Below are 57,671 nucleotides of genomic sequence, written 5' to 3'. Positions count from 1 at the left end.
TGGGAGTGACGATGGCGATCTCACTCGGTTACCTGCTCACAGTGCTTGCCGCGGTCGCCGTCGTGGCGGACATGCGGGCGAGGGCGGTGCGCGGACGCGGACGCGGACATGGAGCGGTGCATCCCGATCCACAGTCGGTCCCGATCGAGGACCTTGCGCTGGTCACCGCCGGCCCGAAGCGCGCCGCGCTGACGGCGCTCGTGGGCCTCTACGAGGCCGGCGCCGTCGACATCCCGCTGACCTGGCGACTCAGGGTGGCCGGACCACTCCCGCCGGGAAGCACACCGCTCGCCGCGAGCGCGCACCGGCTGATCGCGAGCGCCGGCCAGCCGCTCGTGCGCGGGATTCTCCGCCAGCTCGCCCGCGGCCCCGAGATCCGGACCGCGCAGGCACGCCTGGCCGCCGCCGGATACCTGCCGCCCGCTGGTCAGGCCCGCCTGCTGCGCATCCTGCGGCTGGTGCTGCCGCTGGCCATCGTCGCGGCGGCCGTCGCGTTGACCCCGCTGGCGGACGACGGAGACGGGGCTGGCCTGGTCCCGGTGGCGATGGTCGCCGCCGCGGTGGCCGTGATCACTCTGGCCCGACCCGTGCCGGTCACCCTGGACGGCCGCCGGCTCGTGCAGGCCGCCGGTACCCGCGCCGCGGGTTACGCGGACGGGGGTGTCCCCGGTCAGCGCGCCGTGGCGGTCGCGCTGTTCGGACCGGCGGCCCTGCGGCGCGCCGACGCCGTCCTCGCGCGGCGAATGGGCGTCGGCTCCCGGCCCCAGCACGCCCGGCTCGGCGGCCGCGGCGGATCCTCCCGCGGCCACACCGGCTCGACGGACTCGAGTGAGACCGCCTTCGGCGGATTCGCCGGCTGGTTCGCATTCGGTGGGGACGGCTCGCACCACGGGGGCTGGGGGGGCGGCCACAGCGACGGCGGATGCGGCGGCGGACACAGCGGCTGCGGGGGCGGCGGCTGCGGTGGCTGAGCGGCTCAGGGCCGCCGGGCCGGCCGGGCGCCTGGCAGGTCTCGGGGCCGGCTGGCGTCCCGAACTCGGCGCCGTCCTCGCCGAGCGGTCCGACCTGGGTTTCGTGGAGGTGATCGCGGAGTTCATGCGCCCCGGGACGCCGCTGCCGCCGACACTCACCGGACTCGGCGTGCCGGTCGTCCCGCACGGCACCAGGCTCTCCCTCGGCGGCACCGAGCCGCTCGACCCGTCCCGGGTGGCGTGGCTGGCCGCGGTCGCCGAACAGCTGGGCTCACCCCTGGTCAGCGAGCACGTCGCCTTCGTCCGGGCGGGGGGAGTCGAGGCCGGGCATCTGCTCGGCGTCCCGCGCACCCGGGAGGCGCTGGGCGTGCTGGCCCGCAACATCGCCGACCTGCGGGCCGAACTGCCCGTCCCACTGGCGCTGGAGAACGCGGCGAGCGTGCTCGCCTGGCCGGACGATGAGCTGGACCCGGCCACGTTCCTGACCGAGCTCGCCGACCGCACCGGCGCGCTGCTGCTCGTGGACGTCGCCAACCTGCACGGGGACGCGCTGAACCACGGCGTCGACCCGCTGCGGTTCCTCGACGCGCTGCCCTGGGAGCGGGTGGCGTACGCCCATGTCGCCGGGGGACGGGTGGCGAACGGGATCTACTTCGACACCCACCTGCATCCGGTGGCGCCGGAGGTCCTGGCCCTGGTGGGCGAGGCCGCGGCGCGCTGGTCGGGGGTCCCCGCCGTCCTGCTCGAGCGGGACGGGAACTACCCCCGCGCGCCCGAGATCCACGCGGAGCTCGATGCCGTCCACGCCGCCGCTCTCGGGCCGGGCCCGGGACGGCCGGCGGGACGGCCGCCGGCCGCGGAGTTCGGGCAAAGACCGGTGACGCTCAGACAAAGAGCGGTGACGCTCAGGGAGACACCGGTGACGCTCGAGGAGCGGCAGGTGACGATGGTCGCCGATCTGGTGAGCGGCCGCGGTCCCGGCGACGGGTTCGATCCGGAACGGTTCGAGGCGGTCCGCGGGACGCTGATCGACAAGCGGCGCGCGGCGGTCGCCCGGTGCTGGCCCGAGCTCGCCGCGACGAGCGACTTCGCGAGCCGGTTCGCGGAGTTCGCCCGGACCCGTCCACCGGCCGGAACCCGCGCTGACGCGCTGGGCTTCGCCGCCACCGTCCACGACCGCCTCGGGCCGGGGGCTCGCCGGGAGGTGCTCGCCGCCCGCCTGTCGTCACGGCGACTCGCCGTGATCGTCGACCGCGTGCCCGGCGGGCGGACCCTGATCGGCCTGCGACTCCCCCTGCTCGCCCCGTTCGTCCTGCCGACCGGAGCGGCGGCGGCCGGCGGCGGCTGAGCGGCGGCCGCCGCTCAGCCGTCGGTGACGGCCGGCGCGGCCGCCGGCCGTCAGTCAGCCGCGCAGGACGGCGCCCGTCCGGCTGGTGGCCTCGGCGACGGCCGCGTCACGGGCATCGTTGGCCTCGGCCGCCGTCAGTGTCCGGTCCGGGGCCCGCAGGCGCAGGCCGAAGGCCAGCGAGCGGCGGTCGGGGCCGACCTGGTCGCCCTCGTAGACGTCGAACAGCGACAGCGCCTCCAGCAGGTCCCCGGCCCCCGCCCGCAACGCCTCGGTCACCGCCGCCACGGAGACGTCCACCGCGGTGACCAGCGCGACGTCACGGTCGGCCGGCGGGAAGGTGGAGATCGCGGGAGCCGCGACCGGCGGCCGCTCGAGCGCGGCGCCGATCAGCGAGTCCAGGTCCAGCTCCATCGCGCAGGTGCGCGCCGGCAGCCCGGCGGACCCGAGGACCCGCGGGTGCAGCTCCCCGGCGTACCCGACGACCCGGCCGTCGACCGACAGCTCGGCGCAGCGGCCGGGGTGCCAGGGCATGGCGTCCCCGGCGGCGACGGCCAGCTCGACGCCGACCGCGGCGGCGGCGGCATGCGCGGCGGCCAGGGCGTCGCCCCAGTCGGCGGCCCGCCCCGGACCCCACCAGCCGGCGGGCTCACGCAGGCCGGTGAGCACCACCGCGACATGACGCGGCTGACGGGGCAGGGCCGCGTTCAGCGCGGTGACCTCGTCCTCGCTGGGACGGCGGTCGACCGGCGGCGTGACCACCGCGGCCGGCGCGCCCGCCGGCTCCCGGAAGACCAGCCCGCTCTCGAACAGCGCGAGATCGGTCTGGCCGCGGCCGAGGTTGCGCACGGCCGTGGCGATCAGCCCCGACAGCAGCGTGGTGCGCAGGTAGGAGGCGTCCTGGGCGATCGGGTTCGCCACCCGCACCGCCGCCCGGCGCTCGTCGCCGGCGGGCAGGCCGAGCGCGTCGGCGGCGTCCTCGGCGACGAACGGGAGGGTGAGCACCTCGACGAACCCGTCGGCGGCGAGCGCCCGCCCGACGGCCCGCCGCATCTGCTGGGCGGCGGTGAGACCGCGCCCGGCGGGCAGCAGCGGCAGCGTCACCGGGATGGTGTCGTACCCCTCGAGCCGCACGACCTCCTCGACCAGATCCGCGGGGCGGAGCAGGTCGGGCCGCCAGGACGGCGCCGTCACCAGGAGCTCGCCCGGCTCGCCCGGACTACCCGCCGCCTCGGCGGGCTCCGGGTCGCGCAGCAGGCAGCCGACGTCGGTGAGGCGGCGGCGGATCGCATCCACCGGGTAGGGACGGCCGGCCAGCCGCTCGGGCTCGCCGAGCGGGAACACGATCGGCTCCGGCGCCGCGCGGTGGTCGACGTCGGTGACACCGGGCTCGGCGGTGGCTCCGGCCAGCTCGCGCAGCAGGTCGACGGCCCGCTGGGCGGCGACCGGCGCGAGCGCCGGGTCGACCCCGCGCTCGAAGCGGCGCGACGCCTCGGAGCCGAGGCGGTGCCGGCGGGCCGTCCGGGCGACGGTCACCGCGTCGAAGTGCGCGGACTCCAGCACGATGTCGGTGGTCGCCGCGGAGATCTCCGTCGCGGCGCCGCCCATCACCCCGGCGAGCGCGATCGGCCCGGAGTCGTCGGCGATGACGAGGTCCTCGGGGTCGAGCTCGCGGTCGACGCCGTCCAGGGTGAGCAGCCGCTCCCCCGCCCGGGCGCGGCGGACGACGATCGGGCCGGTGAGCTTCGCCCGGTCGAACGCGTGCAGGGGCTGCCCCAGACCGAGCATGATGATGTTGGTGACGTCGACCGGCGCGGAGATCGGCCGCATGCCGGCCAGCGACAGCCGCCGCGACCAGTCCAGCGGGGTGCGCGCGGCGGGGTCGACACCGCTGACCGTCTGGGCGACGTAGCGATCGCAGGCGGCGGTGTCCTCGACCCGCACCGGGTATCCGGCCGCGGAGTCGGCGCCGGTCGCGGCAGGCTCGTCGGAGCCCCAGGCACCGGGGTCGTCGAACGGCAGGCCGAAAGCCGTCGCCGCTTCCCGGGCGATGCCGCGCACCGACAGGCCGTAGCCCCGGTCCGGGGTGACGGCGATGTCGAGCACCTCGTCGCCGAGGCCGAGCAGCTCGGCGACGTCCGTCCCGATCCGGGAACCCGCGGGCAGGACGAGGATCCCGCTGTGGTCCTCCCCGAGGCCCAGCTCCCGGGCCGAGCAGATCATCCCGTCGCTGACGTGTCCGTACGTCTTGCGGGAGCTGATCTCGAACCCGCCGGGCAGCACCGAGCCGGGCAGCGCGACCGGCACCCGGTCGCCGACCTCGAAGTTGAACGCGCCGCAGACGATCCCGCGCACACCGGGCTCCGCCTCCCCCGACCCGGACGCCACGGGCCCGCCCGGCTCACCGAGCTCGGCGACCCGCACCCGGCAGAAGCGGACGTCCTTCTTCTTCGCCGCGACGACCTCGATCGAGAGCACCTCGCCGACCACCACGCCGGCCAGGTCGCCACCGACGGTCTCCAGGCCCTCGACCTCGAAACCGGCGCGGATCAGCGCGTCGGCCACGGCCTTCGCCGGCGGCAGGCCGCCGACCTGCTCACGCAGCCACGACATCACGATTCTCACCGGGTCAGCCCTCGCTTCCGAACGGCAGGCCGAAGCGGACGTCCCCGTCGACGAAGTCGCGGATCTCGCGGACGTCGTGCCGGGTCATCGCGGCCCGTTCCAGGCCCATCCCGAAGGCGAAACCGCTGTAGCGCGCAGGGTCGACCCCGCAGGCCCGCAGCACGTTCGGGTCGACCATCCCGCAGCCGCCGGCCTCGATCCAGCCCTCGTCGGAGCAGACCCGGCACGGCTGGCGGGCGGCGTCGCCACGGCAGGCGAAGCACTGGACGTCCAGCTCGGCGGACGGCTCGGTGAACGGGAAGAACGACGGCCGCAGCCGGGTGGACAGTCCGGAACCGAACAGCGCCTGGGCGAACACCTCGAGGGTGCCGCGCAGGTCGGCCATGGTGATGCCCTCGTCGACGGCGAGGCACTCGAGCTGGCCGAACACCGGCGAGTGCGTCGCGTCGATCGTGTCGTTGCGGTAGGTGCGCCCGGGGCAGACCACGTAGACCGGCAGCGGGCGGGACAGCAGCGAGCGGATCTGCACCGGCGAGGTGTGCGTGCGCAGCAGCCGGCCGGACGCGGCCGGCTCGACGTAGAGCGTGTCGTGCTCGCTGCGCGCGGGGTGGTCGGGCGCCATGTTGAGCGCCTCGAAGTTGAACCAGTCGTGCTCCACCTCGGGGCCCTCGGCGACCTCGTAGCCCATGGCCACGAAGACGTCGGTGAGCCGGTCGGAGAGCAGGCTCAGCGGGTGGCGGGCGCCGCGGCGGCGGCGGTCGACCGGCAGGGTCACGTCGACCCGCTCGGCGACCAGGATCTCGGCGTCACGCCGGGCGGTGAGCTCGACCAGCCGGGCCTCGTAGGCGGCCCGGACCTTCGCGGTCGCGGCGTTGTGCGCGCGGCCGGCCTCCGCCCGGTGCTCGCGGGGCAGGGCGCCGAGCTCGCGACGGGCGAGCATCAGCGGCGCCTGCTGTCCGTCCACGTGGGCGGTGCGCACGGCGGACAGCGCGGCCAGGTCGTCGGCCCCGGCGATCGCGGCGAGTGCAGCGACCGCGGCACCGTCGAGCCGTCCGGGATCCAGGGCACCGAGATCCACGGGATCAGCGGTCTCGTTGGGGGCGGGCACGATGATCATCCTCATCGACGGTGGGCGGGCTGGCACAGCCCGCCCGAATGGATGGGTCGGTTCTCCGGGGCGCCCGCCGGTGGTTCGTCGTACGCGGCCTCAGCCGAACACGGGCCCACCGGCGGGCACGAAAAATCGGAACTCCGCCCCGCCGCCCGGCGCCTTGCCGACCGAGATCGTCCCACCGTGCGCGTCGATCAGCGCCTTGGCGATGTACAGCCCGAGACCGGTGCCGTTCCCGCGGCTCGCGCCGCGCCAGAACTTGGCGAACACCCGGGTGGCGTTGGCCTCCGGGACTCCGTCGCCCTCGTCGCCGACCGTCACCTCGGCGCCTGTCCCCGTACCGCTGAGCACGACGGTCACAGTACCCGCGCCGTGGCGCAACGCGTTGTCGACGAGGTTGTGGAGCACCTGCTCGATCTTGTCGGGGTCGACCCACATCTCGGGCAGGTCGCCCTCCATCCGGACGGCGAACCGCTCCGGTGGGGCGGAGCCGGCCGCGATCTTGCCCTCGACGACCCGGCGGACGGCGACGCGCATGTCCACGATCTGCTTGCGGATCTGCACCCGGCCGGCGTCGATGCGGGAGACGTCGAGCAGCTCGGTCAACAGCCTGGTGACCCGGTCGGCGTCGGTGTTGACGGTGTTGAGCATGAGCTTCTTCTGCTCGTCGGTGAATCTGTCCCACCGGGCGAGCAGGGTCGCCGTGAACCCCTTCACGCTGGTCAGCGGCGAGCGCAGCTCGTGCGCGACCGTGGCGATGAGATCGGCGCGGTTGCGCTCGATCCGCTCCCGGCTGACCGTGTCACGCAGGCAGACGGCGACCCGTACGAGGGCGCCTTCGACACGGGTGAACCGGGTGGTGACGTTGAAGTCATGGTCGGAGGCGGGACCGGCGTAGGTCAGCCGGCGCTCGGGCTGCCCGGTGACCCGGGGCAGCTCGCGGCTCGGCTGCGAGCACTCCCACCAGTCGTTGCCCCGCTCGTCGAGCAGCGGCAGGACGTCGGTGACGTGCCGACCGACCGCGTACCCGGCGGACAGCCCGGTCATCTTCGTCGCGGCGGCGTTGAAGAGCTCCACAGTGCCCGTCGCGTCGGTGACGACCACCGGGTCGGGCAGCAGGTCGAGGGCCGCCGGAGAAAGCACGTCCACCGACTCCTCCGCGGTCTCGGTCTCGGTCTCACCAGCCCCGTGCGCCGTGGCGCCGACGTCGGGGACACCGGCGGCTACGGCATCACCCTCCGTGACACCGACGTCCGGTACACCGACGATCTGGTCGTCGTCCGCGACGTAATGCCCGGAAGTGGACGCGACGATGCGCGTCAATGCGCCCCACCTCCCCCGGCGCCGGACGTAGCGGACCCGACCATTCTCTGCGCCCGCGCCGACGCATACAGACACAGCGCTGACGCAACCGCAAGATTCAGCGACTCGGCCTGACCGTACACCGGTACCCGCACCGCCGCGTCCGCGGACGCCGCCGTCGCCGGCGTGAGGCCTCTCGCCTCGTTGCCGAAGACCCAGGCCGTCGGCCCCGCCAGCGTGCCCACGCCGGCCAGGTCGTCAAGGTCGCGGGCCGCGTGGCCCGAGGCCGCCAGCACCAGGCACCCGGCCCGGCGCAGCGCCCCGACGACCGCGGGGCCGTCCTCGGCGACCACGACCGGCAGGTGGAACAGGCTCCCCGCGGACGCCCGGACGCACTTCCCCCCGAAGGGGTCGACGCTGTTCCCGGTGAACACGACCGCGTCGGCGCCGGCCGCGTCGGCCGAGCGAATCACGGTACCGGCGTTCCCCGGGTCGTTCGCGCCCTCGCAGACCGCGACCAGGCGCGGCCGGCCCAGATCCGCCAGCTCGTGGCGGGGCAGCTCGGCGACGCCGACCAGGCCCTGCGGGGTCACCGTCTCCGACAGCACCGCGGCGGCGGCGTCCGTCACGAGCCGGACCGGCAGGTCGGCCGCGGCCAGCAGGTCCGCGTGCCGCTCCGCCGCCGACTCGCCGACGAAGAGCTCCACCAGGGCACCCACGGCGAGCGCCGCGGTGACCGCCTGCGCGCCCTCGACGAGGAACAACCCCTCGCCGCGGCGATCCGCCGGCCGCCGCAGCCGGCGGGCGGCGGCGACCCGGGCCGAGCGCAGCCCGTCCACCCGCCCGGGCGACGGGCGGGCGGGCCGGCCGCCGGCGGCCGGCCCGGACCGGCCGCCGGCGAGGGCTGTCGGCCGGCCCGCGGAGCGGCCCTGCGGGTGGCGAGGCGACACCGGTGGAAGCCCGTGGTGCCTCAGGCGGCCGAGGTCTCGGCCGCCGCGGGCAGCGCCGCGCGGGCGACCTCGACGAGGGCGGCGAACGCGGCCGCGTCGTTGACGGCGAGATCGGCGAGGATCTTGCGGTCCACCTCGACACCGGCCAGCCGCAGGCCCTGGACGAAGCGGTTGTAGGTCAGACCGTTCGCCCGCGCCGCGGCGTTGATACGAGTGATCCACAGCTGCCGGAAGTCGCCCTTGCGCGCGCGACGGTCCCGGTAGGAGTAGGTCATCGAGTGGAGCATCTGCTCCTTGGCCTTGCGGTAGAGCCGCGAGCGCTGGCCCCGGTAACCGCTGGCGGCCTCGAGAACCTCGCGGCGCTTCTTCTGGGCGTTGACCGCCCGCTTCACGCGTGCCATGAGGGCACCTGTCTCCTTCGTTCGTTCACTTCCGGCCCCCGGACCCCGCCAGGGAGCGTCGGCGGAGGCGGAACTGTCAGCGAGCCAGCAGGCGCTTGATGCGCCGGTTGTCCGCGGAGCTCAGCGGGACCTCGTCGTACAGCCGGCGGGTGCGGCGGCTCGTCTTGTGCTCGAGCAGGTGGGCGCGGTTGGCGCGCCGACGCATGATCTTGCCGGTGCCGGTGACGCGGAACCGCTTCCCGGTACCGGTGTGGGTCTTCATCTTGGGCATGATCGTGTCCCTGTGGGTGGATTGCGGGCACGCGCCGCTGGCGCGCCTGTTCGAGGTATCCGTGCTGTGTGCACGTCGTTGCGACTTCGCCCGGCGTGACCTACACCTGGCTGGCGGACTCCGGGAGCCGCTGGGGCTTGGCGCCCTTGTGCGGGGCCATGACCATCGTCATGTTCCGGCCGTCCTGCTTGGGCTGGGCCTCGACGTAGCCAAGGTCGGCCACGTCGGTCGACAGCCGCTGCAGCAGCCGGATGCCGAGCTCGGGACGGGACTGCTCCCGACCTCGGAACATGATGGTGATCTTGACCTTGTCGCCGGCCTTGAGGAACCGCACTACGTGACCTTTCTTGGTCTCGTAGTCGTGCGGATCGATCTTCGGTCGGAGCTTCATCTCCTTGATGACCGTCTGGACCTGGTTCTTACGAGCCTCGCGACGCTTCTGGTCGGACTCGTACTTGAACTTTCCATAGTCCATCAGCTTGCAGACCGGCGGACGGGCAGTCGGTGCCACCTCGACGAGGTCGAGGTCGGACTCCTGCGCCAGGCGCATGGCTTCCCCGATGGAGACGATGCCGATCTGCTCGCCCTCCGCACCTACGAGGCGAACCTCCGGAACGCGGATCCGGTCATTGATACGTGACTCTGTGCTGATGTGCTTTCCTCCGTGGCTCGACGCGCGGGCACGACCTCACCGCAGCGGAGCACCAAGCCCGGGACATCCCGGACTCCCGGCCGACAATGCCGTGGGAACGGCTCGGCCGACCGGCGACCCGGCCACCGCGTGCGAGCCGGTCGAATTAACGACCAGCCGGCTGACTGTTCCGCGGCGACGACGGGTGGAGGGCGAACCCCCGCTTTGACCCGATCACGGGGCCCGAGCGACGTGCCGTCGGGACGCCTGCCACCGCAGTGGCCTTGCCACCTTGGTGACCCTGCCACGTCAGTGGCCTTGCCAACTAAGTGACCTTGCCACCTCAGTGACATGTCGCGCCCAAGCACGACCCCAGGACCCGCCATCAGGCGGTCTACGGTCCAGCGTAGCAGAGATGCCCGGCAGGACCGATCAACGCCGACCCCGGTGGCACGGCCCCACCCCGGCGCCGCGGCCGGCCGGGCACCGCGGCGGAGCGGGTCCGGGCCCGCGGGATGTCCACTCGGACCCGACCGACCTGCGCCGGCCACGCGGCCACAGGTCAGGCGCGGCCGTCCCGACGGCGGAACAGCGAACGCCGCGGGGGGCGCACCCCGCGGCCGAGATGGGCGCGCACCGCTGGCACCTCGGTGGGGTCGACGACGAGCACGGCGGCCTCCGCGCTCCCGCCGCCCGCCGCGGATCCGCCGGGCCCGTCCTCGATCAGCAGGCGCAGCCGGCGCACGATCTCGGTGATCATGTCGTCGCCCCCGGGAGCGGCGCCCCCGGCAGCCCCGGTGTCCCCGAAATCCCCCGCACCCCCGAAATCGCCGGGGCCGTCTGGATTCTCCGTGTCGCCTGGATTCTCGAGGTACCCGCGGTCGACGGCGTCCCGGCTCCCGGCCCTGCCCGCGGCGTCCCCGGCACCAGCGGTGGCACCGGCACCAGCCGCGGCGGCACCGACGGCGGCAGCGGCGGTGCCGGCGGCGCCGTTCACCGCGACGGCGAGGACCGGGCGGGCCGGCCAGCGCTGCCCGATCGACTCCGCCAGCTCCGCCGGCCAGACCTCCGTCTCCGGCGGCAGGCCGGCGAGCGCGGCGCGGATCCGCCGACGGCCCCGCGCGCCGAGCGGCACCGGGCGCGGGCGGAGCAGACCACCCCCGGAGTCTGCCGCGACGATCAGCTCGTCCGCGTGGCCGTCGGCGCCAGCGGTCGCCGGGCCCGCCGCGCCCCGCATGGCGGCGGACGTCCCCGGCTCGCCCGACGAGATCCACATGCCCTCGCCGCCACCGAAGGGCCGCGGGCCACGCCGGCCGACCCCGCCGCCGACATCCCCGGCGGCGGGCCGGACGTCCAGGGTGACCGGGGCCGGGCCGCCGAGGTCGATCACGACGGCGGCCAGGCCCATCCGGACGGCCTCCGCGCACGCGTCGGGCAGCGTCACGGGAACGGGGCGCACCGAGGGGCGCCAGGCCGCCATCACGTCCACCGCACTGAACACCGGCAGCGCACCGGAGCCTGACGGCGTACGCAGGGTGACCAGGACCATGTCGCTCTTCTTGTCCGCGCCGGTCAGCGCGTCGGTGGCGAGAGCCCGGGCCTCGACCCCGACGAACACCCGGGCGCCAGGAAGCGCCGCGGTGAGCGCGGCACGGTCGCCTGAGCGCAGGGCCGCCAGCAACGCGGAGTCGGCACGGCCGTGGTCACCCTGCCCGGGTGGCGTCAGCAGGTCGGGGGACACCCCATCGACTGTAGTGCGTGAAAGTGGCGCTCCGGGACCACACCCGTCGCCTTTGGAGGGGTAGGCGGCCAGGTGTCCGGCGCCGGCGGTCGCGCGGGGTGGGGGCGGCTCGGCCGGTCCGACCCCACCCCGCGCGACCGGCTCAGCCGGTGCCCGGCGGACGGCCGCCCGGACCCGCCACGGACGCCGGGTCGACGGCCGTGGCGAGATCGTCGAACGCGGCCCGGGTGCGCTTGCGCAGGCTCCGCCAGGCGAACGGACGGCTGTCCGTCAGCGCCGGGTCGAACGGGACGACCACCACGAGACGGGCGCGGCCGGCCAGGTCGTCCAGGCGCTGCCGGGCGGCGCGGGTCAGCCGGGTGGGGTAGGTCTCGACCACGGCCACGAGCGCCGAGGCTGCGAGGTCGCGGCGGCCGGCCCCGCCGAGCGCGGTGAGCGCGGTGAGCGCGTCGTCCGTCGCGGCCAGTTCGGCCTCGCCGGCCCGGGTGGTGACCACAACGAGATCACTGCGCGCGAGCAGGGTCGCCGGCACCGGCTGACTCCATCCCGACGGCCCGTCCGCGATGACCACCGGGAACCACCGGGCAAGCAGGTCCAGGGCCGCGGCCAGCTCGTCGCCGGCCAGGCCGGGCGCGGTGAGATCGTGCACGCCGGGCAGCACCTCGAGCCCGCCCGGACCGTCGGCGGCCAGGTAGCGCCGCAGCTCGGTCAGCGACGCGACCGGGGGCCAGGCCCCCGCCAGCTCGCGCAGCCCGACCCGGCGCGGCCGCAGACCGACCCGCTGGGTCAGCATGCCGTACTGGTCCGGGCAGGCGTCGACGGCGGCGATGCGGGAGTGGGCGCGCGCGGCGAGCGCCATGCCCAGGCCGGCCGCCACCGTCGTGCGGCCGCAGCCGCCACCGAACCCACCGACCAGGACCCGCAGGGCGCGTACCGCCGGACGCCGGTCCGTAGCGGGAACGACTTCGGCCGACGGCCGGGGCGTCTCGGACGCGACCGGCAGCGGCGCGGCCGGCCGGGGCACGGCGGGTGCCGGAGCCACCCGTTCCACCGCTCGCGACGGCACGGGTGCTCGAGGGGCCGGATTCGGCGGCGGCGGTGCTGGGGATGGCGGTGGCGGCGGAGCGGGCGGCAGCGGGACCGACGGCGGCAGGGTGGGCAGTGATCCGAAGGACGCCGCGCGCTCCCACTGGGCCGGGGGCCGCTCCCCGGTCGGTGTGGCGGCGGTCCCGACGTCGGGCGTCCACCCGCCCGCGGACGGCGCCGGGGCGGGACTGGGCAGAGGAGCGGTGGCCTCGCCCTCGATCACCGCCCGCCCGGGCGCCGGAGCCCGCGCCGGCGTCGGCTGGGCCGGCGGCGGCGCAGACGGCGGCCGGACAGACGGCGGCGCAGGCGGCGGGACGGCCTGCTGACCGGATGACGGCGCGGGAGCGGGCGCGCCCGGCGGCACCTGCCGGTCAGGCGGTGTCTGCCGGTCGGACGGGGGCGCCTGGTGCCGGTCAGGTGGGGCAGCCGCGGGCGGAGGGACCGCGGGCGGGCCGGCCGGAGCGGGCGAAGCGGGCGTCCGCCGGACGGCCGGCGGAGTCGGCGGCGGTGCGCCGCGCCCCGGCTCGGGCCGCGGCGGGCGCGGGCGGCTGCGGGTCTGCCGGCGGCTGACCGTCGCCCGGCCGGGCTGGGTCTCCTGCGACATCCGCATGCCCAGCAGGGAGACCGGGCGGGCGTCGCCCTCGGAGTCGCTCTCGCCGCCCGCCTCGGGCGTCACCGGCTCCGGTTCGGCACCGAACGGGTCGCGGCCCGCTCCCGGGTAGTCGGACCCCTCGGAGCCCGAATCGCGCGAGGACGGCCCACCGGCCGCGTCACGTTCAGACCCGTGGCCCGTCACCTGCATGTCCCCACCTCATGTGTGTCGACCGTCCGAAAGGTCGGCACCGGTGGTGAGCCCCCCGCCCACCGCCGGTGCCGACCTGTCGCACCGGAACCTCGCCATGAGGTGACACGGACGCGGCGATCCCCCTCAGACCCGCTCCCGCAACCACCACCGTGCGGCAACCGTACGCCCCGACGGCGACGCACCTGACCAGGCCCTGCCGCACCAGACCCTGCCGCACCAGACCCTGCCGCGCGAGGTCACCGATACGGTTCGAAACCACAGTCTCGCGGAACGTGTGACATCACAAGTACGCCGGGCCGTCACCGCCCGGTGACGACGGCCCGGCGACCGACGGCCCACCGGGGGCCCACGCTGGTGGCCGGGCCCCGGCGAGGGCACGGCCGGCGGCTACCCGCGGCCGGCCGCGCCGCGGCGGCCCGTCAGGTGAGGGCGCCGATGCCGCGCAGGATGACGGCGGTGTCGAGCGCGGCGAGGGTGGCCTCGCGGCCCTTGTCCTCCGCCGAGCCCGGCAGGCCGGCACGGTCCCTGGCCTGCTCAACGGTGTCGCAGGTCAGCAGGCCGAAGCCGACCGGCACCCCGGCGTCGAGGGTGATCCGCACCAGGCCGTCCGTCACGAAGCGGCAGACGTACTCGAAGTGCGGGGTGCCGCCGCGGATCACCGCGCCCAGCGCCACCACCGCGTCGTGGCGCGCCGCCAGGGCGGCGACGACCACGGGCAGCTCGACGGCCCCGGAGACCCGCACGACGGTTGGCGTGGCCGTGACGCCCGAGTCCTTCGCCGCGCGCAGCGCGCCGGCGAGCAGCGCGTCGGTGATCTCCACATGCCACCGGGTGGCCACGATCGCCAGGCGCACCCCGCTGGCGTCGGGCAGCTCCTCGGCGGGTGCTCCGGCGCCGCTCATCGGGCCTCCTCGCAGGCCCGGTCCGCGCGGTCGGCGACCGGGGCCGCCGTCACCGGCCAGCGGTGGGCCTCGTGCGCGCCGGCGGTCTCGTCCCCGCCGACGACCTTCGGCAGGTCAGGCAGGCCGGGCAGGCCGGGCAGGCCGGGCAGGTCGTGGCCCATCCGGTCCCGCTTGGTCGTGAGGTAGCGCAGGTTCTCCGGGGTGTGGGTCACCGGCAGCCCCACCTGCTCGACGATGCGCAGCCCATAGCCCTCCAGGCCCGCGCGCTTCGTCGGGTTGTTGGACAGCAGCCGCAGCCCGCGCACGCCCAGGTCCACCAGAATCTGGGCGCCGGTGCCGTAGTCGCGGGCGTCGGCCGGCAGCCCGAGGGCGAGGTTCGCGTCGACGGTGTCGTGCCCGGCGTCCTGGAGCTGGTAGGCCTGCAGCTTGTGCATGAGGCCGATGCCGCGGCCCTCGTGACCGCGCACGTAGAGCACCACACCTCGACCCTCGGCCGCCACCGCGCGCAGCGCCGCGTCGAGCTGGTTGCCGCAGTCGCAGCGCTGGGAGCCGAAGACGTCCCCGGTCAGGCATTCGCTGTGCACCCTGACCAGGACGTTCTCCCCGTCACCGACCTCGCCGCGGATCAGCGCGATGTGCTCGACGCCGTCCAGGGTGCCCCGGTATCCGACGGCCCGGAAGGAGCCGTAGCGGGTCGGGATGCGGGCCTCGGCGACCCGCACGACCTGCTTCTCCGTCCGGCGGCGGTAGGCGATGAGGTCCGCGATCGAGATCAGGGCCAGGCCGTGTTCGCGGGCGAAGGCGGTCAGCTCCGGCAGCCGGGCCATGGAGCCGTCCTCGTTGACGATCTCGCAGATCGCCCCGGCCGGGCGCAGGCCCGCCAGCCGGGCGAGGTCGACGGCGGCCTCGGTGTGGCCGGGCCGGCGCAGCACGCCGCCCTCCTTCGCCCGCAGCGGGAAGATGTGCCCGGGCCGGGTCAGGTCGCCGGGCTGGGTGGCCGGGTCGGCGAGCAGCCGGATGGTCCGGGCACGGTCGGCGGCGGAGATCCCGGTGGTGACGCCGGAGCGGGCGTCCACCGAGATCGTGAACGCGGTGCCCATCCGGTCGGTGTTCTGCGGGACCATCTGGTCGAGGTCGAGCCGGTCGACCTCCGCGGGGTCGAGCGGTACGCAGACGACCCCCGCCGTGTGCCGGACCATGAAGGCGAGCAGCTCCGGCGTTGCCGCCTCGGCCGCGAAGATCAGGTCGCCCTCGTTCTCGCGGTCCGCGTCGTCGACCACGACGACCGGCCGGCCGGCGGCGATCTCGGCGATGGCGGTCTCGATCGTCGCGAAGCTCACCGACGCCTCGTCGGATGCCGTCGGGTGGGAGGCGGGCGCCGTCGGGTGGGAGGCGGCCGAGGAGTCGCCGGCCGGGTTCGTGGTCACCGGGTTCGTGGTCATCAGTGTGATCCGTTCAGGTCGGCGTGGAGCTTCTCGACATACTTGGCCACGACGTCCACCTCGATGTTGACCTTGTCACCGACGGCGCGGGTGCCCAGCGTCGTCGCGGCGAGGGTGGTCGGGATGAGGCTGACGGAGAAACTGGCCGGTTCACCGCCGGCCGCGGCGCGGACGTCGACGACGGTCAGGCTGACCCCGTCCACGGTCACCGAGCCCTTCTCGACGAGGTAGCGGTCCAGCCCCGGCGGCAGGCTGACGCGGACGACCTCCCAGTGCTCGGCCGGCACCCTCTCGAGGACGACGCCGACACCGTCGACGTGCCCCTGCACCAGATGCCCGCCGAGCCGGTCGGAGAGGCGGACGGGGCGCTCAAGGTTCACCCGGTCCCCGACCGAGAGGTCACCGAGGGCGGACCTGCGCAGCGTCTCGAGCATCACGTCCGCGGTGAAGCCGCCGGCCGCCGTCCCGGAGGAACCGGCCGGCCCAGATACGTCCCCGCCGGCGGCGCCGTCCGGGGGGTGGACGAACGAGGTCACCGTGAGACAGACCCCGTTCACGGCGACGGAAGCGCCGTGCGTCACGTCATCGAGTACGCCATGACACTCGACGGTCAGCGACGCGGCGTCATGCCGCGGCTCGATGGCGGTCACCACGCCGAGTTCTTCGACGATGCCGGTGAACATCCGACCCCGCACCTCCGGTCCCGGCACGTCCGGGACATCAGAAGGCGACGCGGGTCAGGGCCGACGCGCCCGCGCCGACCCACGCCGGGACGGCCACGCGCACGTGGCCGGCACAGCGGTGCCCCGCGCGCGTCCTCCCATCCGGACTTTCACCGTCGGTCCCGGAATTCCACCAGGTCAACCGGCCGCCACAAGGGCGGACGGGTCGCGGACTATCACCGCCGGCTCGGAGTTTCACCGACCCCGGAGCGCGCGTGCTGTTGTTAGTACACGGTTAAGTCTGACATACGGGCGCCGCGAACGCTCGGGGCGCGGACAGTAATCCACGTCATCCCCACCGGGAAACCGCGCGGGACGCCCCCGGCGGTCACCGCAGCAGGTGGTCGTTCACCGCCCGCACACCGTCAGCGAGCTCGGCGAGCTCGAGCACCTCGACACCGGCTGCGGCCAGCCGCTCGGCACCGTCGCAGTCGACGAACAGGGCCGGCTCCCGCCAGGCGAAGACGACCCGGCGGACCCCGGCGGCGAGCAGCAGCTCGGTGCAGGTACGCGGCCGGGACGCGCGGGCGCTGCACGGCTCCAGCGAGCTGTACACGGTCGCGCCCGCGGGCAGGCCGCCCGGCGGCAGCCGGCGCAGCGCCACCTCCTCGGCATGGTCGGCCGGCTCCTCGGCTCGGGAGTAGCCCTCGGCGACCGGCGTCCCGTCCGCGGCGACGACGAGTGCGCCGACGGCGAACGCGGTGACCGACGGCGGGCAGCGCCGGCCCAGCTCGACGGCCCGGCCCAGCCAGTGCCGGTCGCCTTCCGGGGTACCGGGCAGTGGCCGCCCGCCGGCCGCGGCGCGCGCCTCGCTCACGCCGGCACCCCGCCGACGGCGGCCGCCCCGCCACCCGCATCACGATCAGCGACGGGAGCCGGGGCCGGAGCGGGGGCCGGAGCAGGGGGCGAGGCAAAATCGGCGGCCGGGGCGGTGAGCCTCGGCGCGGCCGCCAGCGCGAGCGCGCGCAGGGACTCGACCGCCGCCGCCGGGTCGTCCAGGCCGAAGACCGCCGTGCCGGCGACGAAGACGTCCACCCCCGCCTCGGCGGAGCGCTCGATGGTCTCCCGGTTGACCCCGCCGTCGATCTGGAGCCACAGGTCCAGGCCGCGCTCGTCGATCAGGCGACGAGCCGCGGCGATCTTGGGCAGGACCTCGTCCATGAACTTCTGGCCGCCGAAGCCCGGCTCGATGGTCATCAGCAGCAGCAGGTCGAAGCGGTGCAGATCGTCCAGGTAGTGCTCGACGGGGGTAGCCGGCTTGACGGCCAGGCCGGTGCGGGCACCGGCCGCGCGGATCGCGTCGGTGGTGCGCGCGATGTCGCCGACCGCCTCGGCGTGGATCGTCACGTTCGCCGCGCCCCGCTCGGCGAAGCCGGGCGCCCAGCGGTCGGGGTTCTCGATCATCAGGTGGCAGTCGAGCGGGGTGTCGGTGACCCGGCGCAGAGCGTCCACCGTGTCCGGGGAGAACGCCAGGTTGGGCACGAAGTGGTAGTCCATGACATCGACGTGCAACCAGTCCGCGTGCCCGGCCACGGCGCGCGCCGCGTCCGCGATCCGGCCGAAGTCGGCGGCCAGCATGCTGGGATATATCTGCGCGGTTGCCACGCGGCGAGCGTATCCAGCCTCGCCGGTCAGCGGTCCGCCCGGCGCAGCAGCGCCAGGAACATCGCGTCGGTGCCGTGCAGGTGCGGCCAGAGTTGGACGAACGGACCGTCCCCGAGGCCGCCCGGCGCACCGTCACCGAACGGCGGGCCGGCGAACGGCGGGCAGCGCCGCGCGTCGAGGATGGCGACGTCCCCCCGCTGTTGGGCGATCGCGGTGACCACCTCGGACGTCTCCTCCGGGTGCGGCGAGCAGGTGACATAGGCCACCGCCCCGCCCGGACGCACCAGATCCAGCGCGGCGACGAGGAGCTGGCGCTGCAGCGGCACCAGCGCGGCGACGTCCGCGGGCGTGCGCCGCCACCGGGCCTCGGGCCGGCGCCGAAGCGCGCCGAGGCCGGAGCACGGGACGTCCACCAGCACCCGGTCCGCCATGCCGGGACGCACCGGCGGGAACCGCCCGTCGGCGCGCACCGCCAGGGCGGCCGGGAACCCGGCGAGCGAGGCGGCGACCAGGCCGGCGCGAGCCGCGCGCGGTTCGAGCGCGAGCAGCCGCGCCGGCGGCGGGCGGTGCCCCCCTGCCGCCGGCTCGCGCACAGTCTCCGCCGGCTCGCCGACCGCCTGCAGCGCGGCCAGCAGGGCGGCCTTGCCACCGGGCCCGGCGCACAGGTCCACGGTCAGCCCGGTGTCCCGGCCGATGGTGGGGACCGAGGCAAGGGCCAGGGTGACCAGCTGGCTGCCCTCGTCCTGCACCGACGCGTCGCCCGCCGCGACGGCCGGCAGCGACCCCGGGTCTCCCCCGTCCAGGTGGACGGCGTAGGGCGAGCCGGCGCCGCGCCGTGCCCCCAGGCCGACCGAGGCGGCCTGCGCCACCAGCGCCTCGGCGTCGATCCGGCCGGGCCTGGCGACCAGGTGCACCGCGGGCCGGGTGTCGTTGGCAGCCAGCGCGGCGTGCGCGCCGGCGACGTCCCCACCCAGGGCGTCGAGCACGACGTCGACGATCCAGCGCGGGTGGGCGGTGACCACCGCGAGGTGGCCGGCCGGGTCCTCGGCGATGTCCGGGGCCGAGAGCAGGACCGCGATGTCACCGGCCGCCGCCTCGATCCGCGCGGCGACCCGGCGCAGCACCGCGTTCGCGAACCGCACCGGGCGTTCCCCGCAGGTGGCGCGGACCAGGTCGACCGTGGACGCGACCGCCGCGCGGGGCGGCACCCGGGTCGACAGGAGCTGGTAGGCGCCCAGCCGCAGCGCGTCGCGCACCGGCGGGTCGACGCTGGCGACGGGCCGGCTGGTCACCGTGTCGAGGACCCCGTCCAGGGTGCCCTGGGCCCGCAGCGATCCGTAGGTCAGCTCGGTGGCGAAGCCGCGGTCGCGCGGGGAGAGCCGGCGCCCGGACAGCAGCGCGGGCAGCAGCAGGTTGGCGTAGGCGCCGCGCTCGTCGACAGCGCGCAGCACCTCCCAGGCGAGCAGGCGCGCCGGGTCTGTCGTGCCGCCCCGGCGGGGCGCGGAGACGCTCACGCGAACGCCTCGTCCGTGCCGGGCCGCAGGCCGCGGATCCAGTCGGCCGCCGGCATCGGCGCCTTTCCCTCGGGACGAACCTCGTCAAGGACCACCGGCGTGGTCGCCGTCCCCACCAGTACGAGCCCGCGCTCGGGCACCGCGAGCCGCCCGGGGGGCAGCGGCGGGTGGCCCGCGGGCGCCGGCCGCACGGGACCGAGCTTGACGCGCCGGTCACGGAAGGTCGTCCAGGCGCCCGGCGCCGGGGTGGCGGCCCGCGCCAGCCGGTCAACCGCGACGGCCGGGGCCGACCAGTCGACGCGGACGTCCTCGACGGTGAGCTTCGGGGCCAGCGAGACACCGTCGGACGGCTGCGGGCGGGCCTGCAGGGTGCCGTCCTCGATGCCGTCCATGACGGCCTCCAGCAGCCGCGCGCCGGCGACGGCGAGGCGGTCGAGGAGATCTCCGGACGTGTCCGTGGGACGGATCCGCTCGGTGAGGACCCCGTAGACCGGGCCGGAGTCCAGGGCGGGCTCGATCTCGAACACGCTGGCGCCGGTCATGTCCTCCCCGGCGAGGACGGCGCGCTGCACGGGCGCCGCGCCCCGGTAGGCCGGCAGCAGCGAGAAGTGCAGGTTGACCCAGCCGTACTTCGGGATCTCCAGGGCCGGCCGGGGCAGCAGCGCGCCGTAGGCGACCACCGGGCAGCAGTCGGGGGCGATCTCACCGAGCCGGGCGAGGAAGTCGGGGTCACCGGCGCGGGCCGGGGCCAGCACCTCGAGACCACGCTCGTCCGCCAGCTCCCGCACCGGCGAGGACCGCTGGTGCCGGCCCCGGCCGGCGGGCCGGTCGGGACGGGTCACCACCGCGACCACCTGGTGGCGGGGACTGTCGAGCAGCGCGCGCAGGCTGGGCAGCGCGACCGCCGGCGTGCCGGCGAAGACAAGACGCATGACCACAGCTCCCTCAGCGCCGATCCCGGGCCGGATCCCCGGCCGCGGATCCGATCGTCCCGACCATCATCACGATCATCGACCCGGCGGCGGACCCGATCGTCGACCCTACCGCCGTGCCGATCACCGTTCCGGTGGCCATCGTGGCGAGGACGGCCGACGCGATGATCTTTCCCTGGCGACTCAGCGCCCGCGGCCGAACAATGGGTGCGGCGATACCTTGACCACGGGCTTCGGCTCGTTCGACCACTCCGCCTCGCGGATCGCCTTCATGGCCGCCCGCTTCGTCTCCTTGTCGAGACGGTCGATGAACAGGATCCCGTCGAGGTGATCGGTCTCGTGTTGCAGGCATCGGGACAGGATGCCACTACCCTCGACCGTGACCGGGTCACCGTGGGAGTTCTGGCCGACGGCGAGGACACGTTCCGGACGGCGCAGGTCGAATGCCAGCCCCGGCAACGACAGGCAGCCCTCCTCGCCGTCCATCATCTCCTCGCTGAAGGGCCCCAGGACCGGGTTGATCAGGTGCCCGACCTCGTCCGAGTCATCGAGATACGTGAAGACACGCAGCGACACCCCCAGCTGCGGCGCGGCGAGGCCGACGCCGCCGGCGTCGCGCATGGTCTCAGCGAGATCGTCAACGAGGCGGCGCAGCTCCCGGTCGAAGGTCGCCACCGGGTCGGCGACCGTACGCAGCACCGGATCCCCGAGAAGGCGGATATCACGGACGGACACGGTCACTCCCAGAATGTCGTCACCTGACCGACCTCGGTCCGGCGAGATCGGACGCTTTCATGCTACGGGTCGCGCGGGAACCGGCGCCGGATTGGACCGGCGGCCCCGCCCCGGTCCGCCCCGGTCCGCCCCGGTCCGACGGCTGACGGCTGACGGCCGTCAGCCGATCGTCAGCGGGTCGAGCTGGACGCGCACCCGACCCGCACGGCGGGCGTCGAGCACCCCGCGGGCGGCCCGCAGCGCGGCGGCGAGGTCCGCGCCCTGCTCCCGGCGCACCCGGATGATCAGACGCTCGGGCTCCTCCGCCGGCTCCGGTGGCTTCACCTGCTCAGGCGGCCCCCGGCGCCCCGGCTCGTTCGGATCTCCGGACCCCGCCCGCACCCGACCCAGCCCCCTGCCCTGCTCACGCCCCTGCGCCCGGCCCGACCCACGGCCCGGTGCGTGGCCCGGCCCGGGAGCCGGCTCCCCGCCGGCCCCGCGGCCCGGTTCCTGCCTCGGGACCGGCTCCCGTCTCGGGACCGGCACCGGGCCCAGGACCTCCGCGCCGGCCGGCAGCGTGGCGGCCGCCAGCAGGTCGTCGAGCGCCGCGGGGGTGCCCTCCACCGCCGCCACCCGGCTCACCGGGGGGAAGCCGAGCTCGGCGCGCTCGTCCGACTCCCGGGCGACGAACAGCCCGGGATCCCAGCGCACCAGCGCCTGCACGGGCCCGAGCCCGAGATCCGCCGCCACGACCACCAGCCCACCGGCCGGCGCCGGCCGGGCCAGCGCGGACGCGGCCATCCACCGGCGCAGCGTCTCCTCGCCGGCTCGCAGATCGGGACGCCCGAGCAGCGCCCAGCCGTCGAGGAGCAGCACCGCCCCGTAGCCGGCCTCGGCGACCGGCTCCGCGCCCGGTGTCGCGATCACGAGCGCCGGCGCGGCCGGCACCGTGGCCAGCACCGTGTCGCGCCCGGATGCCCGCACCGGGATGCCGGGAAACGCCCGCCCCAGTTCCTCGGCGGTGCGGCGGTCACCGGTCACCGACGCGCGCAGGCGCGTTCCGCCGCAGCCCGTGCACCGCCACCCACCCACGCCGCCCCCGGACACCGCGGAACGACCGGAGCCCACACCAGCGCCGAAAGCCCCGGCTCGCCCCGGGACGGGCTCCTGCCCAGACGCCGTCGGATGGCCGGTGGGTCGCGGCACCGGGCGCCCGCACCAGCGGCAGGCCAGTGCGGCCCCGGCGGCGGACCGGCCGAGCGGGCCGGAGCAGCTCCGGCACCGGGCCGGGCGGCGGCAGTCCGCGCAGGCGATGGACGGGTGATATCCCCGCCGCGGCACCTGAACCAGCACCGGCGCGCCACCGGCCAGCGCGGCGCGCGCGGCACGCACGGCGAGCGAGGGCAGCCGGGCCGCCCGCGCGGCCGGGTCGATGGACGCCTCGAAGTCGGAGCCGACCGCCTCCACCCGGGGCGCGAGCCGCCGCACGGCGTCCCGGCCGGCCGCCAGCCGGCCGGCCCAGCCCACCCGGGCCAGGGCCTCGGCGTCCACCGACGGCGAGAACCCGCCGACCAGCACCGCGCAGCCCTCCTCCCGGGCCCGCAGGACCGCCACGTCGCGCGTGTGCGGGTAGGGCGCCCGGGGTTCGGAGTGCAGGTCGTCCCCGTCGTCCCAGACGACGAGCAGGCCGAGGTCGGCCACTGGCGCGAACACCGCGGCGCGGGTCCCCACGACCACCCGCGTCTGCCCGCGGCGGACCGCCAGGAAGCGCCGGTACCGCTCCGCCGGGCCGAGATCGGCCCGCAGCACGGCCGGGACGCCACCCGCCGCCGGCCCGGCCTCGGTCTCGGCCTCGGGAGGTGTCAGCGCCGCGGCGACCCGGTCGGCGTCCCGGTGGTCGGGAACGACGACGAGCGCGCCGCGCCCGGAGGCCACCGTGGCCGCGACCGCCACGGCGATCATCGCCGGCCAGGAGGGCCCCGGCGGCGCCCACCAGACCGCCCGCGGCGAGCGCCCGCTCGACAGCGCCGCCAGGAAGTCGGGGCCGTCGGGATAGATCGACCACCCCGCGCGGCCAGGATCACCGGACCGGCCGCCGCCCAGCTCGGCCGCGCCACCGCTCGCGGTAGCCGCCGGCGCCACGCCGATGCCGGGACCGGTGACGACCGGCTCAGCCTCGGCGCGGGCATGGCGCGGCGGGACGGCCAGGCGCAGCACGTCGGCCATCGTCCCGGCGTATCTGTCGGCGACGGCGCGGGCGAGGTGGGCGACCGGCTCGGAGAGCACCGGCTCCGCCGACACCGACCTGGCCAACGGCGCGAGACGCCCGGTGTGATCGGACCGCTCGGACCTCTCGAGGACGAACCCGTCCACCAGGCGCCCGCCGAAGCGGACGCGCACCCGCGAGCCGGGAACCGCGGCGGCGGCCATGGCGGCCGGCACGAGGTAGTCGAACGGGCGGTCAAGGTGGACGAGCGGGGTGTCGACCACGACCCGGGCCACCGGCAGCTCGTCAGCCGGAACCACCGCGCCGGGCTTCTCGGAGCCGCCCGGCTTCGCGGCGACGGCACCTCGCTTCGCCGGAGCGACGCCAGACTTCGCCGCGCCGGCGGCGGGCCGCGCCGGGCGCCCGGCCGGTGCCGCGGAGGGCACACCGCCCGCGGGCGTCGGCCCCCCGGTGGACCGGGAGCCCGCGGCCACCACGGCGCCGGCGAGGCCCGGAATCACCGCGCTCTCGTCGTCCATGCCGCATTCGTACCAGTCGCGGCGGACAGGATCGGCCCCCACTGCGCCCGCCCGGCGAACCGGATCACCGAACGGCCACGGACCGTCGGAAAGCAGATCACCGCAAACAAACCGTCCCAAAAATGCGCAGGGGCGGAGCCGTCCCCGATGGGGGGTCGGCTCCGCCCCTGCGGGCGGATCAGGTGGCGTCAGCCCTTGACTGCGGCCGTCAGGGCGTCGGCGCGGGAGGTCGCCTCCCAGGTGAAGTCCAGCTCCGGGCGGCCGAAGTGCCCGTAGGCGGCCGTCTGCGCGTAGATCGGGCGCAGCAGGTCGAGGTCCCGCACGATCGCGGCCGGGCGGAGGTCGAAGACCTGCGTGACGGCGTCCTGGATCTGCGCGTCCGGCACCTTGCCCGTGCCGAAGGTCTCGACGAACAGGCCGACCGGGTGGGCCTTGCCGATCGCGTAGGCGACCTGGACCTCACAGCGGCTGGCCAGGCCCGCGGCCACGACGTTCTTGGCGACCCAGCGCATGGCGTAGGCAGCCGAGCGGTCGACCTTGGACGGGTCCTTACCCGAGAAGGCGCCGCCGCCGTGCCGGGCGTACCCGCCGTAGGTGTCCACGATGATCTTGCGCCCGGTGAGGCCGGCGTCGCCCATCGGGCCACCGATCTCGAAGCGACCGGTCGGGTTCACCAGCAGGCGGCGCCCCTCGGTGCTGATCTCGAGGAGGGCGAGCTCCGGCTCCACGACGTACTCGGCGACGTCGGGCGCGAGCAGGGTGTCGAGGTCGATGTCGGCCGCGTGCTGCGAGGAGACCACAACGGTGTCCAGGCGGACCGGCTTGCCGTCCTCGTACTCGATGGTGACCTGCGTCTTGCCGTCGGGGCGCAGGTAGCCGACCTGGCCGTCCTTGCGGACGGCGGACAGCCGCCGGGCGAGCCGGTGCGCCAGGGCGATCGGCAGCGGCATGAGCTCGGGAGTCTCGTCGCAGGCGAACCCGAACATCAGGCCCTGGTCGCCAGCGCCCTGACGGTCGAGGTCGTCCTCGGTGGAGCCCTCGACGCGCGCCTCGTGGGCGGTGTCGACACCCTGGGCGATGTCGGGCGACTGCGAGCCGATCGAGACGCTCACGCCGCAGGAGGCGCCGTCGAAGCCCTTCTTGGAGGAGTCGTAACCGATCTCCAGGATCCGCTCGCGGACCACCGAGGCGATGTCGACGTAGGTCTTGGTGGTCACCTCGCCGGCCACGTGCACCTGGCCAGTGGTGATCATGGTCTCGACGGCGACCCGGCTCTTCGGGTCGTCCTTGAGCATGGCATCGAGGATGGAGTCGCTGACCTGGTCAGCGATCTTGTCCGGGTGTCCTTCCGTGACGGACTCGGACGTGAAAAGGCGCGTCGCCACTGGACTACCCCCTGGGGAGATCAGGACTGATACCGGCGCAGTTTACCGAGGTTCGCTCAGGGGTATGCGCACCGGCCGGCTTCCGGTCGTGCAGCGCGTCGACGATCCGGTCGAGCACCTGGTGGGCAAGAAGATCCTTACTGGTCAGGGGGATCTCCGCGGCCCCGCCCGCACGGTCAAGGAGGACCGCGCTGTTCTGCTCCACCTCGAACCCCAGGCCGGACCCGACCCGGTTCACCACCAGCAGGTCCACCGGCTTGCGGGCGAGCTTCGCCCGGGCGAGGTCGAGGACCCCGGCGTCGGGTCCGCCCGTCTCCGCCGCGAACCCGACCAACACCTGGCCGGGACGGCGGTTCGCGACAAGCTCGGCCAGGACGTCCGGGTTGCGGATCAGCTCGATCGCGTCCGGCGCCGCGGACTCCTTCTTGATCTTGTACTTGTGCTCGGTGGCGGGCCGGAAATCGGCCACCGCCGCCGCCATGACCACGACGTCGGCGCGGGGGGCGGCGTCGTGCACGGCCGCCCGCAGCTGTTCGGCCGAGCCCACCGGCACCGTGGTCGCGCCGGCCACGTCGGGCAGGGCGACGTTGGCGGCCACGACGGTGACCGCCGCGCCGCGGGCCACCGCCGCACGGGCCAGCGCGTATCCCTGCCGGCCGCTGGAGGCGTTACCGAGGAACCGCACCGGGTCGAGGTACTCGCGGGTGCCACCGGCGCTGACGAGCACGTGGCGGCCGGCGAGGTCGAGCCGCATGCCGTCACGCCCGCGGGCGAGAACCGCCCGGGCGACCGAGGCGATCTCGGTGGGCTCCGGCAGCCGGCCCGGCCCGGAGTCGGCGCCGGTCAGCCGGCCGACGGCCGGTTCCAGCACGAGGGCGCCCCGCTCGCGGAGCAGGGCGACGTTGGCGCGGGTCGCCGGGTGCTGCCACATCTCGGTGTGCATGGCGGGGGCGAACAGCACCGGGCAGGTGGCTGTGAGCAACGTGCCGGTGAGCAGGTCGTCCGCCCGGCCCGCCGCGGCCCGCGCCATCAGGTCCGCGGTGGCGGGCACGATCAGCACCAGGTCGGCCTCGCGCCCGACCCGGACGTGCGCCACGTCCTCGGCGTCGGTGAACAGGTCGGTCACCACCGGCTGGCCGGACAGCGCCGCCCAGGTGACCTCGCCGACGAAACGCAGCGCCGCGGCCGTCGGCACGACGCGGACGTCGTGGCCGGACTCGGTCAGCTGGCGCAGCACCTCGACGGCCTTGTACGAGGCGATGCCGCCGGACACGCCGAGCACGACCCGCGGCCGCCGCGCCGCCCCGGCCGAACCACCGCCGCGCATCCCCGCCCCGCCGCCTGTCACGCGGAACAACCGAGGCGGGCAGGACGGGCAGGGCCGGCGAGACGGACGCGAGCCGCGGAGGCCGCGTGGGTCAGGAGATCGGCGGCAGCGGGTCGGTGATCGTCTCGTGCGTGAGCAGACCGGAGTTGATCTCGCGGAGCGCGATCGACAGCGGCTTCTCCTGGGCGCTGGTCGTCTCCACCAGCGGGCCGACGTACTCCAGCAGGCCCTCGCCGAGCTGGGAGTAGTAGGCGTTGATCTGGCGGGCCCGCTTCGCCGCGTAGATGACGAGGCTGTACTTCGAGTCGGTGGCCTCGAGCAGCTCGTCGATCGGCGGGTTCGTGATGCCCTCGGGCTGGGCGACAGTACCGGACACGGTGTCCTTCCGGGGTGGGGCGGTCGGGCGGCTCCAGGCGCGCCGTGGGCGGCCTGGGCCGAGCCCTGTCCCGGACAACAGTACAGCCGCAACCGGTACAGCCCGTCACCGAGCCGTTCGCCGCCGGGCCGTGGGTGCCCCGGAGATCGCGCGTCCCCGGGAGGTGGAGCGCCGAGCCGCCGGTCACGGGACGTCCGCAGCGCGGTGCGCGTCCCGCGGGCGACCGGTCATCAGCCCCACCAGCTTCGCGGCGGCGGCCGTGACCTCGTCGTTCACGACGACCTCGTCGAACTCCGTCTCGGCCGCCAGCTCGATGCGTGCCCGGTCGAGGCGTCGGCGGATCACATCAGGTGCCTCCGTGCCCCGACCGGTCAGGCGACGGACGAGCTCGTCCCAGGTGGGCGGGGCCAGGAAGACGAACCGGGCGCCCGGCATTGCCGACCGGACCTGCCGGGCGCCCTGCAGCTCGATCTCCAGCAGGCAGGGAACGCCCTGTGCCAGCCGCTCCTCGAGCGGTCCCCGAGGAGTGCCGTAGGCGTGCCCCGCGAACATCGCGTGCTCGACGAACTCCCCCACCTTGACCATGTGGGCGAACTCCTCCGCGTCGGCGAAGTGGTACTCGACGCCGTCCGTCTCGCCCGGCCGCGGCGCTCGCGTCGTCACGCTCACCGACACCCACACCTCGGGGTGCAGCCGGCGGACGGCGGCGACGACCGTGCCCTTCCCCACTCCGGACGGCCCCGACAACACGGTCAGTCCCATCCCGACACCTTAGAGCCCCTCCACCGGGTCACGCAGGTTCAGGCGGGGCGGGCGGGCCACGCCGGCGACGGCCGGCCCGGCGCCCCCCGGCGCCCGCCGTCCCCTACCGTCAGCCAACGGACCATCGTCATCAGGATGCCATCAAAGGACGGGTTCCCCCGTTCACCCCGATGGTATGCGGCCGTCAATGGGAACCCGGTCGGGTGACCACACGGGTGGCCCCGGCCGGTGCACGCCAAACGGATCGGGATCGCCATCACCGAACCCCTGGGACTTTAGTCCCAGGACATTCGGCGAGAACTCCTCACGGCCCGCCGGCGATTGATCGAGTGACGCGAATCCGCGACGCAATGAACGCCGACGGCACCGGAACGTGTCGACGCCTCGCGGCCTCAACACCTTCCGGCGGCGCCCGTTACGGGCCGTTACCAACGACCCGGCAATCGGAACGCCTATGCATCACGCCACACTCAGGCGCCCGTGCCGAACTCCTCGAGGAGCGCGGCACGCTGCTTGGCCCCGAGCCCGCGCAAACGGCGGGTCGGGCTGATACCGAGACGCTCCCGGATCTTCTGGGCCCGAACACGGCCCACTCCGGGAAGCGACTCCAAGACCGCGGAAACCTTCATCTTGCCGACGACCTCATCGCTGTCCGCCAGCTCGAGAACGGCGGCAAGACTGATCTCCCCCTTCTTCAACCGCTCCTTGAGTTCGGCGCGCTGCTTACGGGCCAGCGCGGCTTTCTCGAGGGCGGCGGCCCTCTGCTCGGGCGTCAGGGGCGGCAGGGTCACGGGTACGCCTCCTCAATTCGGTGATCGCGCCGCGCAAACTAGCGAGGAAGAGGCTCCTCGGTCCAGCCGGAGCTGCATCACGGGGGTACCCCGCATTGTCCCCACAAGACACAGCCTTTGCCCGGATGAATGACCTGCGTCGCACGCGCCGGACGCATTCGGTCCGTAGCGGCCCCACCGTACCGGTACTCGGGCACCCAGAGCGGCCCAGATCCACCCGTAGTGGCGTTTGCGCAGGTCAAGGGCCTACCGGAGTGGAGTAACCCTGGTGGCGATAGTGGCGGCGGCCACGGCCCGATCGGCCGCGGAGGTGATCGGACGGCCGATCACGAGGAGGTCCGAACCGTCGGCGAGTGCCCGTTCCGGGGTGGCGACCCGGGCCTGGTCAGCCCGCTCAGACCCCTCTGGACGCACTCCAGGCGTGACCAGAGTCACAGTTTCACCAAGCTCCGCGCGGACCACAGAGACCTCTTTCGGGCTGCAGACGAGTGCCCGCGCACCGGCCTCCACGGCGAGCACCGCGAGCCTGCGGACGGCGTCCGAGGGCGGTCCGGACAGCCCGACGGCGGCGAGCGTGGCGGCGTCCAGCGACGTCAGCACCGTGACCGCGGTTACATGAACATCGGGCCCGGCGTCGACCGCGGCGCGCACCATGGCCGCGCCGCCGGCCGCATGCACGGTCACGAAGCGAGGTGCCAGCGTGGCCAGCGAGCGCATCCCGCCGGCCACGGTCGCCGGGATGTCGTGGAGCTTCAGGTCGAGGAAGAGCTCGGGCGCCGCGGAGCCGCGCGGCTCACTCCAGCCGTCCGCCACATCACCCCCCGTGACGGAACTCACCACCCGAGCGGACGCCGCGGGCTGCGCCGGCCGAGCCGGAGCGAGCAGCCCTTCGTCACGCAGCGCAGTCACGATCGTCGGCCCGGCCCGGTAGAAGAGCTCCAGACCGATCTTCAGCACGGCGACGTGCGGCGCCACCTCACGGGCCCAGCCCAGTGCGGTGGCGGCGTCCGGAGCGTCGAGCGCGACCGCGATCGGAGCGCGACCCGCCGGTGGCGTCCACCGGCGGGGGGCGCCCGACGAGGTCACCGGTCCGCCACGGTCGAGGCGGGCGCCCCGCCGGCCGAGCCGGATCCCGACCCGGCGCCCGGCGCGGGTCCCGGCCGCGCCCCCGGCGCCCGGGAGCCCGAGCCGGAGGTCGCACCCGGCAGTCCCTCGGGGGTCGTCCCCCAGGTCGACCGCAGGGCCGCGTGGTACTCCTGCAGCGGCCGCACCCCCAGTTCGCCCCTTACGAGCGACTCGATACCCTGCACGCACGCGGCGGCGCCCTGAATGGTGGTGATGCAGGGCACCCCGGCGCTGACACAGGCGGTGCGGATCTCGTATCCGTCCAGCCGTGGCCCGACACCCCACGGCGTGTTGATGACCAGGTCGATCTGGCCAGACATGATCATTTCGACGCAGTCGATGAGGTTCTCGCTGGGAGCCCGATGCTTGCCGAGAACCACGGCCTTGACCCCGTTGCGGCGCAGCACGTCGGCGGTGCCCTCGGTCGCGTAGACGACGAAGCCGAGGTCCGCCAGCCGTTTGATCGGGAAGATCATCGCACGCTTGTCGCGGTTGGCGACGGAGACGAACACCCGTCCATAGGTCGGCAGCGACGCGTAGGCCGCGGCCTGCGACTTGGCGTACGCGGTACCGAAGCCGTCGTCGATGCCCATCACCTCGCCGGTGGAGCGCATCTCCGGGCCGAGCACCGTGTCCACCCCGCGGCCGCCCGCGTCCCGGAACCGGCCGAAGGGCAGCACGGCCTCCTTGACCGAGATATGCGAGTCCAGCGGCAGGGTGGCGCCGTCGCCGTACTCCGGCAGCAGGCCCTCGGCCCGCAGCTCGGGCACGGTGGCGCCGAGCATCACCCGGGCCGCGGCCTTGGCCAGCGGCACGGCCGTCGCCTTGGAGACGAACGGCACCGTGCGCGACGCGCGCGGGTTGGCCTCCAGCACGTAGAGCACGTCGGACTGCAGCGCGTACTGCACGTTGAGCAGCCCGCGTACGCCCACCCCCTCGGCGATCAGCCGGGTGGACTCGCGGATCCGGTCGAGCTCCGAGCGCCCGAGGGTGATCGGCGGCAGCGCGCAGGCGGAGTCGCCGGAGTGCACCCCGGCCTCCTCGATGTGCTCCATCACGCCCGCGAGGTAGAGCTCGGAGCCGTCGTAGAGCGCGTCCACGTCGATCTCGACCGCGTCGTCGAGGAAGCGGTCCACCAGCACCGGGTGCTCCGGCGAGATCTGCGTGGCGCGCTCGATGTAGTCGCGCAGCATCGGGTCGTCGTAGACGATCTCCATGCCCCGCCCGCCGAGCACGTAGGACGGCCGCACCAGCACCGGGTAGCCGATCCGGTCCGCGACCGTGCGCGCCTCGGCGTAGGAGGTGGCCACCCCGTGCGGCGGCGAGGGCAGGCCGGCGGCGGCGAGCACCTGCCCGAACTGGCCGCGGTCCTCCGCGAGGTGGATCGCCTTCGGTGGCGTGCCGACGAGCGGGACTCCGGCGTCGGCGAGCGCGGCGGCGATGCCCAGCGGGGTCTGGCCGCCCAGCGACACGATCACCCCGGCCAGCGGCCCCGCCTGCGACTCGGCGTGCACGACCTCCAGGACGTCCTCGACGGTCAACGGCTCGACGTAGAGGCGGTCGGCGGTGTCGTAGTCGGTGGAGACCGTCTCCGGGTTGCAGTTGACCATCACGGTCTCGTAGCCGACCTCGGAGAGCGCCATCACCGCGTGGCAACAGGCGTAGTCGAACTCGATGCCCTGCCCGATCCGGTTCGGCCCGCTGCCGAGCACGATCACCCGGGGCTTCTCGCTCGGCGCGACCTCGGTCTCGGAGTCGTAGGACGAGTAGTGGTACGGCGTCGCGGAGGCGAACTCGGCGGCGCAGGTGTCGACCGTCTTGTAGACGGGACGGATGCCCGCCCGGTGCCGGAACGACCGGACCACGTCCTCCTTGGTGCCGAGCAGGCCCGCGAGCTGGGCGTCGGAGAACCCGGCGCGCTTGGCGCGGCGGATGCCGTCCGGGTTGCGGACCAGCGACGCGGCGATCTCGTTGATGAACACGATCTGGTCGACGAACCAGGGGTCGATGCCGGTGGCATCGGTCACCTCGGCGGGCGTCGCGCCGGCCAGCAGCGCCTGCTGGACGGTGTGCAGCCGCCCGTCGTGCGGGGTGCGGGCCGCGTCGAGCAGCTCCGCCGCGGACCGGCCCGGCGGGTCGAAGGTGAACGCCAGGCCCGACTGCTCCATCGAGCGCAGCGCCTTCTGCAGGGCCTCGGCGAAGCTGCGCCCGACCCCCATCGCCTCCCCGACGGACTTCATCGTCGTGGTCAGCATCGTGTCGGCGCCCGGGAACTTCTCGAACGCGAAGCGCGGCACCTTCACCACGACGTAGTCGAGGGTCGGCTCGAAGGCCGCCGGGGTGGTGCGGGTGATGTCGTTGGGGATCTCGTCGAGGGTGTAGCCCAGCGCCAGCTTGGCCGAGATCTTCGCGATCGGGAAGCCGGTCGCCTTCGAGGCCAGCGCGGACGAACGGGACACCCGCGGGTTCATCTCGATGACGACGAGACGTCCGGTGGCCGGGTCGACCGCGAACTGGATGTTGCAGCCGCCCGCGTCGACCCCGACGGCGCGCATGACGGCGATCGACATGTCCCGCATGCGCTGGTACTCGCGGTCGGTCAGGGTCATCGCCGGGGCGACGGTCACCGAGTCACCGGTGTGCACGCCCATCGGGTCGATGTTCTCGATCGAACACACGACGACCACGTTGTCGGCGCGGTCCCGCATGAGCTCGAGCTCGAACTCCTTCCAGCCGAGCACCGACTCCTCGACGAGCACCTCGGTGGTCGGGCTGGCCGCCAGCCCGTCCGCGGACATCCGGCGCAGCTCGTCGGGGTCGTGGGCGAACCCGCTGCCGGCACCGCCGAGGGTGTAGCTCGGCCGCACCACGACCGGGTAGGAGAACTCCTCGGCCGCGGCCAGGCACTCCGCCACGGTCGTGCAGATCGCGCTGCGGGCCGTCTCGCCGTCGACGGAGGCGACGATGTCCTTGAATGCCTGCCGGTCCTCACCGGAGCGGATCGCGTCGATGTTGGCGCCGATGAGCCGGACGCCGAAGCGCTCGAGCACCCCGGCGTCGTGCAGGGCGACCGCCGTGTTCAGCGCCGTCTGCCCGCCCATGGTGGCCAGGATGGCGTCCGGCCGCTCCCGCTCGATGATCTTCGTGACGATGTCCGGCGTGATCGGCTCGACGTAGGTCGCGTCGGCGATCTCCGGGTCCGTCATGATCGTGGCCGGGTTGCTGTTGACCAGGATCACCCGCAGGCCCTCGGCCCGCAGCACCCGGCACGCCTGCGTCCCGGAATAGTCGAACTCGCACGCCTGGCCGATGACGATCGGCCCGGAGCCGATCACCAGCACGGAGCGCAGGTCCTCGCGCCTGGGCATCAGCCTTCTCCCCGCTTCCGCCGGCCGGCCGCCATCAGGCCGCAGAACCGGTCGAACAGTCCCTGGGCGTCGTGTGGGCCAGGCGCCGCCTCGGGATGGAACTGGACACTGAACGCCGGCACGTCCAGGCAGGTCAGGCCCTCCACCACGTCGTCGTTGAGCGCCACGTGGCTCACCTCGACCCGCCCGTAGGGAGTGTCGGTCGTACCGGTCAGCGGCGCGCGCACCGCGAAGCCGTGGTTGTGGCTGGTGACCGCGATCCGGCCGGTCCGGGTGTCGGCGACCGGCTGGTTCACGCCGCGGTGGCCGTAGGTCAGCTTGTACGTCTCGAAGCCCAGCGCCCGGGCGAGGACCTGGTTGCCGAAACAGATCCCGAAGACCGGGACACCGGCCTCCAGCACCCCGGTGAGCGTCTCGACCGCGTAGTCCGCGCGGGCCGGGTCACCCGGGCCGTTCGAGAGGAAGACCCCGTCGGGCGAGAGGGCCAGCAGCTCGGCGGCCGTGCTGCGGGCCGGCAGCACGTGCACCTCGCAGCCCAGCGCGGCCATGGAGAGCGGGGTGTTCCGCTTGATGCCCAGGTCCAGCGCGGCGACGGTGAAGACCGGCAGGCCCGACCGCGCCTCGACGACATAGGGCTGGTCCGTGCTGACCTCCGGGGCGAGGTCCGCGCCGACCATCTCCGGCGACGCCCGCACCCGGTCGAGCAGCGAGTCGAGATCGGTGTCGGTGCTGCTGACCCCGCACCGCATCGCGCCGCGCTCGCGCAGGTGACGGGTCAGCGCGCGGGTGTCGACCCCGCTGATCCCGACCACGCCGGCGTTCTCGAGCTCGTCGTCCAGGGTGCGCTGGGCGCGCCAGTTCGACGCCAGCCGGCTCGGGTCCCGCACGACGAAGCCGGCCACCTGGATGCGGTCGGACTCGTAGTCGGTGTCGTTCACCCCGGTGTTGCCGATGTGCGGCGCCGTCATGATCACGACCTGACGGTGGAACGACGGGTCGGTGAGGGTCTCCTGGTAGCCGGTCATCCCGGTGGAGAAGACCGCCTCGCCGAACGCCTCGCCGACCGAGCCGAACGCGTCCCCGGCGAAGCTCCGGCCGTCCTCGAGCATGAGCACCGCGCGGCGGGGCGCTCCCGGCCCGCGCCGGGCCTGTTCCCGCTCCGGCGGAGCCGGCTGCCTGTCCAAGCCGGTCACCGGCTCACCCCCGCATCGATCCGTCGTGCCCGGCCGCCGGCCAGGCCCCCTCCACCCCTGGCAGACCGCCAGGGCGCCGCTGTCACGGGTACTCCTCCCGTCGGTACGAGGCCTCACCGGGCGGTGCGGTGAACGCGTCGGTCCCCTGGTCGCGCGGCCGCTCCGCCGGGTCGGCGCCGGTCCGCCAGTAGTTCCCCTGGTCACCCGGCACGCCGACGGCCGGTGGCGTGCCGGCCCGGCCGCGGGAGGCGTACGCCTCCCGGTCGTATCCACCCTGGTCACGTCCGCCCGGGTCGCGCCGGCCCTGGTCATATGCGCCCTGGCCGTATCCACGCGAGTCGTGGGCACCCGTGTCGTTGGCACCGGAGCCGTAGGCGCCGGAGTTGTAGGCACCCGAGCTGTGGACGCCGGCGTCGCCGGCACCCAGGTGGTACGCGGCCGAGTCGAGCGCCCCCTGGTCGGGAGCGGCCGGCCCGGGGGCGCCGGGGCGCCCGTACCCGCCGGTGGCGTGGCCGCGCGCGTCCAGCCCGCCGGTGCCCTGGCGTCGCAGGTCGTAGCTGTCAGTCCCGTACCCGGCCGTGTCATAGCCGGCTGTGCTGTAGCCGGCGGTGTCGTAGCCGGCCGTCCCGCCGCTCACGGCCTGGGAGCCCTGGGCGCCCACGTCGTGGGCACCTGGCCGGTAACCGCCGGTGTCGTACGCACCCGTCCGGTGCGAGCCCGTCCCGTACCCGCCAGCACGATGGGAGCCGGTGTCGTACGCGCCGGCGCCGTGGGCGCCGGTGCCGTGGGCGCCGGTGCCGTGGGCGCCGGTGCCGTGGGCGCCGGTGCCGTGGGCGCCGGTGCCGTGGGCGCCGGTGCTGTCGGTACTGATGCTGTGCGCTCCGGTGACGTGGGCGCGGATGTCGTAGGCGCCCGTGTCCTGGGCACCCGTCCCAAGGGCACCCGTCCCGTGGGCAGCGGTGTCGTAGCCGCCGGAGGCGCCCGTGCCGGGCGCGTCCGCGCCGTATCCGCGCTGGCCGGCGTGGGTCTCGGCGGCGGCGCCCTGACTGGCCGCGGCGCCACCGCGGCGCCACCCGGCCCGCTCCGACCGGGGCTGGCGGCCGTTGACCGGGATCGGCATCGTCGCGGGCCCGCCCGGAGCCACCGCGGCGAGATCAGGACGCTGCCCGCGGGCGGGGGCCGCGGCGGCCGGCGCGCCGGGCTCGGCCGGGCGTGCCGGCGCCGGCACGCGGGGCCGCAGCCGGTTGCGCGGCCGGGGCAGGGCGTGCGGCGAGGTGATGTCGCCGGACATCGGCCGGGCGGGCGCCGGCCCGATGAGGTCGTGCACGGAGCGGACGACCTTCGGCTGGCGGGCCCGGTCCTCGCCGCGGAAGCCGGCCTCCAGTTCCCGGCCCTCGAACGACCACGCGACCACGATCAGCCGGCTCGGCGCGGCGACCTTCCCGGCGTGCGCCCGCTCGAGACGGGCGCCCCGCACGGCCTCCCGGGGGATCCAGAACGCCTCGCCGTCCCGGTCGACCCGCACTCCAAGCTCGTAGACGGCGATGTAGTCGCCGTCGTGCCCGGCCAGGCCGCGCGCGGCGATCCACTCCCGCCAGTGGCCGGCGTCCACCGTGCCGAGGTAGCGCCCACGCAGCGGGGCGGCCAGCACGTTCCCGGTCTGCTCCGGCGGCTCGGGCAGGTCCGGCAGGTTCTCCTCCTGCTGTTGCGCACGGCCGCGCCAAGCCCGTCGCATCGCGCCCACGACTGCCACGACCAGCAGCAACAGGCCGAAGGCGAGGAGCAGGTGCAGGCCCGTCTGATCCTTGCCACCGGCGGCCAGCACGGGGCCGGCCAGCGCGAACGGGGTGATCCCCGGCAGGGATGTGGATCGTGAGGCGGAGGTCATATGATCTTCCCGTCGAGCACGGTGGGCCGGCCTCGCAGGAACGTCGCCCGGATGGCACCGGGCAGCGTGCGGCCACCGTACGGAGTGTTGCTGCTCCGGCTGGCGACGGCGAGTGGATCGATCACCCGTCGCGCCTCCGGGTCGAGCAGGGTCAGGGTGGCGGGCGCGCCCACCTGGGCGAAGCTCGCCGGGTCACGCGGCGTGTCGGCGACGGCGCCGATCCGGGCCGGCGCCAACGCCATCCGGTCGGCGACACCGGCCCAGTCGAGCCGGCCGGTTTCGACCATGGTCTGGATCACGATGGACAGCGCCGTCTCGAGGCCGAGCATCCCGGGCCGGGCGGCGGCCCACTCCGTCTCCTTGTCCTCGGAGGCGTGCGGGGCGTGATCGGTGGCCACACAGTCGATCGTGCCGTCCGCGAGCCCGGCTCGCAGTGCCTCTGTGTCGGCCTCGGTGCGCAGCGGCGGATTGACCTTGTACACCGGGTCGTACGAGGCGACGAGCTCCTCGGTGAGCAGCAGGTGGTGCGGGGTGACCTCCGCGGTCACCCGCCAGCCCTTCGCCTTGGCCCACCGGATGAGCTCGACCGAGCCCGCCGTGGACACGTGGCAGATGTGCAGGCGCGACCCGACGTGCCCGGTCAGCAGGGCGTCCCGGGCGATGATCGCCTCCTCTGCGACGGCCGGCCAGCCGGGCAGGCCCAGCCGCGCGGCCATGGCGCCCTCGTTCATCTGCGCCCCGGCGGTCAGCCTCGGCTCCTCCGCGTGCTGCGCGATCACACCGTCGAAGGCCTTGACGTACTCGAGCGCGCGGCGCATGAGCAACGCGTCGGACACACAGTGACCGTCGTCGGAGAACATCCGGACCGTCGCCGCGGAGGAGGCCATGGCGCCCAGCTCAGCGAGCCGCTCGCCGGCGAGCCCCCTGGTCACCGCGCCGACCGGGCGCACGTCGCAGTGCCCGGCGTCCTGGCCGAGCCGCCACACCTGCTCGACCACCCCGGCGGTGTCGGCGACGGGGTCGGTGTTGGCCATCGCGAACACCGTCGTGTAGCCGCCGAGCGCCGCCGCGCGGGTACCGGAGTCGACCGTCTCGGCGTCCTCCCGGCCAGGCTCGCGCAGGTGGGTGTGCAGGTCGACCAGCCCGGGCAGCGCCACGAGCCCGGTGGCGTCGACGACCAGGGGGGCGGGACGGGTCCCGTCGGCGGAGCCCGCGGCGGCCTCGGCCACGACGCCGGTGCGCTCGCCGCCCCCGGCCGGCGCGACCGCGGCGATCGTCCCGTCGGCGATCACCAGATCCCGCGCGTCACCACCCAGCGGACGGACGCCACGCACCACGATCACCGATGTCATGAGGACTCCCGTTCGGCGCCGCTGCCGCCGAGCAGCAGGTAGAGGACGGCCATGCGGACGCTCACGCCGTTCGCGACCTGCTCGACCACCGTCGAGCGCGGCGAGTCGGCCACCGAGGAGGCGATCTCCATCCCGCGGACCATCGGCCCGGGGTGCATGACCAGGGCGTGCTCGGGCATGAGCGCGGCCCGGTCCGCGTCGAGGCCGTAACGGCGGCTGTACTCCCGCTCGGTCGGGAAGAACGCCGCGGACATCCGCTCCCGCTGCACACGCAACATCATGACCACGTCGCTCTTGGGCAGGACCGACTCGAGGTCGTAGGACACCTCGACGGGCCACCCGGAGATACCGAGCGGCAGCAGCGTGGGCGGGGCGACCACGGTCACCCGCGCACCGAGGGTCGTCAGCAGCCAGACGTTGGAGCGGGCCACCCGCGAGTGCAGGACGTCCCCGACGATCGTCACGGCCAGCCCGTCCAGCCGGCCGAGCCGGCGGCGGATGGTGAAGGCGTCGAGCAACGCCTGGGTGGGGTGCTCGTGCGTACCGTCACCGGCGTTCACGACGCTGCCGCGCACCCAGCTGGCCAGCCGGTGCGGGGCGCCGCTCGCGGGATGACGGCAGACGACGGCGTCCGCGCCCATCGCCTCGAGGGTCTGCGCTGTGTCCTTCAGGCTCTCGCCCTTCGACACGCTTGACCCCCGGGCCGAAAAATTGATCACATCTGCCGACAGCCTCTTGGCGGCGACCTCGAAGGACGTGCGGGTACGGGTGGAGTCCTCGAAGAACAGATTGACCACGGTCCGGCCGCGCAGCGTCGGCAGCTTGCGGACCGGCGCGTCCGCGACCCGCGCCATGCGGTCCGCCGTGTCGAGCACCAGCAGCGCGTCGTCGAGCTTGAGATCCGCGGTGGAAAGCAGATGGTTCATCACACCCACCACCTCGGGCGGCGGCGCGGGGTCGCGTGCGCGGTCACGGCGCGTCCGACGAGACAATGAGGACGGCGTCGGCGCCGTCGACCTCCCGGAGCCGGACGGCGACCGACTCGCGGCGCGAGGTGGGCATGTTCTTCCCCACGTAGTCGGCGCGGATGGGCAGCTCGCGGTGGCCCCGGTCGACCAGGACGGCGAGCTGCACAGCGCGGGGGCGGCCATAGGCGGACAGTGCGTCGAGCGCGGCCCGGACGGTGCGCCCGGAGTAGAGGACGTCGTCGACCAGGACGACGACCATCCCGTCGACCCCGCAGTCGGGGATCTCGGTCACCTCGAGGGGGCGCACGCCGCGCAGCCGCAGGTCGTCCCGGTACATGGTCGGGTCCAGGGAGCCCACGGGAAGGGTCACGCCCTCGACCGCGGCCACCCGACGCGCCAGCCGTTCCGCGAGCGGCACGCCGCGGGTCGGGATGCCGAGCAGGACCACGCCGTCGCCGCCGGAGGTCTTCTCCAGCACCTGGTGCGCCATCCGGCTCACGACCCGGTTCATGTCGGCGGCGGAGAGCACGGTGCGGGTGATGCCGAGCCCCTCGGACCCGGTGAGCCCCTCGGACCCGGTGGGGGTGCTGCTCACATCGGCCGTCCCGGCACGGAGCTCGTCCCGTGGACGGGCGGTACGCCCGGTACGCCCGGTCGTGTTCCGGGCAGGGTCGCCTTGTGCGGCCGAGGCCACGAGGTGTCCCTCCTTCCCCGCCTCACTGGACGGTCCTTAAAGGAGCGGTCCACGCGACCGTACCAGCCGCCTCCGGGCCCAAGGGACCGGTCGAGCAGGCCTGAGGGCCGGGGCCACGCAAGACGTCGGCCCGGTACGGACGGATTCCACGGACGCTTCAACCAGCCCGCGAGAGCCGTTGCTGAGAGTGACACGGGTCACGATGCTCCGCATACCGAGCATCAAAATCGTCACTACACGTCACCGTAGATAGACGAAACGCACCGGCCGGCGCCCCATCCGGGAAGTGCCAGCGGCGCTAATGCCAGCCGCAACCAGGAGGCTACAGAAAGTGGTACAAAGAAAGAGGCGACACGACCCCCCGGGTGTCGAGCCTCAACCTGGCGGGCACTACTATCGGTAACCGCCGGCGGCAAGAGCCCCGGTTCCAGCTGATCGACCACGACAGGAGTGGGCACTTCGATGTCCGACTATGCGAAGGCGCTCGGTGCTCGGCTGCGCGCGATACGCACCCAGCAGGGGCTCTCGCTTCATGGCGTCGAGGAGAAGTCGCACGGTCGCTGGAAGGCCGTCGTGGTGGGCTCCTACGAGCGTGGAGACCGCGCCGTCACCGTCCAGCGCCTGTCTGAACTGGCCGAGTTCTACGGCGTGCCGGTAGGGGAGCTGCTCCCCGAAGGCTCCACCGTGGCGCCCCTCGAGCAGTCCCCGCGCATCGTCCTCGACCTTGAACGTCTCGCGCAGGTTCCCAAGGAGCAGGGCGGTCCGCTCGCGCGGTACGCGGCCACCATCCAGAGCCAGCGCGGCGACTACAACGGCCGGGTGCTCTCAATCCGTTACGAGGACCTGCGTTCCCTCGCGGTCATCTACGACACCTCCCCGAGCAAGCTCACCGAGCAGCTCGTGTCCTGGGGTGTTCTCTCGCCGGAGCAGGGCAGCGAGCCGGCCGCGTCGGACGCCTAGTCCCGCCGTCGGCTGGTTCCACACCCGGATGCCCGGCCCGGGCATCCGGACGCACCAGGCACCACGGGCGGACGGTCACCGGGGGGTACCGTCGCTCCGCTCCACCACCCAGCGGTGGCACGCACAGCACCAGCACCAGCACCAGGGATCTTCTGGGGGACGACCCGGTACGTCACATCCGTGACGTACCGGGACACCGCGCAGACTCAGGCGCGAGCCTCGGTACGCGAGCTCAGGCCTCGGCCGACTCGCCGCCCACGGCCTCAGCCGCCCCGGCTGCCCGAGGGCTTCCCTCCGGCACCGGTTTCTCCTTGAGCAGGCTCGCCAGCAGGCCGTTGACGAATGCCGGCGACCGCTCGGTGGAGATCGTCTTGGCCAGCCTCACCGCCTCGTCGATCACGACCCGGTCCGGCACGTCGGAACGCCAGAACAGCTCCAGCACCGCGATCCGGAGGATGTTCCGGTCCACCGGGGGCATCCGGTCCAGTGTCCAGCCCTGGGCGAACCGGGCGATGTGCGCGTCTATCTCGGCCAGGTGGGCCACCACGCCCTCGACGAGGTCCGAGGTGTAGTCCGGCACCGGCGGGTCGGCCTGCGCCCGGTGCGCGGCAAGGGTCTCCATCGCCCGCACCGAGCGCATGTCCGCCTCGTAGAGGACGTCCAGCGCCCGCTTGCGGGCCTTGGACCTGGCGCTCAGCTCGTCACCCGGCCCAGGTACCGGCCGTCGCGGGTGTCGACCTTGACCTTCTCGCCGGTGGTGATGAACAGCGGCACCTGGATGTTCGCGCCGGTCTCGAGCGTCGCCGGCTTGGTGCCGCCGGTCGAGCGGTCGCCCTGGACGCCCGGGTCCGTCGCGGAGATGGTCAGCTCGACGCTCGCCGGAAGCTCGACGTACAGCGGCGCGTCGTCGTGCAGCGCGACGGTGGCAATCGTGTTCTCCAGCATGTAGTCGGCAACCCCGCCGACCACTCCCGGAGGGACCGGGATCTGGTCGTACGACTCGCTGTCCATGAACACGAAGTCGGCGCCGTCACGGTAGAGGTAGGTCATCTCGCGGCGGTCGACGGTCGCGACGTCCACCTTGATTCCGGCGTTGAACGTCCGGTCGACCACCTTGCCGGTGAGCACGTTCTTCAGCGTCGTCCGGACGAACGCCCCGCCCTTGCCCGGCTTGACGTGCTGGAATCCGACGACGTTCCACAACACCCCGTCGATGTCGAGCGTCATGCCGTTCTTCAGGTCGTTCGTTGTCGCCACTGCGCGTGTCTCTCCGTTCCGGTCGCCGTCCGGCCGATCGCCGTAGGCCTAATCGCCGTATGACCGATCGCCGTGTTGTCGACCGACCGTCAGCTGGTCGATCGCCGGCCCGCCGCCCGTCACCGGGTCAGGCCGCGGCAAAGTCTACAGATCGAGGGCATGGCCGCCTCGCAGCCCACGGCGGACCACGCGCGGTGCCAGCCGAACGGTCAGCTCCCGGTAGCGCTCACACCGCCCGCGGCGACCGAGCCGTACGCGGCCAGCAGCAGGCCGGGCTCGGGATCGTCGAATCCGCGCGGCCGGCCGAGCGCTTCGAGCACAACGAAACGCAACCGCCGGCCCCGGGTCTTCTTGTCGACCCGCATCGCGTCGAGCAACGCCGGCCAGCGGTCCCCCCGGTACTCCACCGGCAGCCCGATGGCCCGCAGCAGCTCGCGGTGGCGATCGGCGGTCGCGCGGTCGAGCCCGGCGACGAGCCGGGAGAGCTCGGCGGCGAAGACCATGCCGACCGAGACCGCCGCGCCGTGCCGCCAGGAGAAGTTCTCGACCTTCTCGATCGCGTGGGCGAGGGTGTGCCCGTAGTTCAGGATCTCGCGCCGGCCGGCCTCGCGCGGGTCGCCGGACACCACCGCCGCCTTGACCCGGATCGACCGCTCGACGAGCTCGGGCAGCCGCGCCGACCCGGTCGGATCGGCCTCCAGCAGCTCGAGGATGCGCGGATCGGCGATGAACCCGGCCTTGACGACCTCGGCGAGCCCGGCCCGGACCTCGACCGCCGGCAAACTGGCCAGGGTCGACAGGTCACAGAGCACCGCCAGCGGCTGGTGGAAGGCGCCGACGAGGTTCTTGCCCGCCTCGATGTCGATACCCGTCTTGCCGCCGACCGCCGCATCGACCATCCCGAGCACGGTGGTGGGCACCTGGATGACGTCGACACCACGCAGCCAGCCCGCCGCGGCGAACCCGGCCAGGTCGGTCGTCGTCCCGCCGCCGAGCCCGACCACCAGGTCGTCGCGGGTGAAGCCGACACGGCCGAGGGCGTCCCAGCAGGCGCCCGCGACCCGCAGCTGCTTGGCCTCCTCGCCGTCCGGCACCTCGAACGCGTGCGTCTCGACGCCGGCACCGGCGCCGGCCCGCAGCTCGGCGATGACCGCCGCGGCGGTGGCCCGCAGCGCTCGCGGGTGAATGACCATGACCCGGGTGCGCCCCGCGGCCAGCGCCGGTAGCTCGCAGAGGGCGCCCTCGCCCAGCACCACGTCGTAGGCCCGGTCACCGGACGGGGTGACCTGGATGCGGACCATGTCGGAAACCTTCATCGCGCACATCAGTGCCCCGCCCTCCCGGCGAGCTCGATCAGGATCGCGGCGACGACGTCGTCGATCCCGAGGGCGGCGGTGTCCACGGTGATCGCGGCCACCTCCTCGTACAGCGGACGGCGGGCCTTCAGCAGCGCGGCCAGCCGGGTCCGCGGGCCCTCCACGAGCAGCGGCCGGTCACGCGCGAGCCCGACCCGCTTCGCCGCGTCAGACGCGGTCACGTCGAGGTAGACGACCCAGTGCCGGGCCAGCTCCGCGCGGACGCCGGCGTCCAGCACTGCCCCGCCGCCCAGGGCGAGCACACCCGGGTGCTCGGCCAGGGCGGTCAGCACCGCCGCCCGCTCCGCCGCGCGGAAGTACTCCTCGCCGTGCTCCAGGAACACGTCCGAGACGCTCATTCCGAGGTTCGACTCGACATCGGCGTCGGTGTCGCGGAAGGCCACCCCGAGGCGCGCCGCGACCGCCATACCGACGGTGCTCTTACCCGCCCCCGGCGCGCCGACCAGCACGGCGACCGGGCCGGACACAGCTGCCCCCGGCCCGTCGGCCCGCGCCCCGCTCTCCGCGCGCATGGTCAACGCACCGCCAGCGACTTCAGGTAGCCCTCGTAGTTGCGCCGGGTCTCCTCCACCGAGTCGCCGCCGAACTTCTCCAGCGCTGCGCCGGCGAGCACGAGGGCGACCATCGCCTCGGCGACCACGCCGGCCGCCGGCACCGCGCACACGTCCGACCGCTGGGCGATGGCGACCGCCGGGTCGCCGGTTGCGACGTCGATCGTGGCCAGCGGCTTCGACAGGGACGAGATCGGCTTCATCGCCGCGCGGACGCGCAGCGGCTCGCCCGTCGTCATCCCGCCCTCGACGCCGCCGGCGCGATCGCTGGCCCGCCGGACCCGCCGGCCCGGCCCCTCGAGCGGCTCGATCTCGTCGTGGGCGACCGATCCGCGCCGGCGCGCGGTGCGGAAACCGTCACCGAACTCGACGCCCTTGATCGCCTGGATGCCCATCAGCTCGCCGGCGAGCCGCGCGTCGAGCCGGCGGTCGCCGTGGACGTAGCTCCCCAGCCCCGGCGGGCAGCCGTAGGCCAGCACCTCGACGATGCCGCCGAGGGTGTCCGCGTCGCGGTGGGCGGCGTCGATCTCGGCGACCATGAGCGCGCTGCTGGCCGGGTCGGCACAGCGCACCGGGTCGGCGTCGACGACGGCCAACGAGGTCGGCGGCGGCGTGCCGGGTGGCACCTCGACCGCGCCGATCGCGACGACGTGCGAGACCACCTCGATGCCGTACGCCTGGCGCAGCAGCGCCCTGGCGACCGTGCCCAGCGCGACCCGGGCGGCCGTCTCCCGGGCGCTCGCCCGCTCCAGCACCGGCCGCGCGTCGTCGAAGCCGTACTTCTGCATGCCGGCGAGGTCGGCGTGACCCGGGCGCGGGCGGGTGAGCGGGGCGTTGCGGCCCAACCCCTCCAGCTCCGCCGGGTCGATCGGGTCGGGCGCCATCACCCGCTCCCACTTCGGCCACTCGGTGTTGCGCACGACGACGCTCACCGGGCCGCCCAGGCTGACCCCGTGCCGCAGGCCGCCGAGCAGCTCGATCTCATCCTGCTCGAACTTCATCCGGGCGCCGCGACCGTGGCCGAGACGGCGCCGGGCCAGCTCGGCGCCGATGTCCGCGCTGGACACCCGGATGCCCGCCGGCAACCCCTCGACCGTCGCAACCAGTGCGGGGCCGTGTGACTCCCCCGCTGTCAACCAACGCACCATGCCTGCCAGTCTTTCACGGCCGGTCCGGTACGAGCCCCCGTCGCGGGCCGGAGATCGCTCAGCCGGCCGGCTCCCAGCCCACGCCGAGCACCGCGATCAGCGCCCCGAACAGCAGAAACGGGCCGTAGGCGATCGGATCACGGCGGGACACGCGGCGCAGCGCCAGCAGCACGAGGACCACCGCACCGGAGATCATGGTCGTCGCGACCAGCCACACCACGACGGCCGACCAGCCCAGCCAGCCCGTCGCCACGCCGAGCAGCCCGGCGAGCTTCACGTCCCCCCGCCCCAGCCCGGCCCCCGGCAGCAGGCGCAGACCCGCGTACAACAGCCAGGCCACGGCGCCGGCGAGCAGCGCCCGCGGCCAGCGGCCGGGCGCGCCCTCGGCCAGCGCGGGCACGGCGAGCAGCGCGGCCAGCACGGCGTACGAGGGCAGCACGATCACGTCCGGCAGGCGGTGCACCCGCAGGTCCACGGCGGCAAGCACGACCCCGACGACCGTCAGGTACAGGTACGCGGGCAGACGTCCCGGGTGCGGGTAGGTCGACGCGGCGACGGCGGCGATCAGGACGGCGGTGACGGCGCCGAGCACGGCCGGCGCGGGGGTCGCCCGGCGCGGCAAACGGCCGTCCACCGGATCGAAGGAGTCGACGACCCGGGGCAGCAGCGGGATCGGCAGCGCGGCGCAGACCGCGGCCGCCACGGTGGCGGCGACCACCGTGTTCACCTGACCACCCTGTTCACCTGACCATCGTGCTCATCCGACCGCCGGGCTCATCCGATCCGGCTCGCGACGCGGGCCGACAGCGCCGCGTGGCCGGCGGCGAGCAGGACCCGTTCGTCCACCGGGCGGCCGGTGAAGTGGCACACCTGGCCGACCGCCTGGCCGGCCAGCACCTCGAGGCCGCCGACCACCCGCGCACCGCCGCGGTAGGCGCAGGCCGCCAGCGCCGTGGGCCAGGGGTGGTAGAGGAGCTCCAGCAACGCGCAGGTCACCGGCCACGGGCGACGCGCGAGCTCGTCGGTCACCCCGGCGGGGGTCGTGGCGACCACCAGGTCCGGCCCAGCCGGCATCCCGCCGCTGAGGATGTCCCAGGGCAGCGCCGTGACCGAGACGCCGAGCCGGGCGCCGATGCCGACGAGCTCGGCGACCGCGTCGGGGCGGCGCGCCACGATCGCGACCCGAGTGGCACCGACCCGGGCGAGCGCGGCGACCACTGCCCGCGCCGTCCCGCCGGCCCCGAGCACCAGCGGCTGGACCGGGGCCGCGCCGCCGGTGAGCCGCCGCAGCGCGTACCCGACGCCGTCGACGTCGGTGTTGAACCCGGCGAGCCGCCCGTCCTCCCGGACGACCACGGTGTTCACGGCGCCGAGCAGGGCCGCGGTGGGCTCGACGTCGTCGAGCAGGTCGACCGCGGCGGTCTTGAGCGGCATCGTCAGCGAGACCCCGGCCCAGCCGGGCTCGTCACGCAGGCGGTCGAGCATGCCCGGCAGGCCGGCCTCGTCGCACTCGATCGCCGTGTAGGTCCAGTCCAGGCCGAGCCGCTCGTAGGCGGCCGTGTGCAGCACCGGGGAGAGGGAGTGACCGATGGGCGAGCCGAGCACCGCCGCCCGCCCGGCGTGCGGACCCGGCCCGGCCGGCTCCGCACGGTCACGAGAGCTGATCACCACGGCTACTCGGCCCCTCCCTGGCGGTGGTATTCGTCCAGCGCGTCCTGGAACTCCGCGTCGGTGGTGGCGAAGACCGTCTCATGCGTCTGCGGCATGGAGACGAAGTAGAACCACGACCCCTGTGCCGGGCTGAGCGCGGACTCGATCGCCCAGGTACTCGGGTTCGAGATCGCGCCGGGTGGGAGACCCTCGACCGCGCGGGTGTTGTACGGATTGTTCTGGCGGAGTTGGTCCTGGGTCAGCGGGCCCTCGTACTCGTCGAGGGCGTACCGGGTGGTCGAGTCCATGTCGATCCGCCGGAAGCGGCCCGAGGTGTCGTTCAGCCGGTTGTAGATGACCCGCGCCACCTTGGGCCCCTCGCCCTCGTTCGCCACCTCCTTCTCGATGATGGAGGCGATGATCACAACGTCCTGGGGCTTCACGTGCCCGGCCTCGGCGCGCCCGACGAGGTCGATCTCCTCGGCGTTGGCCCGGAACCGGGCGACGGCCTCCTTGAGCACGTCCACCGGGTCCGTGCCGGGCGCGACGTCGTAGGTCGACGGGAAGAGGTAGCCCTCCAGCCCCGTGGCGTAGTCGGGCAGGCCCAGCGTCGACGGCTTGCGCGCGATCGCCTCCAGGTCGGCCACCGGCGTGCCCGTACGTGTGGACAGCTCCTTGAACACCTGCCGGACCGTGTCCCCAGGGCTGATCGTGTAGCGGAACAGCGCGGAGGACGCGTCGTCGAGCAGCGCGTCGAGCGCCGCCACCGCGCTCATCTTCGAGCGCAGCCGGTAGGTGCCCGGCTGGATCGACAGCGCGCGCTGGTCCCGCGACGCGAGGTTGACGAAGGACTGCCGGCTGGCGATCACGTCGGAGGCGGCCAGCCGGCCCGCGATCTCCGACGACGTGGCGCCGGCGGGAACCTGAACGACGACGATGCCCTCGCCGGACCCCGCGTAGTCGGCCGCGGGCTCCCCGCCGATCCGGCCGATGACCTTGCCGACACCGAAGATCCCCGCGCCGACCAGGACGGCGACCACGACCAGCACACCGATCAGCTTCGGCAGAGCCGAGCCCGGCCGACGTCCATCGGGCCGCCCCCGGTCATCGTCACGCCCACGCCTCGGCGGGGCGGCCCCGTCGTCGGGGTCGCCATCGGCGTCGTCGTCATAGGCGCCGCCGTAGGCCCCGTACGCGTCGGCCTCGTCCGGCTCGAAGCCGTCCTCGTAGCCGGCGGGCTCGCGCTCACCCGCGGCCAGGCCGGCCCGGTCGCGGCCGTCCACGCTCCCGGCGCGGCCGCGGCGGGAGCGCCGCGCACCCGCCGCGGCACGGCGTTGCTCCTCGTACGCCCGGTCGTCGTAGTCCCGGTCGTCGTAGTCGTCGTAGCCCGCGCCGTCGAGCAGCTCGTCGAATCCGTCCCCGTCCCGGATCACGCCGAATCCAGGGGCCGCCCAGTACCGCCCGAGGCGGCGCCGCCGGATCCCCCGCGTGCCCGGCGGACGTCCAGGTGGTGCTGCAGGATCTGCACTGCTGCCTCCTGATCCACGAGATCACGGCGGGCCCGGGAACGCAGTCCGCGCTCAGCCATTCTGCGATGCGCCACGACCGTGGTCAGCCGCTCGTCGACGAGACGGACCGGCACGGGCGCGACACGCGCGGACAGCACCTCCGCGTACCGCCGCGCGAGCCGGACGGCCTCGCCCTCCCGGCCGGAGAGGTGACGCGGCAGACCGACGACAACTTCGACAGCGTGCCTGTCCCGGACGATGTCGGCAAGCTCGTCGATGTCCGCAAAGCCACGGCGAGACACATCTCGGCGCAGAGTTGTCACCGGCACGGCGAGCAGACCGTCAGGATCGCTCACCGCCACACCGACCCGCACCGACCCGACATCCACCCCGATCCGCACGCCGCGCCCCGCGTCCGCCTGCCCGCCGGCCGCGGAATCCGAACCGGCCGCGGAATCCGAACCGGCCGCGGAATCCGAACCGGCCGCGGAATCCGGAGCGGTCACGGGGTCCGGGCCGGGCCGGGGCGACGCCGCGGCCGCGCCGCCGGTGTCCCCCCGGCCCACACCGGTGTCGTTCACGCGCCCTGGTCGGCGACCAGCTCGCGCAGCCGGGCGAAGACCTTCGGGATCATGTCCGCGTCACCGCGTCCGCCCTGGGCGACGTCAGGCTTGCCGCCGCCCTTGCCGCCGAGCGCGGCCCAGGAGTGCCGGACCAGGTCGCCGGCCCGCAGGCCGCGGGTCCGCGCGGTCTCGTCGGTCGCCACGACGACTGCCGCGCCGGCGGCCTCGACGACCGCGACCACCGTCGGCCGGCCGGCGAGCCGGCCGCGCACATCCAGGGCGAGCAGGCGGACGTCGTCTGCCGGAGTGCCCGCGGGCACCTGCGCGGTGACCAGCGCCACGCCCCCCACGTCCTCGGCGCCGGCGGCGAGCGCCGCCGCGCCGGCCAGCACCGCCTGTGCCCGCAGCCGCTCCAGCTCCTTCTCCGCCTCGCGCAGCCGCCCGACGATGTCGGCGACCCGGTCGGCGAGCTCGTCCGGACGGGCCTTGAGCGCGCTGGAGAGCTGCGAGACGAGCACGTGCTCGCGGGCCAGGAACCGGAAGGCGTCCATGCCGACCAGCGCTTCCACCCGGCGCGTCCCGGCCGAGATCGACGACTCGGACAGCAGCTTGATCGCGCCAAGCTGGGCCGAGCTGGCCACATGGGTACCACCGCACAGCTCGCGGGCGTAGTCCCCGACGTCCACGACACGGACCCGGTCGCCGTACTTCTCACCGAACAGCGCCATCGCGCCCAGCCGGCGCGCCTCCTCCTGAGAGGTGACGTACCAGCGGACCTCCAGATCACGCAGGGCGATCTCGTTGACCTCGTCCTCGACGTCGGCGAGGACGGAGTCGGGCACCGCGCCGAGCGCGTGGAAGTCGAAGCGCAGCCGGCCCGGCGAGTTCAGCGACCCGGCCTGCGTCGCCGACTCCCCGAGCGCCCGGCGGAACGCGGTGTGCACGAGGTGGGTGGCGGTGTGCGAGCGCGACACCGCGCGCCGGCGCTCGACGTCCACCTCGGCGAACACGTCCGCCCCGACGCGCAGCTCGCCGCCGAGCACCTTCACCCGGTGCATGACCAGGTCGGGCACCGGGCGCTGGACGTCGAGCACCTCGGCCTCGCCGCCGTCGAACCGGATCCGGCCCAGGTCGGCCTCCTGGCCACCGCTCTCGGCGTAGAAGGGGGTCGCGTCGAGCAGGATGCCGACCTCCTCCCCCTCGCCGGCCGCGGTCAGGCTGCCGCCGTCACCGATGCCGACGATGCCGACGATGCCCGACTCGCGCCCGAGCTCGGTGTAGCCGGTGAACGTCGTCGGGCCGGAGGCGGCGAGGATCGGCCGGAAGGCGGAGAGGTCCAGGTTGCCGATCCGCCGGGACGCCCGGTCGGCCTTCGCCGCCTGGCGCTGGCGCTCCATCAACCGGCGGAAGCCCGCCTCGTCCACGGTCAGGCCCGCCTCGGACGCCATGTCCATGGTCAGGTCGATCGGGAACCCGTAGGTGTCGTGCAGCCGGAACGCCGACTCGCCGCTGAGCTGGGACGACCCGCTGGACCTGGCCTGGGTGACCGCGGTGTCGAAGAGGGTGGTGCCCGTGCGCAGCGTCTCCAGGAAGGCCGTCTCCTCGGCGACCGCGACGGCCGTGATCGCCTCGGCCTGGTCGACCAGCTCCGGGTAGATCGGACCCATCGCCGCGCGGACCACACCGAACAGCTCGTCCATGACCGGCTCGCGGGCGCCGAGCAGCCGGGCGTCACGCACCGCCCGGCGCAGCATCCGCCGCAGGACGTACCCGCGGCCCTCGTTGGACGGTGAGACCCCGTCCGAGATCAGCATCGCCGCGGTCCGGGTGTGGTCGGCGACGACCCGCAGCCGGACGTCGGAAGCCGGGTCGGCGCCGTAGCGGGTGCCGGTGAGCCGGCCGGCCGCATCGAGCACCGGACGGGAGATGTCGATCTCGTACAGGTTCTCGACACCCTGCAGGATGGTGGCCATCCGCTCCAGGCCCATCCCGGTGTCGATGTTGCGGGCGGGCAGATCACCGACGATCTCGTAGCCGTACTCGCTGCCCTCGCCCCGCGCGAACTGCATGAAGACGAGGTTCCAGATCTCCAGGTAGCGGTCCTCGTCCGCCTCCGGGCCGCCCTCGCGCCCGTACGCCGGGCCGCGGTCGAAGTAGATCTCGCTGCACGGGCCGCACGGGCCGGGCACACCCATCGACCAGAAGTTGTCCTTCTTGCCGCGCCGCTGGATGCGCTCGGCGGGCAGCAGGGTGCGCCAGATCGCCTCGGCCTCGTCGTCGTCCAGGTAGACGGTGGCCCACAGGTCGTCGGGGTTGAAGCCGTAGCCGTCGACGATCAGCTCGAAGGCGAACGGGATCGCCTCGGCCTTGAAGTAGTCACCGAAGGAGAAGTTCCCGCACATCTGGAAGAAGGAGGCGTGCCGGGCGGTGCGGCCGACGTTGTCGATGTCCACGGTCCGCACGCATTTCTGCACGCTGGTCGCACGGTTCCACGGCGCCTTCAGGTCCCCGAGGAAGTAGGGCTTGAAGGGAACCATGCCGGCGTTCACCAGCAGCAGGGTCGGGTCCTGCGCCACCAGGGACGCACTCGGGACCACGGTGTGACCCCGCTCGGAGAAATGGTTCAGAAAGCGGCGGCGGATCTCGGCCGTGTCCATCGGTTCACGTCGTCCAGGGTCGTCGGGATAAGGCACCCGGCCACCCGGCCGACGCCGGGCGTGCACCCGGGATCGGCCGTGACCGGTCGGAGGTCATGGCCGGCGCGCGCCGGGGACCAGACGCATCGTCCGTTCCGGGTCGAACTCGTCAGGACCCGGGGCAGCGGTGTCCTGGTCGCTCGCGGCAGCCCCTGTGCTCGTGGCGGCGCCTGTACGCTCGCCGTCGCCGGAGCCGTCCGCGTCGTCGAGGCCGAGCGCGGAGCGGATCTCCTCCTCCCGCTCGGCCATCGCCTCGCCGACGTCGGCGGCGAACTCCCGCACCGACTGTACGAAAGACCCGGCCAGACTCGTCGGCGACAGCGAGGAGACCGCGCGGGCGACCTGGCGCACCACCAGCACCCCGGTGGCCGCGCCGAGGGCGACGTAGAACATCCTCGTCCCCATCAGCGACGACCCCGGCCGCCCGCGCCGGACGCGGTGACCTCGGGCGCGCGGCGCGCGGCCCGGCGCTGCGACTTCTCCGCCTTCATCTCGGCCGACACGCGCGCGGTGACATCCGCCTTCGCCCGCTTCGCGACCGCCTGCCGCACGCCGTAGCTGAACGCGGCGACCCGCACGATCGGCCCGCCCAGCGTGGCGGCGAACAGCGACGTCAGCGACGACACGTTGGTGGTCACCGTCTGCACGTTCGCCGTGATCGCGTCGATCCGGTCGAGCTCCTTGTTGACGTGGGCGAGCGCGACGTTGACCTCGTCCACGGTCGCCCCCGCCTGCCGGACCCGGGCGGTGCCCTCGTCGATCACGATCCCGGTCTGCCGTACCCGGGCCGCGGCCTCGTCGAAGATCTTGCCGAGCTTGTACAGGACGTAGCAGGCGAAGAGCACGAGCACCGCGAACGCCCCAGAGGCGATCAGGCCCGCGACCGCACCACCGGACATGTGCTTCGCCTCCATCGTTGTCGGTAACGCCAGTCGTAGGTAACGCCTGTCTCAGGTAACGCCAGTGCCGGGTAACGCCTGGTGACACCGGCCACCGAGGCCGGCCGGACCACCGGGGCCGCCCTGCGCGGGCCGGGGCAGTCCCGCCGGGACACCGTTCCGCCCGTCACGCCGCACCGGCCGTCACGCCGCACCGCCTGCCACGGCGGCCGTCACGCCGTCCGGTGCGGCGCCCTCGTGCGGTGGTCCGGGTGGTCTGCCGGTGCCGTTCGCCAGTGACCTTACCGACCGGTGTGCACGCACCACCGGTAACCCCCGGGCCGTCCGTGTCCGTCCCCGGCCGGACGGGCCGGCGCCGGGTGGTCAGCCGGAGGTGTCCGCCGGGGGGTCTGGCGGCTGTCCCCGCAGCACTCCGCGCAGCAGCAGGAGCCGCTCGCCCGCCCGCCGCTCGAACCCGTGCCCGGTCGGGTGGTAGTAGTCCGACCCGGCGAGGACGTCCGGCGCGTACTGCTGTCGGACCACCCCGTCCGGGTGATCGTGCGGATACCGGTACCGCTCGCCGTGACCCAGCCGCGCCGCGCCCCGGTAGTGCGCGTCACGCAGGTGCGGCGGCACCGGCCCGACCCGGCCCGACCGGATGTCGGCCGTCGCCGCGTCCAGCGCGGTGATCACCGCGTTCGACTTCGGCGCCAGCGTCAGATGGATCACCGCCTGGGCCAGGGCGAGCCGTGCCTCCGGGAGCCCGACGAGCTCGAGGGCCTGGGCCGCCGACACGGCGACCCCGAGCGCCCCGGGATCGGCCATCCCGACGTCCTCGCTCGCCAGGATGATCATTCGGCGTGCGACGAAACGCGGGTCCTCGCCGGCCTCCAGCATCCTGGCCAGGTAGTGCAGTGCGGCGTCGACGTCACCGCCGCGCATCGACTTGATGAACGCGCTGACGACGTCGTAGTGCTGGTCGCCCTCCCGGTCGTAGCGGACGGCGGCGCGGTCCACCGCCCGCTCGAGGAGGTCGAGCTCGAGGCGGACGGGACCGGCTCCGTCCGGACCGGCTCCGTCCGGACCGGCCGCGGCGAGCGCCGCCTCCGCGCCCGCCTCGAGCGCGGTCAGCGCGCGCCGGGCGTCACCGCCGGCGACCCGGACCAGGTGCTCGCGGGCCTCCTCTGCCAGCACGAGGCGCCCGCCGTAGCCGCGCGGATCGGTCACCGCACGCTCCGCCAGCTCGGCGATGTCGGCGTCGGTCAACGGCTCGAGGGTCAGCAGCAGCGACCGGGAGAGCAACGGGGAGACAACACAGAAGAAAGGATTCTCCGTGGTCGCCGCGACCAGCGTCACCCACCCGCGTTCCACGGACGGGAGCAGCGCGTCCTGCTGGGTACGGGTGAACCGGTGCACCTCGTCGATGAACAGGACCGTCCGTACACCGGACATCGACAACGTCTCGCGGGCCTCGTCCACCACCGCGCGGACGTCCTTGACACCCGCGGTGACAGCCGAGAGCTCGCGGAACCGGCGCCGGGTGGCCCGGGACACGATGTGCGCCAGCGTGGTCTTCCCGGTACCGGGCGGCCCCCACAGCACCACCGAGGTCGTCCCGCCGCCCTCCACCAGCCGGCGCAGCGGGCTGCCCTCCGCCAGCAGGTGACGCTGCCCGACGACCTCGTCCAGGCCGCGTGGGCGTAACCGGGCCGCGAGCGGGCCGGAGGAGGCGAGCGTCTCGGCCAGCTCCGCGTCGAAGAGACTCACCCGACCACCGTACGGCCGGGGTCCGACACCGATCCGAGAGCAGGCGGACGGCGTCCGCGGGCACTGGCGGAGGTCACCGCCACCCATGGTGGGCGTCACCCGTCCAGCCGACCGGGTCGGCCGGGCCCCGCTGGTCCGGCGGATCGCGCCGGTCCACGGCGTCCCAACGGTCCGCGGCATCCGGCCGCTTCAGGGCATCCCGCCGGTTCGCCGGGCCGGCCGGGCCGGCCGGCCCGGGCCGGTGCCCCCGGTCCCGCGGCGCGTTCGACGTGACCGCTTCGAGGGGACCGCTCCGCTGCGCCGCCCAGGCGGCCCGCTCGTCGGTCCCGGACCGCTCGCCTCCGCCGACCCGATCGGCCTGCTCCGGCCGCTCACCCCCACCGACCCGGCCGTCGCCACCGGGGCGCTCCCGGTGGGACGGGCCGCCCTCGACCCGCCCGGCGCCCGGCCGGGGCCCGCCGCGATGCCGGCTGCGCTCCTGGACCGGGGCGAACGGATCGGAATAGGTGACCCCGCCGAGCGCGGCGAAGATCACGACCGCGAGCACGGAGAAGGCGATCACGCACACCAGCATCGCCAGGGTGATCGGGTCCGCCCCGGTGACCGGGGACAGCACGGCGGCCGTCTGGACCTGCGTCGCGGCCATCGCCGTGTAGTGCATCCCGCAGACGGCCACGGCCATGACCAGCGAGGCCAGCACGACGTGCAGCCCGGTGAGCACACGGAAGGCGATCCACAGCGCGGCCAGCGCGGCGACGATGGCGACGCCGACCGACAGGGCCACCAGCCCGTGCCGGTAGCTGATGTCACTTCCGACGTGCATCGCGGCCATGCCCGTGTAATGCATCGCGGCGACGCCGAGCCCGGCGACGACGCCACCGACGGCCAGCCGCACCGGGCTGTCCGGACGCCGGGCCACCAGCGACAGGCCCACCGCCGAGACGGCGATCGCGATGAGCAGGGACAGCCCGGTGAGCGGCAGGTCGTACCGCACGTCGCGGTCGGCGACCTGGTAACCGATCATTCCGATGAAGTGCATGGACCACACCGCGCCGCCACCGAGAGACACCGCGGCCAACATCGTCCACCGCAACCTCGCCCGCCCCTCGGCGGAAGGTATCCGCATCGCGCTCACCAGCGCCGCGAAGGAGCCGATCACGGCGAGCAGTACGGACACCGCGGCGAACAGAAGATCCTGACTCGAATGTTGATGGGCCATCTGCACCGTGATCAATTTCCCCCCAGACCAGCCGAAAGACGCCCATTCCTAACACAAGTTCTCAGCTAACGAGAACTTGCGCGCCGAATTACACCGGAGGAAGTAACAGACGCCGCACCGAGCCGTGGCGGCCCCGGGTCAGGACTTCGGTCCCTACGGTGACAGGCCAGAGACCCCTTGTGGCATGCGACGCCTACGTCACCACGGAGCAATAAAATCACTCTGAGCAACAACCCGCTACTCACCGCTACGAAGCGCGTTCGTCGGCCCCACACCCCGAGGCCCGTGCCCGACGGCCTCTCGAGGTCGCCCCGCTCTTTCCTCAACCCGTCGGCGGCAAACCGTCCGCGAATTCGGTCCGTCCCGGCGCGCAACCCGGCGAATGGTCGGTGAATACCGACGCGGGCGACCGGGGCACGGCACTCCGGAGTGGTTCACGAGCCGATAACGGGGGCAGGGCGCAACCACCACGTATCGGCGTCCCGGAAGTGCGTCGATTTTCCGCACGAACGGTCGAACAGGATGTAGGTGGCCTGTAAGTGCCGGTCACGGTGGATGGCATGGGACACACGTCCGGATGTCGAGAGCCCAGCCGCTCCACCACCGACGACACCGCCGCGCGCCGTGCCGGCGGTGCGCGGGAAGCCGCCACGCAGTGGAAACGGCCGGGCTACGCGCATTCCCGGCCGGCCACGCATCCTCCGGTCACGCTTCCGGGCCACCGGGACACGAAGCGGCGGAGCTGCACAGATGCCAAACGGGCGCGCCCTTGGCCCACATGGGTAGCTGCAATCGGTTGACTGGAGCCCCTTATCTGGAACACGCTTCCGATGCCGGGGGCAAACGTCGGTGCCGACTACCGGGAACTCACCGGAACGGCACGGAACACGTCCGGAAAGGAATCCGAGCACACTGTGGGCGTCATCGCGAACGCCGTCGACAGGTCGCCGGCGCGGCGATGACTGCCCGCCGTCGGAGCAGTCACGGCGACGTCGGAAAGTCCGGCGTCGGCCAACGAGTTCATCCGGAGGAAGAGCAGTGTCTGACGGGCTATCGCCGGCCGGCCGGAATACAGCGTCCGGCGCGTTCCACGGCGCAGCACGGACTTCTCCACGCGGCGCCGCGCCCGCTGTCGGCTCCGCCCTCGGCGGCGGGCACGCCGCGGGCCGCCGCGCCGGCGGCCATGCCGAGAACGGCGGGGCGATCGGCCTCGTCGTCGGCGAGCCGGAGGAACCGACCTCCCGCTTCGGGCAGCGCACCCTCGCCTCCCGACTGGCCCGCACCATCGAGCTGGAGATCATCCGGCGCGGGTGGCCGGTCGGCGAGGGGCTCGGGTCGGAAGCCCAGCTCATGGAGCGCTACCAGGTCGGGCGGTCGGTGCTGCGCGAAGCCGTCCGGCTGCTGGAGAGCCGATGGGTGGCTCGGCCGCGGCCCGGTCCCGGCGGCGGCCTTGTGGTGACCGCGCCCGACCACGACGGTGTCCGCGACGTCGCCCGGGTCTACCTCGACTTCGCCCGTGCCCGGCCGGAGCACCTCTGCGAGACCTGGTCCGCCCTGGAGGCCGTGGCCGTCCGCAGGCTCGCCGAACGGATCGACACGGCCGGACTGACCCGGCTGCGCGGTGCGCTGCAGCCGGCCACGCCGGGCGGGCGGGCCGCGGGAGCGCGCTCGCGGACACGGTCAGCCGGCACCCGGCCGGCGCCGGTCGCAGCGGGCTCCACCGGGGAGGCCCCGGTGCTGCTGCACCTCGAGATCGCCCGGCTGGCGGGCAATCCGGCCGCCGAGCTGTTCATCCGGGTCCTGGCGGACCTCTCGCATCCCCGTGAGGAGACCGACCGGCTCGGGCAGTGGTGGCAGCACCCGCTGCACGCCGAGATCGTCGACGCGATCACCCGCGGCGAGGGCGCGCTCGCCGAGCACCTGGCCCGGTCCTGCATCCGGCGGCACGTCGAGGAGGCGACCGCCCACCGGCACTGATCACCACCCGCACTGACAACACCACCGGCACTGACGCGACCGGCACTGGCCCGCAATGGCACCGACCCCCGCTGGCACTGGACTCCCCTGGCCCCGTCAGCGGCGCCGACATCGGCGCCGCTGACGCTGACGGGGCACCGGAGCTGACGGAGCTGACGGAGCTGACGCCATGACACCGGCGCCATGACGCTGAAAACAGATTGCGCGGCGTCGAATGCACCGGCGATTGCGCGGGTATCCAGTCGACCACGACGGATCGCGGCGGCGCGGCGAACATGCTGGTACTCGCACCGCGGTTGGCGCCGCGGGGCCATACACGGACAACCGTACTCGGACAACCACTCGCACGACTTGTTACGCGCTCCGCAGTTGCCCACACAACCATGTCGGACAACAGCACCGGACAACGCCACTGGGCAACACCGGTAGGCAACGCCGCCGGACAACACCGCGAACGAACGCCGCCGAACCGCGACGGCGGACAACAGCCACCGACTACGGCGGCTGACTGCGGTGACCGAGAACAGCGACGGACAACTGTCACGGACAACTGTGGTCGACATCAGTGTCGAAGACCGGGAGGACCACGCCAACAGGGTGCGCTCGGCAGTCTCCTCATTGCGGAACGTGTATCATTCTTCCGCCGGGCACCAAGCGGGCACCGGCAACGGGCGGGCATCTAGGCCGGCCGCACACCTGAACCGGCGGGAACGCGGAATGCCCGCGGCGTGATGAGCCGCGTCCGTCCGGAGAGGCACGGAAGAATGACATTAGCCGAGCACCAGCGTGGTGGCAGGACGGCAAAAGGCCCGAGCGGCCGTGCCGCGGTCGCTGGTGGCCCGCTCGGCGGTGGTCTCGGTCAGCAGGTCCGCGTGCCCAAGACCGCCGAGCTCGTCGCGGCCCAGCTCCGCCGCCAGATCGTCCGTGGTGAGCTCGTCGAAGGCGACGCCCTACCCCCCGAAGCCGTCCTCATGGAACAGTTCGGCGTCTCCCGCCCCACCCTGCGCGAAGCCTTCCGCGTCCTCGAATCCGAAGCCCTCATCTCCGTCCGCCGCGGCGCCCACGGCGGCGCCCGCG

Annotated in this window: 49 protein-coding genes and 1 riboswitch; of the genes, 5 read left to right on the top strand and 44 right to left on the bottom strand. The window is 74.1% G+C overall.

Features of this window, described 5'->3' with window-relative positions; all coding sequences use genetic code 11:
* The first annotated feature begins 11 nt into the window (after window positions 1-11).
* Entirely contained in the window at window positions 12-971 is a 960-nt protein-coding gene (locus tag E0504_RS31100) for a TIGR04222 domain-containing membrane protein (protein ID WP_165938658.1), read from the top strand.
* Window positions 964-2,319 (top strand): DUF692 domain-containing protein, encoded by a 1,356-nt coding sequence (locus tag E0504_RS31095; protein ID WP_131626302.1) that lies wholly within the window; start codon window positions 964-966, stop codon window positions 2,317-2,319. Before E0504_RS31100 ends, E0504_RS31095 begins: the two co-directional genes overlap by 8 nt.
* A 54-nt stretch (window positions 2,320-2,373) precedes the next feature.
* Here the strand turns inward: E0504_RS31095 and pheT are convergent, their stop codons facing one another.
* From pheT to pyrR, 30 genes are all read right to left on the bottom strand, one after another.
* A complete protein-coding gene (gene pheT / locus E0504_RS31090) occupies window positions 2,374-4,929 on the bottom strand; it encodes a phenylalanine--tRNA ligase subunit beta (protein ID WP_131626309.1) in 2,556 nt (851 codons plus the stop codon).
* A gap of 16 nt (window positions 4,930-4,945) precedes the next feature.
* Window positions 4,946-6,049, bottom strand: coding sequence for a phenylalanine--tRNA ligase subunit alpha (pheS, locus tag E0504_RS31085; protein WP_112108731.1), 1,104 nt, complete (start codon window positions 6,047-6,049; stop codon window positions 4,946-4,948).
* A 99-nt stretch (window positions 6,050-6,148) separates the two neighbouring features.
* Window positions 6,149-7,375, bottom strand: a complete 1,227-nt coding sequence (locus E0504_RS31080; protein WP_112108728.1) for a PAS domain-containing sensor histidine kinase — start codon at window positions 7,373-7,375, stop codon at window positions 6,149-6,151.
* The gene (locus E0504_RS31075; protein ID WP_131626301.1) at window positions 7,372-8,304 is read right to left on the bottom strand and encodes an RNA methyltransferase; all 933 of its coding nucleotides are present in this window, start codon (window positions 8,302-8,304) and stop codon (window positions 7,372-7,374) included. The genes E0504_RS31080 and E0504_RS31075 overlap by 4 nt, the downstream gene beginning before the upstream one ends.
* Window positions 8,305-8,324: 20 nt before the next feature.
* Window positions 8,325-8,705: a 50S ribosomal protein L20 gene (rplT, locus tag E0504_RS31070; RefSeq protein ID WP_020459340.1), complete on the bottom strand. Its 381-nt coding sequence runs from the start codon at window positions 8,703-8,705 to the stop codon at window positions 8,325-8,327.
* Between the two features lie 76 nt (window positions 8,706-8,781).
* Complete coding sequence (gene rpmI, locus E0504_RS31065; protein WP_020459339.1) at window positions 8,782-8,976, bottom strand: 50S ribosomal protein L35; 195 nt, start codon at window positions 8,974-8,976, stop codon at window positions 8,782-8,784.
* A 100-nt stretch (window positions 8,977-9,076) separates the two neighbouring features.
* Window positions 9,077-9,598, bottom strand: a complete 522-nt coding sequence (gene infC / locus E0504_RS31060) for a translation initiation factor IF-3 (RefSeq protein ID WP_326828233.1) — start codon at window positions 9,596-9,598, stop codon at window positions 9,077-9,079.
* Between the two features lie 571 nt (window positions 9,599-10,169).
* A complete protein-coding gene (locus E0504_RS31055) occupies window positions 10,170-11,348 on the bottom strand; it encodes an SseB family protein (protein ID WP_131626300.1) in 1,179 nt (392 codons plus the stop codon).
* 142 nt (window positions 11,349-11,490) lie between these two features.
* On the bottom strand, window positions 11,491-13,236 hold the full coding sequence (locus tag E0504_RS31050) for a hypothetical protein (RefSeq protein WP_131626299.1): 1,746 nt from the start codon (window positions 13,234-13,236) through the stop codon (window positions 11,491-11,493).
* A 422-nt stretch (window positions 13,237-13,658) separates the two neighbouring features.
* Window positions 13,659-14,141, bottom strand: coding sequence for a 6,7-dimethyl-8-ribityllumazine synthase (ribH, locus tag E0504_RS31045; protein ID WP_071064863.1), 483 nt, complete (start codon window positions 14,139-14,141; stop codon window positions 13,659-13,661).
* Window positions 14,138-15,583, bottom strand: coding sequence for a bifunctional 3,4-dihydroxy-2-butanone-4-phosphate synthase/GTP cyclohydrolase II (locus E0504_RS31040; RefSeq protein WP_243657691.1), 1,446 nt, complete (start codon window positions 15,581-15,583; stop codon window positions 14,138-14,140). The genes ribH and E0504_RS31040 overlap by 4 nt, the downstream gene beginning before the upstream one ends.
* Entirely contained in the window at window positions 15,583-16,266 is a 684-nt protein-coding gene (locus E0504_RS31035; protein WP_071064864.1) for a riboflavin synthase, read from the bottom strand. Before E0504_RS31035 ends, E0504_RS31040 begins: the two co-directional genes overlap by 1 nt.
* Window positions 16,267-16,391: 125 nt before the next feature.
* Window positions 16,392-16,522: riboswitch (FMN riboswitch) on the bottom strand.
* Between the two features lie 111 nt (window positions 16,523-16,633).
* On the bottom strand, window positions 16,634-17,122 hold the full coding sequence (locus E0504_RS31030) for a dCMP deaminase (RefSeq protein WP_071064865.1): 489 nt from the start codon (window positions 17,120-17,122) through the stop codon (window positions 16,634-16,636).
* Complete coding sequence (gene rpe / locus E0504_RS31025; RefSeq protein WP_235013630.1) at window positions 17,119-17,910, bottom strand: ribulose-phosphate 3-epimerase; 792 nt, start codon at window positions 17,908-17,910, stop codon at window positions 17,119-17,121. The genes E0504_RS31030 and rpe overlap by 4 nt, the downstream gene beginning before the upstream one ends.
* Before the next feature lie 26 nt (window positions 17,911-17,936).
* Entirely contained in the window at window positions 17,937-19,424 is a 1,488-nt protein-coding gene (locus E0504_RS31020) for an RsmB/NOP family class I SAM-dependent RNA methyltransferase (RefSeq protein ID WP_112104867.1), read from the bottom strand.
* Window positions 19,421-20,356, bottom strand: coding sequence for a methionyl-tRNA formyltransferase (gene fmt, locus E0504_RS31015; protein WP_112104874.1), 936 nt, complete (start codon window positions 20,354-20,356; stop codon window positions 19,421-19,423). Before fmt ends, E0504_RS31020 begins: the two co-directional genes overlap by 4 nt.
* Before the next feature lie 183 nt (window positions 20,357-20,539).
* Window positions 20,540-21,091 carry a peptide deformylase gene (def, locus tag E0504_RS31010; RefSeq protein WP_071064886.1) on the bottom strand — a complete coding sequence of 184 codons (552 nt, stop codon included), beginning with the start codon at window positions 21,089-21,091 and terminating at the stop codon, window positions 20,540-20,542.
* Between the two features lie 159 nt (window positions 21,092-21,250).
* Complete coding sequence (locus E0504_RS31005; protein ID WP_131626298.1) at window positions 21,251-23,815, bottom strand: primosomal protein N'; 2,565 nt, start codon at window positions 23,813-23,815, stop codon at window positions 21,251-21,253.
* A 188-nt stretch (window positions 23,816-24,003) separates the two neighbouring features.
* Window positions 24,004-25,200, bottom strand: a complete 1,197-nt coding sequence (metK, locus tag E0504_RS31000; protein WP_020459326.1) for a methionine adenosyltransferase — start codon at window positions 25,198-25,200, stop codon at window positions 24,004-24,006.
* A 4-nt stretch (window positions 25,201-25,204) separates the two neighbouring features.
* On the bottom strand, window positions 25,205-26,527 hold the full coding sequence (coaBC, locus tag E0504_RS30995; RefSeq protein ID WP_131626307.1) for a bifunctional phosphopantothenoylcysteine decarboxylase/phosphopantothenate--cysteine ligase CoaBC: 1,323 nt from the start codon (window positions 26,525-26,527) through the stop codon (window positions 25,205-25,207).
* Window positions 26,528-26,618: 91 nt separating this feature from the next.
* Window positions 26,619-26,903 (bottom strand): DNA-directed RNA polymerase subunit omega, encoded by a 285-nt coding sequence (gene rpoZ, locus E0504_RS30990; RefSeq protein ID WP_020459324.1) that lies wholly within the window; start codon window positions 26,901-26,903, stop codon window positions 26,619-26,621.
* Between the two features lie 183 nt (window positions 26,904-27,086).
* Window positions 27,087-27,665 carry a guanylate kinase gene (gmk, locus tag E0504_RS30985; protein ID WP_020459323.1) on the bottom strand — a complete coding sequence of 193 codons (579 nt, stop codon included), beginning with the start codon at window positions 27,663-27,665 and terminating at the stop codon, window positions 27,087-27,089.
* A gap of 470 nt (window positions 27,666-28,135) precedes the next feature.
* Complete coding sequence (mihF, locus tag E0504_RS30980) at window positions 28,136-28,456, bottom strand: integration host factor, actinobacterial type (protein ID WP_020459322.1); 321 nt, start codon at window positions 28,454-28,456, stop codon at window positions 28,136-28,138.
* A gap of 246 nt (window positions 28,457-28,702) precedes the next feature.
* Window positions 28,703-29,542 (bottom strand): orotidine-5'-phosphate decarboxylase, encoded by an 840-nt coding sequence (pyrF, locus tag E0504_RS30975; protein ID WP_112107583.1) that lies wholly within the window; start codon window positions 29,540-29,542, stop codon window positions 28,703-28,705.
* Window positions 29,539-32,949, bottom strand: a complete 3,411-nt coding sequence (gene carB, locus E0504_RS30970; RefSeq protein WP_131626297.1) for a carbamoyl-phosphate synthase large subunit — start codon at window positions 32,947-32,949, stop codon at window positions 29,539-29,541. Before carB ends, pyrF begins: the two co-directional genes overlap by 4 nt.
* Entirely contained in the window at window positions 32,949-34,142 is a 1,194-nt protein-coding gene (gene carA / locus E0504_RS30965; RefSeq protein ID WP_083391117.1) for a glutamine-hydrolyzing carbamoyl-phosphate synthase small subunit, read from the bottom strand. Before carA ends, carB begins: the two co-directional genes overlap by 1 nt.
* Window positions 34,143-34,224: 82 nt before the next feature.
* The gene (locus E0504_RS51460) at window positions 34,225-36,030 is read right to left on the bottom strand and encodes a hypothetical protein (RefSeq protein WP_207974616.1); all 1,806 of its coding nucleotides are present in this window, start codon (window positions 36,028-36,030) and stop codon (window positions 34,225-34,227) included.
* Window positions 36,027-37,382, bottom strand: a complete 1,356-nt coding sequence (locus E0504_RS30955) for a dihydroorotase (RefSeq protein WP_112107585.1) — start codon at window positions 37,380-37,382, stop codon at window positions 36,027-36,029. The genes E0504_RS51460 and E0504_RS30955 overlap by 4 nt, the downstream gene beginning before the upstream one ends.
* Window positions 37,379-38,308, bottom strand: a complete 930-nt coding sequence (locus E0504_RS30950; RefSeq protein WP_020459316.1) for an aspartate carbamoyltransferase catalytic subunit — start codon at window positions 38,306-38,308, stop codon at window positions 37,379-37,381. The genes E0504_RS30955 and E0504_RS30950 overlap by 4 nt, the downstream gene beginning before the upstream one ends.
* Before the next feature lie 43 nt (window positions 38,309-38,351).
* A complete protein-coding gene (gene pyrR / locus E0504_RS30945; RefSeq protein WP_071064888.1) occupies window positions 38,352-38,945 on the bottom strand; it encodes a bifunctional pyr operon transcriptional regulator/uracil phosphoribosyltransferase PyrR in 594 nt (197 codons plus the stop codon).
* 561 nt (window positions 38,946-39,506) lie between these two features.
* Here pyrR and E0504_RS30940 point away from each other — a divergent pair.
* The gene (locus E0504_RS30940; protein WP_006540108.1) at window positions 39,507-40,004 is read left to right on the top strand and encodes a transcriptional regulator; all 498 of its coding nucleotides are present in this window, start codon (window positions 39,507-39,509) and stop codon (window positions 40,002-40,004) included.
* 232 nt (window positions 40,005-40,236) lie between these two features.
* Here E0504_RS30940 and nusB read toward each other — a convergent pair whose 3' ends face one another.
* From nusB to E0504_RS30870, 14 genes are all read right to left on the bottom strand, one after another.
* Window positions 40,237-40,644, bottom strand: a complete 408-nt coding sequence (nusB, locus tag E0504_RS30935) for a transcription antitermination factor NusB (protein WP_071064872.1) — start codon at window positions 40,642-40,644, stop codon at window positions 40,237-40,239.
* Window positions 40,645-40,697: 53 nt separating this feature from the next.
* Window positions 40,698-41,261, bottom strand: a complete 564-nt coding sequence (gene efp, locus E0504_RS30930) for an elongation factor P (RefSeq protein ID WP_020459313.1) — start codon at window positions 41,259-41,261, stop codon at window positions 40,698-40,700.
* A gap of 209 nt (window positions 41,262-41,470) precedes the next feature.
* Window positions 41,471-42,586, bottom strand: a complete 1,116-nt coding sequence (aroB, locus tag E0504_RS30925) for a 3-dehydroquinate synthase (RefSeq protein ID WP_071064873.1) — start codon at window positions 42,584-42,586, stop codon at window positions 41,471-41,473.
* Window positions 42,586-43,149 (bottom strand): shikimate kinase, encoded by a 564-nt coding sequence (locus tag E0504_RS30920; protein ID WP_071064874.1) that lies wholly within the window; start codon window positions 43,147-43,149, stop codon window positions 42,586-42,588. The genes aroB and E0504_RS30920 overlap by 1 nt, the downstream gene beginning before the upstream one ends.
* Window positions 43,150-43,151: 2 nt before the next feature.
* Window positions 43,152-44,336, bottom strand: a complete 1,185-nt coding sequence (gene aroC, locus E0504_RS30915; protein ID WP_071064875.1) for a chorismate synthase — start codon at window positions 44,334-44,336, stop codon at window positions 43,152-43,154.
* 58 nt (window positions 44,337-44,394) lie between these two features.
* Window positions 44,395-45,063: an A24 family peptidase gene (locus E0504_RS30910; RefSeq protein WP_112107587.1), complete on the bottom strand. Its 669-nt coding sequence runs from the start codon at window positions 45,061-45,063 to the stop codon at window positions 44,395-44,397.
* Window positions 45,064-45,110: 47 nt separating this feature from the next.
* Entirely contained in the window at window positions 45,111-46,007 is an 897-nt protein-coding gene (locus E0504_RS30905; RefSeq protein WP_112107588.1) for a shikimate dehydrogenase, read from the bottom strand.
* A gap of 2 nt (window positions 46,008-46,009) precedes the next feature.
* On the bottom strand, window positions 46,010-47,419 hold the full coding sequence (gene mltG, locus E0504_RS30900) for an endolytic transglycosylase MltG (protein WP_112107589.1): 1,410 nt from the start codon (window positions 47,417-47,419) through the stop codon (window positions 46,010-46,012).
* Window positions 47,416-48,000 (bottom strand): Holliday junction resolvase RuvX, encoded by a 585-nt coding sequence (ruvX, locus tag E0504_RS30895; RefSeq protein ID WP_131626306.1) that lies wholly within the window; start codon window positions 47,998-48,000, stop codon window positions 47,416-47,418. Before ruvX ends, mltG begins: the two co-directional genes overlap by 4 nt.
* A 71-nt stretch (window positions 48,001-48,071) precedes the next feature.
* Complete coding sequence (alaS, locus tag E0504_RS30890) at window positions 48,072-50,714, bottom strand: alanine--tRNA ligase (RefSeq protein ID WP_112107590.1); 2,643 nt, start codon at window positions 50,712-50,714, stop codon at window positions 48,072-48,074.
* Window positions 50,715-50,807: 93 nt separating this feature from the next.
* Window positions 50,808-51,158, bottom strand: a complete 351-nt coding sequence (locus tag E0504_RS30885) for a hypothetical protein (protein ID WP_071064880.1) — start codon at window positions 51,156-51,158, stop codon at window positions 50,808-50,810.
* Window positions 51,158-51,652: a DUF948 domain-containing protein gene (locus E0504_RS30880; RefSeq protein ID WP_020459303.1), complete on the bottom strand. Its 495-nt coding sequence runs from the start codon at window positions 51,650-51,652 to the stop codon at window positions 51,158-51,160. The genes E0504_RS30885 and E0504_RS30880 overlap by 1 nt, the downstream gene beginning before the upstream one ends.
* A 363-nt stretch (window positions 51,653-52,015) precedes the next feature.
* The gene (locus E0504_RS30875) at window positions 52,016-53,398 is read right to left on the bottom strand and encodes a replication-associated recombination protein A (RefSeq protein WP_112107592.1); all 1,383 of its coding nucleotides are present in this window, start codon (window positions 53,396-53,398) and stop codon (window positions 52,016-52,018) included.
* 73 nt (window positions 53,399-53,471) lie between these two features.
* Complete coding sequence (locus tag E0504_RS30870; protein ID WP_243657689.1) at window positions 53,472-54,617, bottom strand: MHYT domain-containing protein; 1,146 nt, start codon at window positions 54,615-54,617, stop codon at window positions 53,472-53,474.
* A gap of 1,038 nt (window positions 54,618-55,655) precedes the next feature.
* Between E0504_RS30870 and E0504_RS30865 the strand changes: the two genes are divergently transcribed.
* Both E0504_RS30865 and E0504_RS30860 read left to right on the top strand, forming a co-directional pair.
* Window positions 55,656-56,594, top strand: a complete 939-nt coding sequence (locus tag E0504_RS30865) for a FadR/GntR family transcriptional regulator (protein WP_071064881.1) — start codon at window positions 55,656-55,658, stop codon at window positions 56,592-56,594.
* A gap of 731 nt (window positions 56,595-57,325) precedes the next feature.
* Window positions 57,326-57,671: FadR/GntR family transcriptional regulator (locus E0504_RS30860; RefSeq protein ID WP_373693957.1), on the top strand; the 346-nt coding region annotated here is incomplete at its 3' end.

Source organism: Parafrankia sp. BMG5.11, from assembly GCF_004337455.1.
Note: the sequence above shows the minus strand (reverse complement) of the source record. Positions and strands in the feature narration are given on the sequence as shown.

Bases quoted from the DNA above. Each gene is read 5' to 3' on its own strand.
- ribH (WP_071064863.1), bottom strand. From the start codon at position 14,141: ATGAGCGGCGCCGGAGCACCCGCCGAGGAGCTGCCCGACGCCAGCGGG.
- E0504_RS51460 (WP_207974616.1), bottom strand. From the start codon at position 36,030: ATGACCTCCGCCTCACGATCCACATCCCTGCCGGGGATCACCCCGTTC.
- nusB (WP_071064872.1), bottom strand. From the start codon at position 40,644: ATGCGCTCGGTGCGGGCGATGGAGACCCTTGCCGCGCACCGGGCGCAG.
- rpmI (WP_020459339.1), bottom strand. From the start codon at position 8,976: ATGCCCAAGATGAAGACCCACACCGGTACCGGGAAGCGGTTCCGCGTC.
- E0504_RS30870 (WP_243657689.1), bottom strand. From the start codon at position 54,617: ATGGCCCATCAACATTCGAGTCAGGATCTTCTGTTCGCCGCGGTGTCC.
- aroC (WP_071064875.1), bottom strand. From the start codon at position 44,336: ATGGTGCGTTGGTTGACAGCGGGGGAGTCACACGGCCCCGCACTGGTT.
- E0504_RS30950 (WP_020459316.1), bottom strand. From the start codon at position 38,308: ATGAACCATCTGCTTTCCACCGCGGATCTCAAGCTCGACGACGCGCTG.
- E0504_RS30880 (WP_020459303.1), bottom strand. From the start codon at position 51,652: ATGTCCGGTGGTGCGGTCGCGGGCCTGATCGCCTCTGGGGCGTTCGCG.
- E0504_RS30920 (WP_071064874.1), bottom strand. From the start codon at position 43,149: ATGCGCGCGGAGAGCGGGGCGCGGGCCGACGGGCCGGGGGCAGCTGTG.
- E0504_RS31100 (WP_165938658.1), top strand. From the start codon at position 12: ATGGCGATCTCACTCGGTTACCTGCTCACAGTGCTTGCCGCGGTCGCC.
- fmt (WP_112104874.1), bottom strand. From the start codon at position 20,356: ATGCGTCTTGTCTTCGCCGGCACGCCGGCGGTCGCGCTGCCCAGCCTG.
- pheT (WP_131626309.1), bottom strand. From the start codon at position 4,929: ATGTCGTGGCTGCGTGAGCAGGTCGGCGGCCTGCCGCCGGCGAAGGCC.
- rplT (WP_020459340.1), bottom strand. From the start codon at position 8,705: ATGGCACGCGTGAAGCGGGCGGTCAACGCCCAGAAGAAGCGCCGCGAG.
- carB (WP_131626297.1), bottom strand. From the start codon at position 32,949: ATGCCCAGGCGCGAGGACCTGCGCTCCGTGCTGGTGATCGGCTCCGGG.
- alaS (WP_112107590.1), bottom strand. From the start codon at position 50,714: ATGGACACGGCCGAGATCCGCCGCCGCTTTCTGAACCATTTCTCCGAG.
- E0504_RS31040 (WP_243657691.1), bottom strand. From the start codon at position 15,583: ATGACCACGAACCCGGTGACCACGAACCCGGCCGGCGACTCCTCGGCC.
- E0504_RS30885 (WP_071064880.1), bottom strand. From the start codon at position 51,158: ATGGGGACGAGGATGTTCTACGTCGCCCTCGGCGCGGCCACCGGGGTG.
- E0504_RS30955 (WP_112107585.1), bottom strand. From the start codon at position 37,382: ATGACATCGGTGATCGTGGTGCGTGGCGTCCGTCCGCTGGGTGGTGAC.
- coaBC (WP_131626307.1), bottom strand. From the start codon at position 26,527: ATGCGCGGCGGTGGTTCGGCCGGGGCGGCGCGGCGGCCGCGGGTCGTG.
- E0504_RS30940 (WP_006540108.1), top strand. From the start codon at position 39,507: ATGTCCGACTATGCGAAGGCGCTCGGTGCTCGGCTGCGCGCGATACGC.
- E0504_RS31005 (WP_131626298.1), bottom strand. From the start codon at position 23,815: ATGGACGACGAGAGCGCGGTGATTCCGGGCCTCGCCGGCGCCGTGGTG.
- aroB (WP_071064873.1), bottom strand. From the start codon at position 42,586: ATGTGCGCGATGAAGGTTTCCGACATGGTCCGCATCCAGGTCACCCCG.
- E0504_RS31050 (WP_131626299.1), bottom strand. From the start codon at position 13,236: ATGCAGGTGACGGGCCACGGGTCTGAACGTGACGCGGCCGGTGGGCCG.
- E0504_RS31035 (WP_071064864.1), bottom strand. From the start codon at position 16,266: ATGTTCACCGGCATCGTCGAAGAACTCGGCGTGGTGACCGCCATCGAG.
- gmk (WP_020459323.1), bottom strand. From the start codon at position 27,665: ATGGGACTGACCGTGTTGTCGGGGCCGTCCGGAGTGGGGAAGGGCACG.